Origin of the sequence: Actinomycetospora soli, from assembly GCF_021026295.1 — a bacterium.
Lineage (GTDB): Bacteria > Actinomycetota > Actinomycetes > Mycobacteriales > Pseudonocardiaceae > Actinomycetospora > Actinomycetospora soli.
The window spans coordinates 226,393-283,188 of the sequence record NZ_JAJNDA010000008.1 but is presented as its reverse complement, the minus strand read 5'-3'; the positions used below and the strand labels follow the sequence as shown (position 1 = coordinate 283,188).

Annotated in this window: 52 protein-coding genes, 1 tRNA gene and 2 pseudogenes (3 of these 55 running past the window's edge); 16 read left to right on the top strand and 39 right to left on the bottom strand. The window is 73.8% G+C overall.

Annotated features, from left to right (window positions below):
* Window positions 1–17, top strand: the 3' end of a protein-coding gene (locus tag LN037_RS15775) for a GNAT family N-acetyltransferase (protein ID WP_230754223.1). It extends 580 nt beyond the left edge of the window; 17 of the gene's 597 nt are visible here — the last part of the coding sequence; its start codon lies off the left edge, out of view; its stop codon occupies window positions 15–17.
* Here LN037_RS15775 and LN037_RS15770 read toward each other — a convergent pair.
* Window positions 1–1,396: the 5' portion of an FAD-dependent oxidoreductase gene (locus tag LN037_RS15770; protein ID WP_230754221.1), read on the bottom strand. Its footprint begins 20 nt before the window's first position; the window shows 1,396 of its 1,416 coding nt (coding positions 1–1,396); the start codon lies at window positions 1,394–1,396; its stop codon lies beyond the left edge, outside the window. The two genes, LN037_RS15775 and LN037_RS15770, sit on opposite strands and share 37 nt — an antisense overlap.
* A gap of 65 nt (window positions 1,397–1,461) precedes the next feature.
* Here LN037_RS15770 and LN037_RS15765 point away from each other — a divergent pair, with 65 nt between their 5' ends.
* Window positions 1,462–2,085 carry a TetR family transcriptional regulator gene (locus LN037_RS15765; protein ID WP_230754219.1) on the top strand — a complete coding sequence of 208 codons (624 nt, stop codon included), beginning with the start codon at window positions 1,462–1,464 and terminating at the stop codon, window positions 2,083–2,085.
* On the opposite strand, the gene LN037_RS15760 is transcribed toward LN037_RS15765, so the two are convergent.
* The 8 genes from LN037_RS15760 to LN037_RS15725 all read right to left on the bottom strand — a co-directional run bounded on the left by LN037_RS15760 (window position 2,048) and on the right by LN037_RS15725 (window position 11,646).
* On the bottom strand, window positions 2,048–2,368 hold the full coding sequence (locus LN037_RS15760; RefSeq protein ID WP_230754217.1) for a DUF5313 family protein: 321 nt from the start codon (window positions 2,366–2,368) through the stop codon (window positions 2,048–2,050). The genes LN037_RS15765 and LN037_RS15760 overlap by 38 nt on opposite strands.
* A complete protein-coding gene (locus LN037_RS15755; protein WP_230754215.1) occupies window positions 2,361–5,312 on the bottom strand; it encodes an FAD-binding and (Fe-S)-binding domain-containing protein in 2,952 nt (983 codons plus the stop codon). Before LN037_RS15755 ends, LN037_RS15760 begins: the two co-directional genes overlap by 8 nt.
* 20 nt (window positions 5,313–5,332) lie before the next feature.
* Window positions 5,333–6,562 carry an amidohydrolase family protein gene (locus tag LN037_RS15750; protein WP_230754213.1) on the bottom strand — a complete coding sequence of 410 codons (1,230 nt, stop codon included), beginning with the start codon at window positions 6,560–6,562 and terminating at the stop codon, window positions 5,333–5,335.
* Window positions 6,532–7,236 carry a dipeptidase PepE gene (pepE, locus tag LN037_RS15745; protein ID WP_230754211.1) on the bottom strand — a complete coding sequence of 235 codons (705 nt, stop codon included), beginning with the start codon at window positions 7,234–7,236 and terminating at the stop codon, window positions 6,532–6,534. The genes LN037_RS15750 and pepE overlap by 31 nt, the downstream gene beginning before the upstream one ends.
* Before the next feature lie 216 nt (window positions 7,237–7,452).
* Window positions 7,453–9,183, bottom strand: a complete 1,731-nt coding sequence (locus LN037_RS15740; protein ID WP_230754248.1) for a GMC oxidoreductase — start codon at window positions 9,181–9,183, stop codon at window positions 7,453–7,455.
* A 56-nt stretch (window positions 9,184–9,239) separates the two neighbouring features.
* Window positions 9,240–9,770, bottom strand: coding sequence for a hypothetical protein (locus LN037_RS15735; RefSeq protein ID WP_230754209.1), 531 nt, complete (start codon window positions 9,768–9,770; stop codon window positions 9,240–9,242).
* Window positions 9,771–9,817: 47 nt separating this feature from the next.
* Window positions 9,818–10,786: an NADPH:quinone reductase gene (locus LN037_RS15730; protein ID WP_230754207.1), complete on the bottom strand. Its 969-nt coding sequence runs from the start codon at window positions 10,784–10,786 to the stop codon at window positions 9,818–9,820.
* The gene (locus LN037_RS15725) at window positions 10,783–11,646 is read right to left on the bottom strand and encodes a YihY/virulence factor BrkB family protein (RefSeq protein ID WP_230754205.1); all 864 of its coding nucleotides are present in this window, start codon (window positions 11,644–11,646) and stop codon (window positions 10,783–10,785) included. Before LN037_RS15725 ends, LN037_RS15730 begins: the two co-directional genes overlap by 4 nt.
* A gap of 27 nt (window positions 11,647–11,673) precedes the next feature.
* Between LN037_RS15725 and LN037_RS33660 the strand changes: the two are divergent.
* Window positions 11,674–12,219, top strand: a pseudogene (locus tag LN037_RS33660) (CDP-alcohol phosphatidyltransferase family protein); the annotation flags it as partial.
* Here LN037_RS33660 and LN037_RS15715 read toward each other — a convergent pair.
* Together LN037_RS15715 and LN037_RS15710 are read right to left on the bottom strand one after the other, a co-directional pair.
* Window positions 12,203–13,894, bottom strand: coding sequence for a phytoene desaturase family protein (locus tag LN037_RS15715; protein ID WP_230754204.1), 1,692 nt, complete (start codon window positions 13,892–13,894; stop codon window positions 12,203–12,205). The pseudogene LN037_RS33660 and the gene LN037_RS15715 overlap by 17 nt on opposite strands.
* Window positions 13,891–15,012: a glycosyltransferase family 2 protein gene (locus tag LN037_RS15710; RefSeq protein ID WP_230754202.1), complete on the bottom strand. Its 1,122-nt coding sequence runs from the start codon at window positions 15,010–15,012 to the stop codon at window positions 13,891–13,893. The genes LN037_RS15715 and LN037_RS15710 overlap by 4 nt, the downstream gene beginning before the upstream one ends.
* Window positions 15,013–15,094: 82 nt before the next feature.
* Between LN037_RS15710 and LN037_RS15705 the strand changes: the two genes are divergently transcribed.
* On the top strand, window positions 15,095–15,898 hold the full coding sequence (locus tag LN037_RS15705; protein ID WP_230754199.1) for a carotenoid biosynthesis protein: 804 nt from the start codon (window positions 15,095–15,097) through the stop codon (window positions 15,896–15,898).
* Here the strand turns inward: LN037_RS15705 and LN037_RS15700 are convergent, their stop codons facing one another.
* The 6 genes from LN037_RS15700 to mug all read right to left on the bottom strand — a co-directional run bounded on the left by LN037_RS15700 (window position 15,899) and on the right by mug (window position 21,054).
* Window positions 15,899–16,756: an SCO6745 family protein gene (locus LN037_RS15700; protein WP_230754197.1), complete on the bottom strand. Its 858-nt coding sequence runs from the start codon at window positions 16,754–16,756 to the stop codon at window positions 15,899–15,901.
* Window positions 16,757–16,785: 29 nt separating this feature from the next.
* The gene (locus LN037_RS15695) at window positions 16,786–17,697 is read right to left on the bottom strand and encodes an SCO6745 family protein (RefSeq protein WP_230754195.1); all 912 of its coding nucleotides are present in this window, start codon (window positions 17,695–17,697) and stop codon (window positions 16,786–16,788) included.
* Window positions 17,698–17,739: 42 nt separating this feature from the next.
* A complete protein-coding gene (locus LN037_RS15690) occupies window positions 17,740–18,222 on the bottom strand; it encodes an FmdB family zinc ribbon protein (RefSeq protein ID WP_230754193.1) in 483 nt (160 codons plus the stop codon).
* Between the two features lie 66 nt (window positions 18,223–18,288).
* Entirely contained in the window at window positions 18,289–19,581 is a 1,293-nt protein-coding gene (locus LN037_RS15685) for a hydroxyacid-oxoacid transhydrogenase (RefSeq protein WP_230754191.1), read from the bottom strand.
* Window positions 19,578–20,396 (bottom strand): N-acyl homoserine lactonase family protein, encoded by an 819-nt coding sequence (locus tag LN037_RS15680; protein ID WP_230754190.1) that lies wholly within the window; start codon window positions 20,394–20,396, stop codon window positions 19,578–19,580. The genes LN037_RS15685 and LN037_RS15680 overlap by 4 nt, the downstream gene beginning before the upstream one ends.
* Before the next feature lie 73 nt (window positions 20,397–20,469).
* Window positions 20,470–21,054, bottom strand: coding sequence for a G/U mismatch-specific DNA glycosylase (gene mug, locus LN037_RS15675; RefSeq protein ID WP_230754188.1), 585 nt, complete (start codon window positions 21,052–21,054; stop codon window positions 20,470–20,472).
* Between the two features lie 182 nt (window positions 21,055–21,236).
* On the opposite strand from mug, the gene LN037_RS15670 reads away from it, so the two are divergent.
* Complete coding sequence (locus tag LN037_RS15670) at window positions 21,237–21,539, top strand: type VII secretion target (RefSeq protein WP_230754186.1); 303 nt, start codon at window positions 21,237–21,239, stop codon at window positions 21,537–21,539.
* Window positions 21,536–22,807 (top strand): alpha/beta hydrolase, encoded by a 1,272-nt coding sequence (locus LN037_RS33655; RefSeq protein WP_230754184.1) that lies wholly within the window; start codon window positions 21,536–21,538, stop codon window positions 22,805–22,807. Before LN037_RS15670 ends, LN037_RS33655 begins: the two co-directional genes overlap by 4 nt.
* Window positions 22,808–22,847: 40 nt before the next feature.
* On the opposite strand, the gene LN037_RS15660 is transcribed toward LN037_RS33655, so the two are convergent.
* On the bottom strand, window positions 22,848–23,684 hold the full coding sequence (locus tag LN037_RS15660) for a hypothetical protein (protein ID WP_230754181.1): 837 nt from the start codon (window positions 23,682–23,684) through the stop codon (window positions 22,848–22,850).
* A gap of 114 nt (window positions 23,685–23,798) precedes the next feature.
* Between LN037_RS15660 and LN037_RS15655 the strand changes: the two genes are divergently transcribed.
* A complete protein-coding gene (locus LN037_RS15655) occupies window positions 23,799–24,329 on the top strand; it encodes a peptidylprolyl isomerase (RefSeq protein WP_230754179.1) in 531 nt (176 codons plus the stop codon).
* Between the two features lie 35 nt (window positions 24,330–24,364).
* Window positions 24,365–25,240, top strand: coding sequence for a rhomboid family intramembrane serine protease (locus LN037_RS15650; protein ID WP_230754177.1), 876 nt, complete (start codon window positions 24,365–24,367; stop codon window positions 25,238–25,240).
* Window positions 25,241–25,279: 39 nt separating this feature from the next.
* On the opposite strand, the pseudogene LN037_RS32630 reads toward LN037_RS15650, so the two are convergent.
* Both LN037_RS32630 and crgA read right to left on the bottom strand, forming a co-directional pair.
* Window positions 25,280–25,531: pseudogene (locus LN037_RS32630) on the bottom strand (PH domain-containing protein); the annotation flags it as partial.
* Window positions 25,532–25,732: 201 nt separating this feature from the next.
* A complete protein-coding gene (gene crgA, locus LN037_RS15640) occupies window positions 25,733–25,990 on the bottom strand; it encodes a cell division protein CrgA (RefSeq protein ID WP_230754175.1) in 258 nt (85 codons plus the stop codon).
* 72 nt (window positions 25,991–26,062) lie between these two features.
* Between crgA and LN037_RS15635 the strand changes: the two genes are divergently transcribed.
* Complete coding sequence (locus tag LN037_RS15635) at window positions 26,063–26,719, top strand: aminodeoxychorismate/anthranilate synthase component II (protein WP_230754173.1); 657 nt, start codon at window positions 26,063–26,065, stop codon at window positions 26,717–26,719.
* A gap of 45 nt (window positions 26,720–26,764) precedes the next feature.
* Here LN037_RS15635 and pknB read toward each other — a convergent pair whose 3' ends face one another.
* The 7 genes from pknB to LN037_RS15600 all read right to left on the bottom strand — a co-directional run bounded on the left by pknB (window position 26,765) and on the right by LN037_RS15600 (window position 36,411).
* Complete coding sequence (gene pknB / locus LN037_RS15630) at window positions 26,765–28,729, bottom strand: Stk1 family PASTA domain-containing Ser/Thr kinase (RefSeq protein WP_230754171.1); 1,965 nt, start codon at window positions 28,727–28,729, stop codon at window positions 26,765–26,767.
* On the bottom strand, window positions 28,726–30,144 hold the full coding sequence (locus LN037_RS15625; RefSeq protein WP_230754169.1) for a protein kinase domain-containing protein: 1,419 nt from the start codon (window positions 30,142–30,144) through the stop codon (window positions 28,726–28,728). Before LN037_RS15625 ends, pknB begins: the two co-directional genes overlap by 4 nt.
* A gap of 4 nt (window positions 30,145–30,148) precedes the next feature.
* On the bottom strand, window positions 30,149–31,627 hold the full coding sequence (locus LN037_RS15620; protein ID WP_230754167.1) for a peptidoglycan D,D-transpeptidase FtsI family protein: 1,479 nt from the start codon (window positions 31,625–31,627) through the stop codon (window positions 30,149–30,151).
* Window positions 31,624–33,216: an FtsW/RodA/SpoVE family cell cycle protein gene (locus LN037_RS15615; protein ID WP_443611898.1), complete on the bottom strand. Its 1,593-nt coding sequence runs from the start codon at window positions 33,214–33,216 to the stop codon at window positions 31,624–31,626. Before LN037_RS15615 ends, LN037_RS15620 begins: the two co-directional genes overlap by 4 nt.
* Window positions 33,216–34,595 (bottom strand): PP2C family protein-serine/threonine phosphatase, encoded by a 1,380-nt coding sequence (locus tag LN037_RS15610; RefSeq protein WP_230754165.1) that lies wholly within the window; start codon window positions 34,593–34,595, stop codon window positions 33,216–33,218. The genes LN037_RS15615 and LN037_RS15610 overlap by 1 nt, the downstream gene beginning before the upstream one ends.
* Before the next feature lie 79 nt (window positions 34,596–34,674).
* Complete coding sequence (locus LN037_RS15605) at window positions 34,675–35,154, bottom strand: FHA domain-containing protein FhaB/FipA (protein WP_230754163.1); 480 nt, start codon at window positions 35,152–35,154, stop codon at window positions 34,675–34,677.
* Between the two features lie 9 nt (window positions 35,155–35,163).
* Complete coding sequence (locus tag LN037_RS15600; RefSeq protein WP_230754161.1) at window positions 35,164–36,411, bottom strand: FHA domain-containing protein; 1,248 nt, start codon at window positions 36,409–36,411, stop codon at window positions 35,164–35,166.
* Window positions 36,412–36,588: 177 nt separating this feature from the next.
* Between LN037_RS15600 and LN037_RS15595 the strand changes: the two genes are divergently transcribed.
* A tRNA-Leu gene (locus LN037_RS15595) sits at window positions 36,589–36,671 on the top strand.
* A gap of 65 nt (window positions 36,672–36,736) precedes the next feature.
* Window positions 36,737–37,774: a glycoside hydrolase family 183 protein gene (locus tag LN037_RS15590; protein ID WP_230754159.1), complete on the top strand. Its 1,038-nt coding sequence runs from the start codon at window positions 36,737–36,739 to the stop codon at window positions 37,772–37,774.
* A 24-nt stretch (window positions 37,775–37,798) separates the two neighbouring features.
* Here the strand turns inward: LN037_RS15590 and rfbB are convergent, their stop codons facing one another.
* Window positions 37,799–38,833, bottom strand: coding sequence for a dTDP-glucose 4,6-dehydratase (gene rfbB, locus LN037_RS15585; protein ID WP_230754158.1), 1,035 nt, complete (start codon window positions 38,831–38,833; stop codon window positions 37,799–37,801).
* Between the two features lie 122 nt (window positions 38,834–38,955).
* Between rfbB and serS the strand changes: the two genes are divergently transcribed.
* Complete coding sequence (serS, locus tag LN037_RS15580; protein WP_230754156.1) at window positions 38,956–40,257, top strand: serine--tRNA ligase; 1,302 nt, start codon at window positions 38,956–38,958, stop codon at window positions 40,255–40,257.
* A 7-nt stretch (window positions 40,258–40,264) separates the two neighbouring features.
* Here serS and LN037_RS15575 read toward each other — a convergent pair whose 3' ends face one another.
* On the bottom strand, window positions 40,265–41,095 hold the full coding sequence (locus LN037_RS15575; RefSeq protein WP_230754154.1) for a thioesterase family protein: 831 nt from the start codon (window positions 41,093–41,095) through the stop codon (window positions 40,265–40,267).
* The gene (locus LN037_RS15570) at window positions 41,095–41,601 is read right to left on the bottom strand and encodes an antitoxin (RefSeq protein WP_230754152.1); all 507 of its coding nucleotides are present in this window, start codon (window positions 41,599–41,601) and stop codon (window positions 41,095–41,097) included. Before LN037_RS15570 ends, LN037_RS15575 begins: the two co-directional genes overlap by 1 nt.
* Window positions 41,602–41,880: 279 nt before the next feature.
* Here LN037_RS15570 and LN037_RS15565 point away from each other — a divergent pair, with 279 nt between their 5' ends.
* Window positions 41,881–43,347 (top strand): serine/threonine-protein kinase, encoded by a 1,467-nt coding sequence (locus LN037_RS15565; RefSeq protein ID WP_230754150.1) that lies wholly within the window; start codon window positions 41,881–41,883, stop codon window positions 43,345–43,347.
* Window positions 43,348–43,648: 301 nt separating this feature from the next.
* On the opposite strand, the gene LN037_RS15560 is transcribed toward LN037_RS15565, so the two are convergent.
* Entirely contained in the window at window positions 43,649–46,051 is a 2,403-nt protein-coding gene (locus tag LN037_RS15560; RefSeq protein WP_230754148.1) for a glycoside hydrolase family 65 protein, read from the bottom strand.
* Window positions 46,052–46,113: 62 nt separating this feature from the next.
* Here LN037_RS15560 and LN037_RS15555 point away from each other — a divergent pair, with 62 nt between their 5' ends.
* Complete coding sequence (locus LN037_RS15555) at window positions 46,114–46,920, top strand: IclR family transcriptional regulator (protein ID WP_230754146.1); 807 nt, start codon at window positions 46,114–46,116, stop codon at window positions 46,918–46,920.
* 31 nt (window positions 46,921–46,951) lie between these two features.
* Window positions 46,952–48,079, top strand: a complete 1,128-nt coding sequence (locus LN037_RS15550; protein ID WP_230754145.1) for a 5-methyltetrahydropteroyltriglutamate--homocysteine S-methyltransferase — start codon at window positions 46,952–46,954, stop codon at window positions 48,077–48,079.
* 104 nt (window positions 48,080–48,183) lie between these two features.
* Here LN037_RS15550 and LN037_RS15545 read toward each other — a convergent pair whose 3' ends face one another.
* The 3 genes from LN037_RS15545 to LN037_RS15535 all read right to left on the bottom strand — a co-directional run bounded on the left by LN037_RS15545 (window position 48,184) and on the right by LN037_RS15535 (window position 51,081).
* Window positions 48,184–48,933 carry a metal-sulfur cluster assembly factor gene (locus LN037_RS15545; protein WP_230754143.1) on the bottom strand — a complete coding sequence of 250 codons (750 nt, stop codon included), beginning with the start codon at window positions 48,931–48,933 and terminating at the stop codon, window positions 48,184–48,186.
* Complete coding sequence (locus tag LN037_RS15540; protein WP_230754140.1) at window positions 48,930–49,988, bottom strand: amidohydrolase family protein; 1,059 nt, start codon at window positions 49,986–49,988, stop codon at window positions 48,930–48,932. The genes LN037_RS15545 and LN037_RS15540 overlap by 4 nt, the downstream gene beginning before the upstream one ends.
* Window positions 49,989–50,052: 64 nt before the next feature.
* Window positions 50,053–51,081, bottom strand: coding sequence for an NAD(P)-dependent alcohol dehydrogenase (locus tag LN037_RS15535; protein ID WP_230754138.1), 1,029 nt, complete (start codon window positions 51,079–51,081; stop codon window positions 50,053–50,055).
* Between the two features lie 205 nt (window positions 51,082–51,286).
* On the opposite strand from LN037_RS15535, the gene LN037_RS15530 reads away from it, so the two are divergent.
* The gene (locus LN037_RS15530) at window positions 51,287–51,979 is read left to right on the top strand and encodes an SDR family oxidoreductase (protein ID WP_230754136.1); all 693 of its coding nucleotides are present in this window, start codon (window positions 51,287–51,289) and stop codon (window positions 51,977–51,979) included.
* Here LN037_RS15530 and LN037_RS33650 read toward each other — a convergent pair.
* The 5 genes from LN037_RS33650 to LN037_RS15505 all read right to left on the bottom strand — a co-directional run.
* Complete coding sequence (locus LN037_RS33650) at window positions 51,976–52,902, bottom strand: glycine betaine ABC transporter substrate-binding protein (protein WP_230754135.1); 927 nt, start codon at window positions 52,900–52,902, stop codon at window positions 51,976–51,978. The genes LN037_RS15530 and LN037_RS33650 overlap by 4 nt on opposite strands.
* Before the next feature lie 27 nt (window positions 52,903–52,929).
* Window positions 52,930–53,886 carry a glycine betaine ABC transporter substrate-binding protein gene (locus tag LN037_RS15520; protein WP_230754133.1) on the bottom strand — a complete coding sequence of 319 codons (957 nt, stop codon included), beginning with the start codon at window positions 53,884–53,886 and terminating at the stop codon, window positions 52,930–52,932.
* A gap of 117 nt (window positions 53,887–54,003) precedes the next feature.
* On the bottom strand, window positions 54,004–55,023 hold the full coding sequence (locus tag LN037_RS15515) for a glycine betaine ABC transporter substrate-binding protein (RefSeq protein WP_230754131.1): 1,020 nt from the start codon (window positions 55,021–55,023) through the stop codon (window positions 54,004–54,006).
* Window positions 55,024–55,118: 95 nt separating this feature from the next.
* Window positions 55,119–55,925, bottom strand: coding sequence for an ABC transporter permease (locus LN037_RS15510; protein WP_230754129.1), 807 nt, complete (start codon window positions 55,923–55,925; stop codon window positions 55,119–55,121).
* Window positions 55,922–56,796, bottom strand: the 3' portion of a protein-coding gene (locus tag LN037_RS15505) for an ABC transporter ATP-binding protein (RefSeq protein ID WP_255694252.1). 190 nt of this gene lie beyond the right edge of the window; only the last 875 of its 1,065 coding nucleotides appear in the window; the start codon falls outside the window, past its right edge; it ends in the stop codon at window positions 55,922–55,924. Before LN037_RS15505 ends, LN037_RS15510 begins: the two co-directional genes overlap by 4 nt.

The window sequence follows — 56,796 nt, the reverse complement described above, 5'->3', positions numbered from 1 at the left end:
TGCGCGACCAGAGGTAGCCGTCGGGGCGGATGACCACCACCGTGCCGTCGACCGCCCCGTAGGCCTCGCGCAGCGTCCCGTCGGCCGCCAGCGCGTCGGCGTCGAGCACCTGCACCGTCCCGCCCGGCAGGTCGGCGGGACCCGCGACCGCTCCCCCGAACGCCAGCACCGTCCAGTCCGCGTCCCGGCGCCGCCGGAAGAGCGTCGACCCGTCCCGCAACGGCGCGTCCGGGGCGCGGTCGCCCGCCACGGGCTCGTTCCCGACGGCGGGTGTGGTCCGGTAGGTGGTCGCGAGGCCCCGGGTGTCGTGGACCTGTTCGTCGGTCCGCGACCAGAACTGCGATCCGAGCAGGTCGTTCGACAGTCCCAGGACGTGCGCGGCGACGGGGAGCCGCTCGGCGGTGTAGGTGTCGAGCAGCGCGGGGTCGGCCCCGTGCACCACGGCGGCGAGCTTCCAGCCCAGGTTCACCGCGTCCGCGATCCCGGTGTTCATCCCCATCCCGCCCGCCGGGGAGTGCACGTGGGCCGCGTCGCCGGCCAGGAGGACGCGGCCGACCCGGTAGTCGTCGACCATCCGGACGTTCAGCCGCCAGTCCGACGTGACGTCGACCCGACGGACGTGGATCCGCGGTCCCAGCCCCTCGATGATCTCCGTGAGCAGGGCGGGCGTGGCGTGCCGCGACGGGTCGGTGCTGCCGATCTGGACCTGCCACAGCGGGGTCGCGGGGAGCGGGCAGAGCGCCACCATCCGGGCGCCCGCGCCGACGAGGGGCCGGTCGGCGGCCCACATGTGCCAGTGGTCGCGGTCCAGCCCGTCGATCTCCGCGTCGCCGAGGAGCAGTCGGATCTCGTCGTCGGTCTCGCCGAGGAAGCCCACGCCGAGCTCGCGGCGCACCGTGCTCGACCCGCCGTCGGCGCCGATCAGCCACGCCGACCGCAGCCGGCGCCCGTCGTCGAGAACGACCTCGACCCCGCCGTCGTCCTGCCCGAGCGACGCGACCCGCGCCCCGTAGGAGACCTCGACGCCCTCCTCGGCCAGCCGCTCGCGCAGCACCTGCTCGGTGCGCCACTGCGGGACGATCAGCGACGTCCGCCACGGGGTGGTCGGGTCGTCGGGGGTCCCGACGAGGTCGGGCGAGCGGTCGACGTCCCGCGTGGTCCCGTCCGCCGCGTGCTGACGGAACGGCAGCCCGAAGCTGCCGAGCGAGACCAGTCGGTCGGTGACGCCGAGCTGGTCGAGCAGCTCGAGCGTGCGCGGCTGCATGCCCTTGCCCCGCGACCCGCGGTGCGGGCCGTCGAGTCCGTCGAGCACCCGGACCGCGACGCCCCGCCGCGCCAGCTCGATCGCCGCCGTCAGTCCGGTCGGCCCGGCTCCCACCACGATCACGTCGTCCATGGGCGTGACACTACGCCTCAACTGAGACTGAGTTTCAAAAGGTTTCTCGTGCCACAATCGGCGCCATGGGCCTGCGGGAGCGGAAGAAGGAGCGGACGCGCGCGGAGCTGCAGCGGCACGCGCTGCGCCTGTTCCGCGACCAGGGGTGGGCCGCCACCACGGTCGACGACATCGCCGCCGCGGCCGAGGTCAGCCGCAGCACGTTCTTCCGCTACTTCCCGACGAAGGAGGACGTCGTCCTGTTCGACGACGTCGACCCCGTCATGGAGCGGGTGGCGGCCGAGCTGCCCGCGGGCACGCCGCTGCTCGAGGCCGTCCGGCTCATCCTGCGGGACGCGTTCGCCTCGCTCGACGACGAGGCCCGCGCGCTGGAGGAGGTGCGCATGGAGCTCGCGCGCTCCGTGCCCGAGATCGCCGCGATCCTGCGCGAGCGGAACTCCTTCGGCGTCGAGCAGGTCGCCGGCATGGTGGCCCGGGGCGTCGGGCGCCGGGCCGACGACCCGGACGTCGTGCTGTTCGCGGGCGTGGTCTGCGGGGCCCGCCTCGCCGCCGTCGCCCGGGTGCACGCCGACGGCACGCGCACCTACGTCGAGGAGCTCGACGGGATGCTCGCGCGGCTCGCCGACGGCATCCCGCTGGCCGACGCGCCGATCACTCGTCCTGGCGCCCCAGCACGATCTCCGGCATGAACCCGTGCTGGTAGAGCCGCTTCTCGCGGATCAGCGGCGAGAAGATCGCGGCCATGAACATCGCCGAGAACCAGACGAAGCAGGGGAGCGCCACCCGGAGCCAGCCCGGCCCGGGCAGCAGGGCGAGCAGCGCCACCGGCACGCACTGCACCGTCGTCCGGAGCAGCTGACGCAGGAACCAGGTGCGCACCGTGAGGTCGTGCAGCACCCAGTCCCCGTACGCCACCGGCAGCCGGGCCCCGAACGCGTAGCCCAGCCACCGCAGGACCCCGGGTCTACGCACGCAGCCCCAGCGCGCGGGCGGCGAGCCGTGCGAGGTGGGTCGGCTCGTGGCCGGCGTTGTCCAGCTGGCGGATCTGCGTCCGGCACGAGTAGCCGTCGGCGAGCACGGTCGTCCCCGCGTCGGCGTCCCGGACCTTCGGCATGAGGCCGCGCTCCGCGCACGCCGTCGACACCTCGTAGTGCCCGTCCTCGAAGCCGAAGTTGCCCGCCAGGCCGCAGCAGCCCTCGTCGAGCACGTCGGCCTCGATCCCCAGCGCCCCCATGACGGCGCGGTCGGCGTCGGTGCCGAGCTCGGCGTACTGGTGGCAGTGGATCTGGACGAGGGCCTTGCGCGGGGCCTGGTCGGACAGCTCGGCCAGCTGCTCCGTGTGCTCCGCGAGCACCTCGGCGAACGTCCGGATCGACCGCGACGCCACCTGGCCCAGGTCGTGCTCCCGGCCCAGCACCTTGAGCGAGTCGCTGCGCAGCGCCGCGGTGCACGAAGGCTCCAGGCCCACGATCGGCACCCCGTCCTCGAGCCACGGGCGGATCCGCTCCAGCGACCGCTCGATGACCTTCCGCGCGACCGACACCTGACCCGTGGTCACCCAGGTCAGCCCGCAGCACACGGTCTTCTGCGGCAGCTCCACGCGGTACCCGAGCGCCTCCAGCACCCGGATCGCGTCGAGCGCGAGCTCCGGGTCGAAGGCGGGGGTGAAGGAGTCGGTCCACAGGAGGATGCGCTTCCCGGTGGCGTCCCAGTCGGGTCGGGCCGCGCGCTGCTTGACGTCGAGCAGCCGGCGGAGCGGCTTCGGCGCGAACGGCGGGATCGAGCGCTGCGGGGCGATACCCCCGGCCTTCTTGGCGAGGTTCGCCAGGGCCGGTCGCCTCGCCAGGGCGTTCGCCAGCCGCGGCGCGCCCGGGACCTTCGAGGTGATCGCGAGCCACGCGGGCAGCCAGCCCATCGACCAGTGCGACCGCGGCCGGTCCTTCGCGCGCCCCGCGTAGTGCTGGGCGAGGAACTCGGTCTTGTAGGTGGCCATGTCGACGCCCACGGGGCAGTCGCGCGAGCAGCCCTTGCAGCTCAGGCACAGGTCGAGGGCGTCCTCGACCTCCTGCGACTGCCACCCGTCGGGCACGGTCTGCCCCGACGCCATCTCGAAGAGCAGCCGCGCGCGACCACGGGTCGAGTGCTTCTCCTCGCCGGTGACCCGGTAGCTCGGGCACATCACGCCGCCGCTCGCGGTGATGCACTTCGCGACGCCGATGCAGCGCCGGGTGGCCGAGGCGAAGCCGGTCTCCGGGTCGCCGTCGTGGATGAAGTCGAGCTGCGTGCGGGTCGGGATCGTGGGCTGCCCGATGAAGACGCGGATGTCCTCGTCGATCTTCGGCGGGTCGACCACGCGGTGCGGGTTCATCCGCCCGTCCGGGTCCCAGGCCGCCTTGAAGTCGGAGAACGCCTCGATCATCTTCGGCGAGTACATCCGGGAGAGGAGCTCCGCGCGGGCCTGCCCGTCGCCGTGCTCGCCGGAGAGCGACCCGCCGTGCGCGACGGCGAGGTCCGCCGCGTCCTCGAGGAACGCGCGGAAGTTCTTCAGACCCGCCGTCGTGAGCAGCTGGAAGTCGATCCGGACGTGCACGCAGCCGTCGCCGAAGTGGCCGTAGTAGGCCCCGGTCCGGCCGTGCTTCGTCAGCAGGGCGTCGAACTCGCGCAGGTAGGAGCCGAACTTCGCCGGCTGGACCGCGGCGTCCTCCCAGCCCGGCCACGCCTCGACGCCGCCCGGGCCGCGGGTGACGATGCCCGACCCGTCCTCGCGGATCTTCCACAGCGCCCGCATGGCCTTCGGCTCGCTGACGACCTTCGAGTCGACCGTCGCCCAGGACATCTCCTTCGCGATGGCCTCGGCCTTCTCGTGCGCCTCGCTGCGGGTCTCGCCACCGGTCTCGACGTAGAGCCAGCCCTTGCCGCGCGGGAGCGCCTCGTGGGTGCGGTCGTCGGGGCGGGCGGCGCGCAGGGCGCCGATGACGCCGACGTCCATGCCCTCGATCGTCAGCGGGGCGTGGTCGCGGATCGGCACGACGTGGTCGGCCGCGGCGTACGCGTCCTCGAAGCCGAGCACGGCCAGGGCCCGCACGGGCGGCGACGCGACCATGTCGACGGTCGCCTCGAGGATCGTCACGCAGGTGCCCTCGGTGCCGACCAGCGCCTTCGCGAGGTCGAAGCCGTGCTCGGGCAGCAGCTGGTCGACGTTGTAGCCGCTCACCCGACGGGTCAGGTCGGGGGTGTCGGCGCGCACGAGGTCGGCCGTCCGGTCCCGGAGCGCCTTGAGGTCGCGGTAGACGCGGCCCTCGCTGCCCGGCCGGCGCGCGGCGGCGTCGATCGCGGCGTCGTCCATCGGGCCGCCGACGTGCATCCGCGTGCCGTCGGCGAGCAGGACGTCCAGCTCGCGGACGTTGTCGACGGTCTTGCCCCAGGCCACCGAGTGCGACCCGCACGCGTTGTTGCCGATCATCCCGCCGAGCGTGCAGCGGTTGTGGGTCGACGGGTCCGGGCCGAACGTCAGGCCGTGCGGGCGCCCGGCGTCGCGGAGGTCGTCGAGCACGGTGCCGGGCTGCACCCGGGCCGTTCCCGACGACGGGTCGATCTCCAGCACCCGGCGCATGTGCCGGGAGAAGTCGACGACGACCGCCTCGTTGACCGACTGCCCGCAGATGCTCGTGCGCGCCCCGAGCGGGAGCAGCGGCACGCCGTGGCGGCGGCTCACCTCGACCGCCCGCTCGACGTCGTCGCCGTCGACGGGCTGCACCACGCCGAGCGGGACGTGCCGGTAGTTCGAGGAGTCGGCCGACCACATCGCGCGCGTCGCGGTGTCGAAGCGGACCGATCCGCGGACGGCTCCGGCGAGCTCCTGGGCGAGCAGGGAGTGCTCCGCGTCTGCTCCCGGACGGATCGGTGCGGTGGTCATGGCTCCATCATCGGGGTCGGTCAGAACCCGTGCAGGGTCGCCGTCGTCACGGTCTCGGCGACGAGGCGCCCGCCGCTGATCACGAGGCGCCGGGGGACCCGGTCGAGGAGCGCGGTGTGGTGGTCGGCACCCGGGGCGTCGAGCACGACGAGGTCCGCGCGGCTCCCCGGGGCGAGGTCGTGGCCGCCGACACCGAGCATGGCGGCCGCCCCCGCCGTGACCCGGTCGAGCAGCCGGTCGAGGCCCTCCGCCGTGCCGAACGGCTGGGTGTGCGCGGCGAGGAGGGTCACGTCGAGCATGTCGGCGGTGCCGAACGGCGTGAACGCGTTGCGGATGTTGTTGCTCGACAGCGCGGTGGCCACCCCGGCGTCGAGCAGTTCGGCCACCGGCGCCGCCCGGCCCTGCAGGAAGAGGTCGGTCGGCGGCAGCACGACCAGCCCGACCCCGGCCTCCGCGAGCCGCTCCGTGATCCGGCGGCGGGTGTCGGCGGTGAGGCCGGCCATCGTCGTGACGTGCCCGAGCGTCGTCCGGCCGCCCCAGCCGCGCTCCGCGGTGACGTCGGCGACGAAGGTGGCCAGGGCGTGGCGCGGGTCGTCCGGGCCGGCCGCGAAGTCGGCGTGGACGTCCACGTCGACGTCGAAGCGCTCCGCGAGGTCGAACACCTGGCGCACGTGCTCGTGGCAGCTCTCGACGTCGTCCTCGGCGTAGCTGCACCCGCCGATCACGTCGGCGCCGCGCCGCAGGGCCTCGACCAGCAGCTCGTGGGTGCCGGGACGGGCCGCGATCCCCTCCTGCGGGAACGCCACGACCTGCAGCTCCACGACGCCGGCCCACCGTTGCCGGAGCTCGAGCAGGGCGTCGAGGCTCGTCAGGCCGACGGTGGGGTCGACGTCGACCGGGGTGCGGACCAGCGTCGTGCCGTGCCGGACCGCCCGGCGCAGGACGTCCTCGGCGCGCGCGACGACGTCGTCGTGGGTGAACTGCTCCTTCATCGCGGCCGTGGCACGCACCGCCCCCGGCAGCGTGCCGTCGCCCCCGCCGAGCATCGCCTTGTCCAGGTGCAGGTGCGGCTCGACGAGCCCGGGCAGGACGGGACGGCCCCCGCCGTCGATCGTCGTGGTGCCCCCGGGCGCGGTGAGACCGGGTCCGACCTCCGCGATCCGACCGGCCTCGACGCGGACGTCCACGGGGGTGTCGTGTCCGCGGGGGAGGACGTCCGTCAGGAGGAGGTCGTGGGAGCCAGCAGCCATGAGACGTCGGTACCCGGTGCGAGCTCGGTCGGCTCCTCGCCGCGGCGGAAGAGTCGCGCCGTGGTCCCGCCCAGGGTGAGCGTGGCGCCGGTGCGGTGCAGCCAGGCGCCCTCGCGGAGCCCGACGACCGGCACCGCGTTGAGCTCGTGGAACTCCCGGATCCGCTCCTCGCGGGTCTCGCCCTGGTGCGTGCTCGCGGGGTCCGGGTCGAGGTAGTGCGGGTTGACCTGGAACGGGACGCGGCCGAGGGCGTCGAGGCCGCCGGGGTCCACGATCGGCATGTCGTTCGTGGTCATGATCGTCGGCTGGGCGAGGTTGGTGCCGGCCGAGCTGCCGGTGTAGCGGCAGGCGTCGTTCCCCCGCAGGGCCGCCAGGATCCCGAGCCGGCGCACGTCGTGGAGCAGCCGGAACGTGTTGCCGCCGCCCACGAACACGGCGTCCGCGGCGGCCGCCGTCGCGGCGGGGTCGGGCTCGCGGTGCAGGGGGCGGACGTCCAGCGGCGCGAGGGCCTCCCGCACCCACGCGTGGTACGCGTCGTGGTCGGCCTGCGCGTAGGGCACGAACCACACCGTCCGGCCGCCGAGGTGCTCGGCCAGCACCGCGCGGGCGTGTGCGAACGGCTCCGCGCCGCCGGGCGGGCGGGAGTTGGACAGCAGCAGGACGTCGCCGGGCACCGCCCGACGCTACCCACGATCTCGTCCCGCGGAGCGAGGTGATCGCTCAGCGATCACATCGCTCCGCCCGATCGGATCTTGGTCGGTGGGTGCCGGTCACCCCGGGTCCACGACCTCGCTCCGCAGGACAGGACCGTGCCGTTCCGGACGGCGGGTGTGGCCGCCCGGCTCGTCGCGAGTGGCGCCGCCGCCCGCCCGAGCCGACCCGACCCGCCGTCAGGAACCCGCGACCGGCGTCCGCGGCGGCACCGGGGGCACGGGCAGCGTGACCGTCCGCAGCGCGCCCGGGGCGTCCGCGGGGACGACGGGGTGCCGCGGCGCGACCGGCGTGAGCCGCTCGTAGTCGGCGCCCAGCGGCGGGCGCGGGTCGGCCTCGCCCTTGTTCGGCCAGAACGCCATGGCGCGCTCGGCCTGGGCGGTGATCGTCAGGGAGGGGTTCACGCCGAGGTTGGCCGAGAGCGCCGACCCGTCCACCACGTGCAGCCCCTCGTAGCCGTAGAGCCGCTGGTAGGCGTCGATCACGCCCGACGCCGGCGACGACCCGATCGCGCAGCCGCCGATGAAGTGCGCGGTCATCGGCATGTTGACGGCCTCGCCCCAGGTCCCGCCCGGGTCGCCGTCGATGATCTCGGCCATCCGGCGGGTCGTCGCGTTCGCGGCCGGGATCCACGTGGGGTTCGGCGTGCCGTGGCCCTGCCGGGACACGAGGCGACCGAAGCGGCGCTGCACCGTGATCGAGTTGTCCAGCGACTGCATCACCAGCGCGATGACCGTGCGCTCCGACCAGCGGCGCTTGTCGAACGACCGCAGCAGCGTCCGCGGGTGCCGCACACCCTGGCCGAGCATCTTGACCAGGCGCGGGACCCGGCCGCCGCCATCGGTCATGAGCGTCGTGAGCAGGCCCATCGCGTTCGAGCCGTAGCCGTAGCGGCAGGGCTCGATGTGGGTGTCGGCGTCCGGGTGCCACGACGAGGTGATCGCGACGCCCTGCGTGAAGTCGCGCGGCCCGCCCCGCTGCGGCGCCCGCCGGGACATCGCCCCGACGAGGGCCTCGGAGTTGGTGCGCGTCAGGTGCCCGAGGCGGGCGGAGACGCTCGGCAGGACGCCGGTGTCGCGCAGGCGGTGCAGCAGCGACTGCGTGCCCCAGGTGCCGGCCGAGAGGATCACCTGGTCCGCCGTGTACACGGTGCGGCGGCGGCGCCCGCGGCGCGTCGGGCGGGTCACGACCTCCCAGCCGGAGGCGAGCGGACGCACCGAGAGCACCGTCGTCTCCGGGTACACGAGCGCCCCGGCCCGCTCGGCGAGGCCCAGGTAGTTCTGGTCCAGGGTGTTCTTCGCGCCGTGCCGGCAGCCGGTCATGCACTCGCCGCACTCGAGGCAGCCGGTGCGGTCGGGGCCCGCGCCGCCGAAGAACGGGTCGGGCACGGTGACGCCGGGTCCCTCGCCGAAGTACACGCCGACCTGCGTCGGGGTGACGGTGTCCTCGCGGCCCCACTCGCGCGCGACCTGCCGCATCACCTCGTCCGACGGGGTCACCGTGGGCTGCGTGACGACGCCCAGCATCCGGCGGGCCTGCTCGTAGAACGGGTCGAGCTCGTCGCGCCAGTCGGTGATCGCGGCCCACTGCGGGTCGCGGTAGAACGCCTCGGACGACGGCTGGTAGAGCGTGTTCGCGTAGTTCAGCGACCCGCCGCCGACCCCGGCGCCGGCCAGGACCACGACGTCGCGCAGGACGTGGATCCGCTGGATGCCGTAGCAGCCGAGCGCGGGCGCCCACAGGAAGTTGCGGACGTCCCAGGAGGTGGAGGGCAGCGTCTCCGGGCTGAAACGCCGTCCCGCCTCGAGCACCCCGACGCGGTAGCCCTTCTCGGTCAGGCGCAGCGCCGAGACGCTGCCGCCGAAGCCGGAGCCGATGACCAGGACGTCGTGGTGGTGGTCGCGCACCAGCGCACGTTAACCCGCCGGTAGCTGTGACGGAAGGTCACACGTACAGGGTGTCCGGTCTAGTGCGCCATGCTGCGGTCGAGCCCGAGCCAGCGCGCGGTCTCGTCGTCGACGAGCTCGCGCAGGATCACGGCGTTCCCGGGGACGACGGGCGCGCCGTCCTTGAACTGGCGGCCCTTCGCGCCCATGTACGGCGCGCTCGGCTTCCAGTCGGGGTGCGCCATGATCGTCTCGGCCGACACGCGGTGCTCCTCGGGGATGACGCCGAGGATGCCGTCGGCGTACCACTCGGCCTCGTTGTCGGCGCCGGTGCGCGAGTACGGGTTCGAGTCGAACACGACGACGGCCGCGACGCGCCCGCGCCCGACCCACTCGTGCACCCACCCGACGGTGCCCGGACCGACCCGCTTCTCGCGCGAGTGCGAGACGGCGAGCTTCCACGACGTGCGGCTGCCGGAGCGGTCACCGTCGATGTCGAAGCGGGCGGCGGGCGAGGCGATCCACGCGGCCTCGTCGTCGGGGTTCTCCGACGGCGTCCACGCGAGCATCACGTCGGGCAGCACCTCGAAGCGTGCGGAACGGCTGGCCACGGACGGCCTCCCGGGGGTCGACTCCCGGGGGGCGTCCGCCACCCGGGTCAGGGGACAAGCATGACCTTCCCGACCGCGCCGTTCTCCACCGCCTCCTGAGCTGCGACGACGTCGTCGAGGGAGTAGGTGGTCACCTCGAGCGGCGTGAGCGCTCCGGCCGCCACCGCACCGCGCACCCAGGCGACGTCGGCGGCGAGATCGGCCGCGGTGATGTTGTAGAGCAGCACGAACCTCACCGTCGTGTTCGTGACCATGAGACGCCGCACGGGGATCGTCGGGTCGTTCGGCTCGTTGGCGTACACCGCGATCGTGGTGTTGTCGCTGACGGCGAGGTCCAGGTCGAGGTTCGCGCCCAGCGCGACCTCGACGATCCGGTCGACGCGCTCGGCGAACGCCCGGATCTTGTCCGCGGCCCCGTCCTCCTTGTAGTTCACGACGAGGTCCGCCCCGGCCGCGCGGGCCCGCTCGCCCTTGGACTCGGAGCTCACGGTGCTCACCACGCGGGCGCCGGCGTGCTTGGCCAGGCCGATCGCGAAGTGCCCGACGGCGCCCGCACCTCCGGCGACGAGGACCGTCCTCCCCTCGAGCGCCGCGGGGTCACCGCCGAGGCACTGCGCCGCGGTGACGGCGGGGACGCCGAGACAGCCCGCGAGGTCGTCGGAGGCGTCGTCGGGCAGCGGGATCGCCCGGTCGGCCGGCAGCACGCTGTACTCGGCGGCCGTCCCGTACCGGTTCTTGAACGCCGACAGGTGGGTCCACACCCGCTGGCCGACCTCGCGGCCCTCGACGCCCTCGCCGACCGCGTCGATGACCCCCGCGCCGTCCTGGTGGGGCACCTGGAACTCGTCCGGGTCGCCGCCGGTCAGGCCCGCGCGGGTCTTCCAGTCGGTGGGGTTGATCGCGGAGCGCGTGATCCGGACCCGGACCTGGCCGGGTCCCGGCTCGGGGGTGTCGAGGTCCTCGACGTGCAGGACGTCGGCGGCGGACCCGGTCTTGCGGTAGACGGCTGCCTTCATGACTGCTGTAGTTCCCCGCCCCGGCGCCCGTCAGACCCGCCGCGGCGGCCCTGCAGCACCTGGTCGAGCACGACCGTCGCCCGGAAGCCGCAGAGCACGAGGATGTGCAGCAGGAACAGCCACAGCGCGAGGGCGGAGACGGCCCCGACGATCGGCAGACCGCCGAAGGGTGCCGACCACTCGATCGGGATCGCGAGGAACACCACGAACCCCTGCAGGAAGCCGGCGAGCACCGATCCCGTCGCGAACGCTCCGACGAACAGGGCCTTCGGCCCGAGGCGGCCGGGGGCGACGAAGCGGAAGAGGGCGACGAGGGCGAGCGAGACGGTCACGAACACCACGTGGAACGCGATGACCACGCCCCGGACGAGCGACCAGCCGCCCGCGGCGTACATCGGTCCGACGACGGGTGCGGCGGCCAGCACGACGACCACCAGGAACGGGGCCACGGCCGCCACGCCGAGCAGCCCGGCCCGGCCCCGCCAGCCGGTCAGCCGGTCGGGGACGTCGGAGAACTGCCGGAAGGCCCGCCGCAGCCCCTCGCCGTAGAGGCTGGCCGGGAACAGCACGACGAGCGTCTTCCACCAGGGCATGGCGAGCGCGGTCGCGGTGAGGGTGCGCAGCGCCTCCGGGGTCCCGTGGCCCGGCGGCAGGCCGACGATCGCCGCCTCCATGGCCTCGGTGAGCACGTCTCCGCCGACCAGTCGGCCGACCGCCCACAGCGACGCCAGGGCCAGTGGGACCAGCCCGATCACGCCGAAGTAGGTGGCGCCGGCCGCCCACAGGGCGACGTCGCTCACCGGGAACGTCCGGCCGACCTCCCGCGCGAGACCCGTGGCGCGCTGCCGTCGGGTGGTCACCGCCACCTCCGGTGGCAGGCTGGCCGGATGGGGGAGACCGAGCGCAGCGGAGCTCGACCGGGTCCACGGGAGCTGCGCCCGGAGGACGCCGGCTGGTCGGCGCGCCACGGCGGCCTGGAGCCGTCGACGGTGGTGCGCGGCTGGTTGTGGCTGGTCCGGGCGTGCGTGCGCCCGGTCCGACGGGTGCCGCCGGACGTCCTCTCGGTCGCCGGGGTCGCGGTGCTCGCCGGGGCCCTTGCCGTCACGACGGCGGGTGCGCCGTGGGTCGCGCTGGCCGCGGTGCTGGTGGTGCTGGGCGGGGTGCTCGACGGGCTCGACGGCGCGGTGGCGCTCGCGACCGGCCGGGCCCGCCCGCTGGGGGCGGTGGTCGACGCGGTGTGCGACCGGCTGGGTGACCTGCTGCTGGTCGCGGTGCTCGTCGTGCTGGGCGCGCCGGTCGCGCTCGCGGCGGCGGTCGCGGCGGTGACGCTGCTGCACGAGTACGCGCGGGCCCGGGCGCAGGCCGTGGGCATGCCCGGCGCGGGCGCGGTGACGGTGGCCGAGCGGCCGACGCGGATCATCGTCGTGGCCCTCCCGACGCTGGGGGCCGCGCTCGTCCAGACGGTGCCGGGTCCGGGCTGGAGCTGGGGGACGACGTTCCTGACGACGTGGGCCGCGCTGGCGCTGGTGGGTCTGGTGCAGCTCGCCGTCGGGACGTGGCGCTCGATTCCGGCGGAGTTCCCGCCGGACCCGCCGTCGGACCCGCCGTCGGACTCGCCGCCGGAGCCGCCGCCGGACCTCCCGCCGGGCCGATGAGCCCCGCGACGATCTCGGCCGACATGAGCACCAGCGGGATGCCGCCCCCCGGGTGGGCGGAGCCGCCGACCAGGTAGAGGCCGGGCAGCGGTCCGGCGTTGGCGGGCCGGCGCAGCGCCGCACGCGGACCGTGCGACGCCGTGCCGTAGATCGCCCCGCCGGGCGAGCCGGTGCGGCGCTCCAGGTCGGCGGGCGTCAGCACCTCGACGAACCGCAGCCGCGGCCGGACGTCGACGCCCCGGGTGGCGAGCACGTCGAGCACCCGCTCCGCATAGGCCTCGCGCAGGCCGGGGGCGTCCCAGTCCAGGCCCCGCGCGGGTTCGTGCACCGGCGCGTTGACCAGCACGAACCAGCCCTCGGCGTCGTCGTCGGGGCGCAGCGCCGGGTCGTCGGGGGCGTGCACGTAGACGGTGGGGTCGTCGACGGGCCGGGGTCGGCGGCCGAAGACCGCGTCGAACTCCGCGTCGTAGTCGGCCGGGAAGAACACGCGGTGCGCGGGCGCCCCGGACCGCCCGGAGAGCCCGAGCAGCAGCACGAACCCCGCGCTCGACGGCGCGGTACGCCGCAGCCGCCGCCGGGCCCGGGCCGCCGTGCCGCGGGGCAGCAGCCGCTCGTGGAGCACCGCCGCGTCGGCGTTGCAGACGACCGCGTCGGCGCGGTGCTCCCGGCCGGCCACCCGGACGCCCACGGCGCGGCCGTCCTCGACGAGCACCTCGTCCACCGGCGACGACAGGTGCACCGCGACGCCCAGCGCCCGGCACCGGTCGTGGACGGTCTCGACGATGCGCCGCAGCCCGCCGGGCACGTACCAGGCGCCGAACTCCTGCTCGACGAACGACGTCACCGACAGGACGGCCGGGGTGCGTCGCGGGTCGGAGCCCGAGTAGGTCGCGTAGCGCTCGAGCCAGGTGCGCATCCGCGGGTCGGGCAGGGCCCGGCGGGCGAGACCGCGGACGGTCCGCCACGGCGCCACCGCCCGGAGTCCGCCCGGTCGCGCGCTCATCCGCAGCAGCGCGGACAGCGTCAGCGGTCGGCGGAGCACGTCCTCGCCGACGAGCTCCCACAGGTGCCGTGAGCGGGCGTGCAGCGTGGACCAGGCCGCTCCGGCGCCCGGGCCCAGCGCGGCGTCGAAGGCCGCCGGGACGTCGGCCGGGTCGTGCGGGAGCGTGAGACGCGTGCCGTCGGCGAAGGTGTAGTCGCACGCCGGGTCGACCCGCTCGACGTCGAGCCCGGCCGGACCACCCGTCGTCGCGAAGAGGTCGTCGAGCAGGCCCGGCAGCGTCAGCAGGGACGGGCCGGTGTCGAAGGCGAAGCCGTCCCGTTCGACGAGGCCGAGCTTGCCGCCGACCACGTCGGAGCGCTCGTGGACCTCGACCTCGTGGCCCGCCGCGGCGAGTCGGGCCGCGGTCGCGAGCCCGCCGAGCCCGGCCCCGACGACGATCACCCGACTCACAGCGGCCGTCCCTTCCACGTGAGCGTGCCCCGCACCCGGCCCACCCAGGACGACACCAGCAGCCCCAGTGTGGTCACCACCGAGACGGGGTGCGCGACCGCGTCCCACCGCGTCGTCGCGGTGAACCGGGCGGCGAGCACCCGCCCGGCCACACCGGCGGCGTACCCGGCGGCGCCGATCCGGGATCCGCGCAGCGCGGCGGCGGGCGGCAGCACGTAGACCAGGAGCAACGCGGCCGCGACCCCCACGGCGCCGACGGGGGAGCCGAACGCCGCCCACAGCGACTTGCGGTAGCCGGCGTGCAGGTCGCGGCCCGTGTCGTACATCCGGCAGGTCGCGAGGGTGGAACCGTCGCCGACCCCGGTCCGGCCGCCGGCGCGGCGGACCGCCCGGGCGAGGGCGATGTCGTCGAGCACTGCGCCCCCGACCGCCGCCCAGCCGCCGGCCCGCGCCAGGGCCGCCGCCTCCACGACGAGGAACTGCCCGTTCGCGACCGCCATCGACGGCCGTGCGCTCCGTTCTGCGGCCCGCAGCGGGAGCGTGGTGAGCCAGGACCAGGCCAGCAGCGGCTGCACCAGCCGCGCGAGCGGGCCGGACACCGCCTGGCGCGGCCACGGGGAGAGCAGTGCGAGCGGCTCCCCGGCGCGCAGCATCGCGACGGCCGCGGCCACCGCGTGCGGGGCGAGCACCACGTCCGCGTCGACGAAGACGAGCACCTCGCCGCGGGCCGCGGCGGCCAGCTGGGCGCAGGCGTGCGGCTTGCCGAGCCGCCCGGCCGGGGGCGGTCGTCCGGGGAGGACCCGCAGCCGGGGGTCGCCGTCCGCCGTCGCGGCGACGACGTCCGCGGTGCCGTCGGTGGACCCGTCGTCGAGCACGAGGATCTCGAGGTCGGTGACCCCGCGCTGGCCGAGCAGCGAGGTGATCGTCGCCGCGATCCGCGGCGCCTCGTCGCGGGCGGGCACGAGGACCGACACCGGGGTCGGCACCGGCGGGGGTGCGGCCGGCGGGCGCCGGAGCCGGCGGTGGTTGACCAGCTGGTGCAGGGTGCCGGCGGCGGCGAGCAGGGAGCCGGAGGTCACGAGCAGGCGCACGGGTGAGAAGGGACCTGCGGCGGGCACCCCGGCACCGTAGGCACGCCCGATCGACGCCGCAGAGCGGTCCCGCGATCCGACGTGGATCGCGATGCGGGAGGCTCGGGACATGGTGACGACGGCTCGCCCGGCGGCGACGGCGAGCACGGCGCTGCCGGCGTGGGTGCTGGTGGGCGTCGCCGTGCTGGTCCAGATCGTGTACCCGCTGGTGCCGTCGGCGTGGCTCACGGGCGTCACGGTCACGAGCGTCGTCGTGTTCTTCCTCGCCTCGCTGGCGGACGTGGTGCGCGTGCACGGGGTGCGCGGGGGTCTGCTCCTCGTGGGGATCGCCGGCGGCGGCGGTCTGGTGGCCGAGGCCGTCGGGCTGGCCACCGGCTTCCCGTTCGGGTCCTACGCCTACACCGGCACGCTCGGCCCGGAGCTGCTCGGCGTCCCCGTCGTCGTGCCGCTCGCCTGGGCGATGATGGCGTGGCCCGCGCTGGTCGTCGGGCGCACCCTCGCCGGTCGGGGTCCGGGCGTGGTCGCGGTCGGGGCGTTCGCCCTCGCGGCGTGGGACCTGTTCCTCGACCCGCAGATGGTGTCCGCCGGCCACTGGACCTGGTTCGCGCCCGACCCCGCGCTGCCCCTCGTCCCCGGCATCCCGCTCACGAACTACGCGGGCTGGCTGCTCGTGTCCGTGCTGGTGGTCGGCGGGCTGCACCGGGCGCTGGGCCCCGGCCGCGGATCGGGTCCGGCCACCGCGCTCTACCTGTGGGTGTACGCGTCGTCGGTGCTGGCGCACCTGGCGTTCTTCGGGCTGCCCGGGTCGGCCGTGGTGGGCGGGATCGGGATGGGCGTCGTCGCCGTCCCGTTCGCCGTGGCGACGTGGCGCCGCCTCCGCGGCTCCCTTCACGGCACCCTCCGCGGCACCTGATCAGCCCGCCAGCAGCTTCTCGTCGTCGTCGGGGAACGCGCCGGCGTCCCGCAGCTCCCGCGACCAGCGCAGGCACCGCTCCACGGCGAGGTCGAGCCCGTGCTCCATGCCCTCGACGACGGGGTCGAGCGCGGCCTCGGTGGCGTCCTCGACGTCGTCGCGCAGGGCCGCCCCGCGCTCGGTGAGCCGGATCCGGTCGCCGTCGCGGGTGATCAGCAGCCGGTCGAGGAGGTCGGCGGTGGCCGCCTCGATGTCCTCCTCCGTCCACGACCGCGTGCGCGTGTAGTCCCGGCCCGCCATGCCGATGCGCGCCTCGGTGAGCAGGTTCGACTCGAGCATGCCGATGCCGTGGGACACGAGCGCCGCGAGGTGCGCGTCGCCGCGGTACTCCCGCAGCAGGTTCGTCGCGTGCCAGAGCCGGGCCCAGGCGTCGCCCGGCCACTCCAGCGCCGCGTGGCCCGCGAACAGCGGCTTGCCGAGAACCGGCGCCCGGTCCAGGCCGCCGCGCAGCACCGTGACGACCTCCTCGACGTCGCGGGCCGGCTCCCCGAACACGCGGTGCAGGCACCGGGTGGCGCCGGCCAGCTTCGCCGCGAGCGCGTCCGGCACGCTCGCCGTCGCCAGGGCGGCCTCGTAGGTCCCGGTGAGCATCTCCGGTTCGAAGGCGCCGAAGGTCGCGACGACGAGGTTCGCCGGCGGCAGTCCCAGCGCCCCGGCGCGGCCGAGCACGTAGCCCTGCCACCGCTGCAGCCCGATCGCCTCGTACTGCTCCCGGGCTTCCGGGGAGTGGACGTACACCATCGCGATCGGCTCGATCGCGTCCCGGAGGCGGCGGGCGGGGGAGGTCGGCGAAGGCATGGGGGCCACCTACCCGGCCCGCCCGGGTCTCACCCCGCGGCGCGCTTGTACGGGTCCGGCGGGAACCAGCCCGCGGCGACGACCCGGTCGGCCCAGCCGCCGAGCGTGGCGACGAGGTCGTCGAAGCCGTCGGACAGGGCCTCGACGACCCGGTGCTGCGCCAGGTCGGTCGCGGCCTCGATCTGCTGGCGGGTGTCGCGGCCCGCAGCGGTCAGCGCGCCGTCGGCGAGCAGGCCGCGGGCGGTGAGGCGGGCGGACGCCGCGTCCATCGCCTCGGGCGACCAGCCGCGGGTGCCGGTGTACTCGTAGAGGTCGAAGCCGGCCCGCAGCTCGGTGAGGATGTTCGCCTCGAGGCCGTCGATCCCCGCGGCCACGCAGGCGCCGAGGTGGGCGTCGCCGCGGTGCTCGCGGTAGAGCGACGCGACGTGGAACAGGGCGGTGTGGGCGTCGGTCGGCCAGGGCTGGTCGCGCAGGCTCGCGTAGAGCGGCCGCCCCGCGAGCTCGCCGGGTCCGCCCGCGTCCAGGGCCGCGCGCAGCGTGCGGGTCACGCGGCCGATCCCGGCCTCGTCGACCCCCTCCAGCGCGGCGCGCAGGCCCTCCCCGCCGCCGCCGTTCCGGACGGCGAGCAGCTCCTCGACCGAGCACGTGGCCCGAGCCTGGCGCCACAGGTCGGCCGCGAGCCCCGGCTCGAACACGGCGAAGGTCGAGGCGACGACGCCGGGCGTCACGTCGCCCAGGGTGCAGCCACGCCCGCCGACGTAGCCGGTGAGGAAGTTCAGTCCCGCCTTCGCCATGTGCGCCTGGGCCGGCGTGCTCCAGATGTGGACCATCGCGAGCGGCTCGAGTACGTGGCGCAACGCGAGGGCGGGGGTGTCGGCGGCGGGAGCGGTCGCACCCTCCCGGGGCTGGAGGAAGACGTCACGGGCCTGGTCGAAGTCCACGCGGGGAGTGTGTCCCAGGCCACGTGCGTCGTCGACCGTCGCCTATCCGGACGGCGGGGTCGGCTTGGGCGTGCTCGGCTTGGGCGTGCTCGGCGTCGAGTGGCCGTGGCCGTGGCCGTGTCCGTGTCCGTGGCCGTGGCCGTGTCCGGACGAGCCGGGGTCCGCGGCCGGCTTGAGGATCGGCTCGCCCGCGCGCAGGGGGACCTGCTCGTAGCGGCCCTCGTGCGCGATGACGGGCCGGGTGTCGCCGGCGATCTCGGGATACTTCTCCTCGAGCTGCTGGCGGCGCTCCCACTGCTTGCGCATGGAGGCGATGTACTCGCGGTTGCCGTTGTAGACCCCGCGCCAGGTCTGCGGCATCTGCTCGCGGGACAGACCGGGGTCGGCCTTCCCGTGCAGCGCCGGGCGCGACGGGACCTTGCGGGACTCGCCGCCGCACTCCGGGCAGGCCGGCGCGGGGGCGTCGCGGCCCATCAGCCGCTCGAAGCGCAGCCCGCAGTCACAGCGGTAGTCGTAGATCGGCATGACGCCCTTCCCGTTCGCGCACGGAGGGCCCCGCCGTCGACGACGACGGGGCCCGGCCGCGTGCGGCTACCAGTTGGAGATGGACTTGGCGAAGATGTCGGCGATGTCGTCCTCGGTCGGCGTCCGCGGGCACGTCGCGAGCAGGCGCTGCTGCTTCATCGTGCCCTCGACGAGATCGGGGATGTCCGACTCGCCGAACCCGACCTCGCCGATCCCGTTCGGGATGCCGATGTCACGCATCAGCTCGGTGACGACGTGCGGGAGCTGCTCGGACGCGTCGTTCTGCGTCTCCGCGTTCGGCCCGAGCATCCGCGCCGCGGCCATGTGCCGGTCGGGGGCGGAGTCGAACGAGAAGCGGAACGCCTCCGGCGCCGTGAGCGACACCGACATGCCGTGCGGCACCATCGCCTCGTCCGACGGGTAGCCGGCCGGGTGGAAGTCCCGGACCTGGCCGGCGATCGGGTAGGCGTTGGCGTGCGGGATGTGGACGCCGGAGTTGCCGAAGCCCATGCCCGCGAAGGTCGCCGCCATCATCATGTCCATGCGGGCCTCGACGTCGTCGGTGCCCCGGTGGACGGCGGTGCGGAACGACTTCGCCAGCAGGCTCATCGACTTCTCGCACCACAGGTCGGAGACCGGGTTCGAGCCGCAGTAGGTCACCCGCTGCTCGGGGGACTTGCGGTCGAACGTGGTGTACCAGCGCGCGGTGTAGCTCTCCAGCGCGTGGCACACGATGTCCATGCCCGACGCCGCGGTGACCTCCGGCGGGAGGGTCATCGTCAGCAGCGGGTCGACCACGGCGAGGGTCGGGCGCAGCCGCCAGTGGCTGATGCCCGTCTTGACCCGCAGCGACAGGATGTCGAGCACGCACATGGCGGTGGACTCGGAACCCGTGCCGGCCGTCGTCGGGACCGCGATGAGCGGCTTGAGCGCCCCCGGCGGCACCTGCGCGTTGCCGACCGGCTTGTTGACGTAGTCCATCAGCTCACCGGGGAAGGTGGTGAGCAGGTTGACGGCCTTCGCCGTGTCGATGGCCGAACCGCCGCCGACCGCGACGAACCCGTCCCACGGGCCCTGCTCGGTGGCGTAGCCGATCGCCTTGTTCATCGAGTCGTCGGTCGGCTCCACGTGCACGCCGTCGAAGATCTCGACGGTCATGTCGTAGCGCCGGATCTGGTCGGCGATCCGGTCGGGCAGGCCGGTCTGCTGCATCCCGGGATCGGTGATCAGCAGGATGCGCTTCGCGCCGTACTGGGAGAGGTCGAACCCGATCTCGTCACAGGCCCCGGCGCCGAACTTCAGCGGAGGAGCGCCCCAGGTGAAGACGGACTCCTCGGTGGGGACGGGCGGGACGGTCACGTGTAGTGGCCCCCGTTCGAGACGGTCTTGAGCTCGTGGATCTGGTCGGCGTCGTGCCCGAAGACGACGGTCGCGTTCTTCTTCTCCGCGACGTCGCGGATCTTCTCCACCGAGGAGAACCAGGACTCGAGGTTGTTGACGATGGCCGCGGGGACCGGCGGGGGCCCGTAGCTCGCGCCCATGTAGACCGCGTCCGAGGTGAAGATCATCGTCCCGCTGTCGGGCAGGTCGACCTGCATCGACATCGTGCCCGGGGTGTGCCCGGGGGTCTGCAGGAGCGTGACGCCGGGGAGGAACTCGGTGTCGCCCGAGACCGTCTCCCAGTTCAGGTTCTCGTAGTCGCTCTTGAGGTGCGCGCCCGTGAACGGCCCGTCGAAGCCGAACGCGAACTCCTTCTCCTTGTCCGAGCACACGAGCTTCGCCGGGGAGTCCTTGAACAGGTTGGCGTTGCCGCAGTGGTCGAAGTGCAGGTGGGAGAGGACGACGTAGTCGATCTGGTTGGTGCCGATGCCGAGCTGCTCGAGGCGCTTGTCGAGGTACTCGTCGTCGGACACGCGGTCGTAGGGGAAGAAGTCGTTGAGCCCCGTCGGGCCCCAGCGCTCCTCCCAGTCGCTGGGACAGCTGGTGTCCCACAGGAGCGTGCCGTCGGGCGTCTCGACGAGCACGCAGTGCGTGGGGACGTCGACCCACTCGGCGGGGGCGTCCTTCTGCTGCCGGGGCTTGATCGACCGCCCCGGCTGCAGGAGCAACCACGTCAGGTCGGCGCTCATCGCGCCGCAGTCGAGGACACTGACCTTGATGTCACCGCTGGCCACTGCAGACCTCCGCTTCTCCAGAACGGGACCGACCCCCCGCGGGTGATCACCCTGCCTGTGACCGGTGCCACCGTCAATCGCAGTGATCGCCGGGTGCGCATGCGTGCAGCTCGGCGAACGCGGCGGCGATCGTGGTGGGTGTGTAGTGCGCGTTCAGCCCGCTCGGGTTCGGCAGCACCCACACCCGGGTCGCCCCGATCGTCCGGTCCTGCCGCCCGACGACGGCCCTCGGCTCGGCGAAGGCGGTCCGGTACGCGACCACCCCGACGACGGCGAGCCACGCCGGCCCGAGCTCCGTGGCCAGGGCGCGCAGCCGCTCGCCGCCGGCGCGCAGCTCGTCGTCGGAGAGCTCGTCGGCGCGGGCCGTCGCCCGGGGCGCCACGTTCGTGATCCCGAGGCCCAGGGCGGGGAGCAACACCTGCTCGGCGGGCGCGAACACGCGCGGGGTGAAGCCCGACGCGTGCAGCGCGGGCCAGAAGCGGTTGCCGGGCCGCGCGAAGTGGTGGCCGGTGTACGCGGAGACCAGACCCGGGTTGATCCCGGAGAAGAGCACCCGCAGCGGCGGGTCGTCCGGCCCGGGCAGCACGTCGGGCAGCAGCCGGTCCCGTGCCGCCTCGAGCTCGGCCCGGGTCGGTCCCCGTCGTCGTGCGGTCGCCACGGCGACTCCTTTCCCACGAGCGGGTCGTTCGTCACGCCCTTCGGGACGATCGGCCCGCTCGTCCGGAACGGGGTGCCGCCGAACGGCCCAACGACGTGTCCCCACCGGCACGGCGGGGCCGGGTCCTCCCCAGCCTGGAGCCCCGCCGGGAGCCGACCCGCCGTCGGGGACGTCCCCCGGGCATGAGCGATGGATTCACCGTGGACCCGGACGCCCTGCGCGACGCCGTCGAGGAGATCGGGTGGGCCGTGGACGCCGCCGCGGCGGCGGCGGAGGCGATGAGCGCGGCGGTCCGCGACCTGGCCCGCCTCGTGCCCGGCACCAGGACCGCCGACCAGGCCCTCGCGCTGGCCCGGGAGTGGACGGCCGACGCGGCCACGTGGAACGCCGCCGCCCGGGTGCTGGAGGACCTGGTCGAGGACACCGCGACGGACGTCGGGCTGGCCGACGGGGAGCTGGCGCGCCTGTTCGACGGGACGTGGTGACCCCGCTCGGGGCGGTCGCGGTCGAGCTGTCCGCGGCCGCCGACGACTGGGAGCGGGCCGTGTTCGCCGTTCGGCTGCCCGAGGCGTGGCGCGGTGCCTCCGCCGACGCGGCCCGGGCGCAGCACGCGCGTCTGGTCGACGTGGGCGGCGGGCTGCTCGACCGGGCCCGCCGACTGGCCGCGGTGCTCGCCGACGTGGCGGCCCGGGAACCGTTCGACGACGCCCGGCTCGCCGACGCCCTCGCCCGGGCCGCTCGCAGCGAGCCCGCGGCGGTGGGCCCGGCCGCCGACGGGCCGGCGCCGGCGTCCGTCGCGCACTGGTGGGCCGGTCTGCCGGCCCGGGAGCGGCTGGTCCTCGAGCGCCCGGAGCTGGTCGGCGCGCTCGACGGGCTCCCCGCGAGCGCCCGGGACCGGGCCAACCGCGCGCGCCTCGCCGCGACCCGGGACGCCACCGAGACGGAGCTGGCCGAGCTCACCCGCGCCCGGGACGCGGTGCGCGGGCCCGGGGAGCTGCAGGACGTGGAGGTCCGGCTGGCGGCCGTCACGGCCCGGCTCGGGCGGATCCTGGCGATCGACACGGCCGCGGCCGGCCGGATGTTGCTCGCCCTGGACCCGGCGTCGGGCCGGGCGGCGATCGGGATCGGCGACGTCGACATGGCGCGCCACGTGGGCGTGTTCGTGCCCGGGTTCACCGCGCGGGCGGAGGACCTCCCCGCGCGGACGGCGGAGCTCGCGGCCCTGACGGGACCGGGGGTCGCCGCCGTCGCCTGGTACGACTACGCCGCGCCGCAGTGGCCGGAGGTGCTCGACCCGGCGCGCTCGGTGCTCGGCACCCGGGCCGCCACGGTCGCGTCCACCCGGCTCGCGTCGTTCCTCGACGGGGTGGCGCCCGGCGCGCACGTGACCGCCGTGGGCCACTCGTACGGCTCGCTCGTCGTCGCGCAGGCGGCCGCGACGTCGCACGCGGTGGACGACGTCGTGCTGCTCGGCTCTCCGGGGGTGACCCCGCTGCCGCGGCAGCCGACGTGGGTCGCCGAGGCCCGCCTCGACCCGGTGGCCGACGCGGGGTGGTTCGGTCCGGACCCGAACGGGTTGCCCGACGCCCGTCCGCTGGCGACGACGGGTGCGACCGGGCACGACGAGTACCTGCGTCCCGGCGGGACGAGCGCGGCCAACGTCGCGGCGGTGGTCAGCGGACGGCCCGGGGACGTGTCGGCGGACCGGACGGTCGGCGTGGGCGACCGTCTGCGGGACCTGCTGCCCGGGTGAGCCCGGCCGGTGTCCGGCCGGGCCCACCCGGGCGGGCGGGTCAGCTGCCGGCGGGCTTGGTGCTGCCGGCCGAGCCGTTGGTGCTGGGCGAGACCGCGGCGCCGGGACCCTTCGGCGGGACGGAGCCCGCGCCCTCCGCGGGCGGGGGCGTCGCGCCGGCCGCCGCGGCCGGGGACCCGGTCGTCGACGTCGACGCGGCCGGGCTCGGCGCCGGCTTCGGCCGGGGCGCGGGCGGCGGCGGGGGCGGGAGCTCCGGCGCCTTGCGGGTCGCGACGATCGCGATGCCGGCCCCGAGCACGCCGAGCACGATCCAGAGGCCCCAGCGACGGCGCTTCTTGTCCTGCTCCGGCTCGAGCCGCTGCGACAGGTCGCGGCGCGCCGTGGTCAGCCCGTCCTCGAGCTGGCCGCGCACCGTGTCACCGAGGTCGCGCAGCTCGCCGACCGAGGTCGGCACCGGCGAGGCCTCGAGGGCCTTGCGGGCGTCCTCGGCGTAGCTCTTCGCCTGCTTGCGCGCGTCCTTGGCGTACGAGCGGGCCTGCTTGCGGGCGTCCTTGGCGGCCTTGTTGGCGCGCTTGCGCGTCTCGGCGCGCGCCTCCTGGGCCCGCTTGCGGGCCTCGGCCTGGGCCTCCTCGGCGCGCGAGCGGGCCTCGGCGCGGGCGTCGAGCACCCGCTGGCGGGCCTGGTCGGCGGCGGCGCGGACGTCGCGGCGGACCTCGGCACGCTTCTTCGCGCCCTGCTTACGCGCCTTCTCGCGCTCCTTGCGGGCCTGCGCTGCGGCCTTCTCGGCGTGCTTGGCCGCCTTCTTGCGGGCGCGACGTCCTTCCTTGCGCAGATCGTCCAGGTCCTCCCTGGCTCCGATCACGGTCTTGCTGCTCAACGGCGACACCTCACTGTTCGTGGGCGGCTGATCCTGCCGCCCTTCCCCTGTCTGCAAGTGCCCGACCCGCCGGTGCGTCACACCCGCTGCTCCTTCGGTGGCACGATGACGTCCGTGACGAATGCCGAGAACGGGCCGACCGCGACGCTGCACACCTCGAACGGCGACATCACCGTCAACCTCTTCCCCGACAAGGCACCGAAGACGGTGTCCAACTTCGTGGGACTCGCGACCGGTGAGGGTCAGTACAGCGAGCCGAACGCGAAGGGCTCGTCCAGCGGGCCGTTCTACGACGGCACGATCTTCCACCGGGTCATCGCCGGATTCATGCTGCAGACCGGGGATCCCACCGGAACGGGTCGTGGCGGCCCCGGCTACAAGTTCGCCGACGAGTTCCACCCCGACCTGCGCTTCGACCGTCCGTACCTGCTCGCGATGGCGAACGCGGGGCCCGGCACCAACGGCTCGCAGTTCTTCATCACCGTGGCGCCGACGACGTGGCTGAACCGCAAGCACACGATCTTCGGCGAGGTGGCCGACCAGTCCAGCCGCGACGTCGTCGACTCGATCGCCGCCGCCCCCACCGGCCCGGGTGACCGGCCGACCTCGGACATCGTGATCGAGAGCATCGAGGTCGCGAAGTAACCGGACATCCACCTCCCGACGGGGACACTGGGGGCATGACCACGCCCTCGGACGCGGACACCCAGGTGTGCGTCCGCCACCCCGACCGCCCGACCGGGCTGCGCTGCACGCGCTGCGACCGACCGGCGTGTCCGCAGTGCCTCCAGGAGGCCTCGGTCGGGATGCAGTGCGTCGACTGCGTCACCGAGGGCGCCCGCACGCAGCGGCGGGGCCGGGACCTGCGGCGGCCGACGGCCGTCGTCGTCCCGGCCCTCATCGCCCTCAACGTCGCCGTCTTCGCCTGGACCGTCGCCGACGCCGGCAGCGTGCAGGACAACACGGCGGGCGCCGTCTTCTCCGGCGGCGCGCTCGTCCCGCTGCAGGTCGCGTCCGGCGACTGGTGGCGGCTGGTGACGTCGGGCTTCCTGCACATCGGCCCGATCCACCTGCTGTTCAACATGGTCGCCCTGTGGTTCCTCGGGCGCGACATCGAGCTGGCGCTCGGCCGGCTGCGCTTCGGCGTGCTCTACGGGGCGTCCCTGCTCGGGGGCTCGGCCGCGGTGATGGTGTTCGGCTCGCCGCTGAGCGCCACCGCCGGGGCGTCCGGTGCCGTCTTCGGCCTGATGGGCGCCCTCGTGGTGCTGCTACGCCGCATGCGGCTGCCGGCGACGTCGGCCATGGTGATCATCGGCATCAACGTCGTGTTCTCGCTGACGTTCCCCGGCATCTCGCTGCTCGGGCACCTCGGCGGGCTCGTCGTCGGCACCGGGGTGGCGCTGGGCATGGCCTACGGGCCCGCCCGGTCACGCCCGGTCGTCGGGCTGTGGATCGCCGCCGGGATCGTCGTCGCCCTGGTCCTCGCGATCGCGCTGCGCGACCTCTCGTTCGGCTCCGTCGTCTGCGGCGCCACCACCTGCCGCATCGGCGGCTGAGCCACCGGGACCACCGCGCCCCGCCCGGGCGCGGTGGGCCTGCAGGGCGGCCGCGACGTCCACCGGGTCCGCCCCGAGCTCGAGGCGCCCGAGCACCAGCAGCCGTTCCGCGCCGTCGTCGTCCCGCGCGTCGATCTCGAGGTAGGCGGCCGGCATCCCCAGCCGGCGCATCCGCACGACGCGCACGGCGTCCACCCGCGGCCACGGCCACACGCGGGCCCCGAGCAGGCCGCGGAGCGCGAGCGCGTCGTCGGTGACCGCCAGCCGCGGCCGGGCGCGCAGGCCGAACACGGCCGCCGCCCCGACCGCCGCCCCGGCGACGCCGAGCAGCAGCCGCCCCGGCCCGTCGAGCCCGGCGAGGAAGACGGCGGCGATCAGCCCGACCGCGCCCACGAGCCCGAGCACCACCGCGCCCCGCGGCGCGGCCCATGTCGTCTCAGGGTTGTCCACAGGCTCCGTCCACAGTGGGGACGAATGACATCGGTGTAGTTCTCAGCGCCACTTCATCGTCATGAGCAGCGACACCACGACGAGCCCGAACCCGATGAGGAAGTTGTAGCCGCCGAGCTCGGCCATGAACCGGATGTCCTCGCCCGCGAGGTAGTTCACGACGAGCCACGCCAGGCCGATGATGCCGATCGCCAGCATGATGACGACGTACGCGGGGTGCGACGGGCCGGCGGCCTTCGCGGCGGACGCCTGCGGCGGCGGGGTGTAGGTCGGCTTCTTGCGGACCTTGGACTTGGGCACGGGACGCTCCTGGGGACGAGTGTGGACTCCACGGTAGCGAAGCCCCGCGGATCCCCGCGTAGGGTCGCGCCCGTGCGGGTCCTCGTCGTCGACAACTACGACAGCTTCGTCTACAACCTGGTGCAGTACCTCGCCCAGCTCGGTGCGGACCCGGTGGTGCGCCGCAACGACGCCCCGGACGTGCTGGAGCTCGCCGCCGACGTGGACGGCGTGCTCGTGAGCCCCGGCCCTGGCACGCCCGACGACGCCGGGCAGAGCCTCGAGGTCATCGCCCGCTGCGCCGCCGACCGGACGCCGCTGCTCGGGGTCTGCCTCGGTCACCAGGCGCTCGGGCAGGCGTTCGGCGGGATCGTCGAGCGCGCCCCGGAGCTGCGCCACGGCAAGACCTCGGCGGTCCACCACGGCGGGACCGGCGTGCTCGCCGGGCTGCCCGACCCGTTCACGGCCACCCGCTACCACTCGCTCACCGTGCGGCCGGACTCGTTGCCCGACGAGCTCGAGGCCACCGGCTGGACCGCCGACGGCGTGCTCATGGCGATGCGCCACCGCGAGCTCCCGCTCGAGGGCGTGCAGTTCCACCCGGAGTCGGTGCTCACCGAGGACGGTCACCGCATGCTGGCCACCTGGATGGCGGGCTGCGGGCACCCGGTGGCCACCGGGCTGGTCGACGAGCTCGTCCGGGACGTCCGGGCGCTCGCCCTGGCCGCCGCCCCGCCCGCGCGGACCTGAGCCACCCGCCGTCGGGAAGGGCCTTCCCGACGGCGGGTGGCGGCGTCAGTTCCCGCCGGGGAAGAGGCCGTTCCCGCCGAAGACGCCGCCGCTCCCGCCACCGCCGCCGCCGTTGTAGCGGCCGACGGTGACCTGGATGGTGTCGCCCTTCCCGGCCTGGCTGCCCGCGGACGGGCTCTGGCTGAGCACCTTGCCGTCCTGGCTCGGGTCGTCGACGTCCTGCGACGTGGCCTGGAGGTTGCCGCTGAAGCCGGCCGCGGCGAGCGTGGAGATCGCATCGGCGCGGGACTTCCCGACGATGTCGGGCACCGAGACCCGGTCCCCGCCGGTCACCGTGAGGGTGACCGTCGAGCCGACCGCCACCGTGCTGCCCGCCGACGGGCTCGTGGAGGCGACCGTCGCCGATCCCGAGGCGTCGCCGGAGACGGTGACCTCGAGGCCGACCCCCTCGAGCGTGGTGCGCGCGGTGCTCACCGGCTGGCCCGTGACGTCCGGGACCTTGATCGTCTGGCGCTGCTGGCCGACGGTCAGCTGGATCGCGGTGCCCGGGGCGAGCAGGGTGCCCGACGCCGGGTCCTGCGAGAGGACCTTGCCGACCTGCGAGGGGTCGTCCACCGGCCGCTGCTGCGGCACCGGCGTCAGCGTCAGCCCGGCCGCCTGCACGATCTGCTGGGCCTGGTCGGCCGTCCGGCCGGTGAGGTCCGGCGCCTGCACCCGGTCCGGCCCGCGGCCGACGCGCATGGCGATGACGGACTGCGGCTCGACCTCGGTCCCGGCCACCGGGTCGGTGCCGAGCACCTTGCCGACCTGGGTGGCGTCGGAGGCCACCGGCACGAGGTTGGGCTTGAGCCCGGCACCGGTCAGGGTGCGCAGGGCGACGTCCTGCGGCTGGTTCGTGACGTCGGGGACCGGGAGCTGGTTGTTGCCCGGCGAGAAGAGGAAGAACAGCCCGGCGAGCACGGCGGCCACCGCCACGATCCCGCCGATCACGCCGAGCCGCCGGCGGCCGCGCCGGCGACGCTCCTCCTCCTGCTCGGCCTGCCAGGCGGCGAAGTCGCCGGCCTCGGTGGCTGGACCGGTCGCGTACGCGGCGGACCCGACGGTGCGGGTGGGGCCGGTCATGAGCGTGTTGCGCTCGTCCGCCGTCATCACCAGCGGGGCCTCGACCTGCTCGCCCTGCAGCACCCGCACCAGGTCGTCGCGCATCTCGCCGGCGGTCTGGTAGCGGTTGAACGGGTTCTTGGCCAGCGCCTTCAGCGTGATGGCATCGAGGGCCGGCGGCACCGCCGGGTTCAGCTCGGACGGGGCCTTCGGGTCCTCCCGCACGTGCTGGTAGGCGACGGCGACCGGGGAGTCGCCGGTGAACGGCGGCTGCCCCGTCAGCAGCTCGAAGAGCACGCAGCCGGTCGAGTAGACGTCCGAGCGGGCGTCGACCGCCTCGCCCCGCGCCTGCTCCGGCGAGAGGTACTGCGCCGTGCCGATCACGGCCGCCGTCTGCGTCAGCCCCTGCTGGGCGTCGGAGAGCGCCCGCGCAATGCCGAAGTCCATCACCTTGACCGCCCCGGACGGGGTGATCATGACGTTGGCCGGCTTCACGTCGCGGTGGATGATGCCGTGGCGGTGGGAGAAGTCGAGCGCCGAACAGACGTCGGCGGTGACCTCGCAGACCCGGTACGGGTCCATCGGCCCGCCGGTCTTGACGATGTCGCGCAGCGTCCGCCCCGGCACGTACTCCATGACGATGTAGGGCAGCGGGACGTCGTCGGCCCAGGTCTCGCCGGTGTCGTAGACGGCCACGATGGCCGGGTGGTTCAGCGCGGCGGCGTTCTGGCCCTCGCGCTGGAAGCGGATCTGGAACTGCGGGTCCCGGGCGAGGTCGGCGCGGAGGACCTTGATCGCCACGTCGCGGCCCAGGCGGACGTCCCGGCCGCCGTGGACCTCGGACATGCCGCCGTAGCCGAGCGCGGGTCCGAGCTCGTAGCGGTCGGACAGGAGGCGGGGGGTGGTCATCCGAACTCCTGACAGGTGACCGTGACGGTGTCACCACGACGGACTGCGCCGGACGGAGAGAGGTAGAGCACGCGGCAGTTGGCCGGGTCGTCGACGGCCTGGCCGAGCACGGAGCGCACGTCCGCCTCGAGCCCCTGGCCGCGCAGCCCGGTGACCGCGACGGCGCCGGTCTGCCCGGCGTAGTCGAAGCGACCGACCTCGACGGTGTTGCCCGCCGCGGTGGTGGTGGTCGTGGTGCGGCTGCGCGTCGTCGTGGTGGTGGTCGGCGCGGCCGTGGTGGTCGTCGTGGTGGTCGGCGCGGGCGCGGCGGGTGCGCTCGTCTCGGTGTTCGACACCAGCACGTAGGCGAGGATGCCGAGCACGGCGAGGACCGCGACGACGGCGGCGATCGTCCCCCAGGGACCCCGGCGGGCCGGTTCGGGGCGGCGGCCGTCGTCCCAGCGGTCGCGCCGCGGCGGCGGGGGCTGCTGGGGCCCGTCGTAGGTGGAGGCCGGGGCCACGCGGGTGGCCGGGTTGACCGCCTCGGTGGCCGCGGTCGCGGCGCCCGGACGGGGCACCGGCTCGCCGCGGCGCACGGCGGCGACGGCGCGGGCGAACTCCCCGCCGTTGGCGTAGCGCCCGCGCGGGTCCTTCGTGAGGGTCAGCTCGATGAGCTGGCGCACCACCGGCGGCACGTCCGGCGGCAGCGGCGGCAGCGGGTCGCGGATGTGCATCATCGCGACCGTCACCGCGTTCTCGGACAGGTACGGCCGGCGCCCCGCGAGGCACTCGTAGCCGACGACGCCGAGCGAGTACACGTCCGAGGCGGGGCCGGCGTCGCCGCCGCCCGCCTGCTCGGGGGCGATGTAGTGGGCGGTGCCCATGACCATGCCCGAGCGGGTCACCGGCGCGGCGTCGATGGCCTTCGCGATGCCGAAGTCGGTGATCTTCACCTGGTTCGTCGGCGTCACGAGGATGTTGCCGGGCTTGACGTCGCGGTGGACCAGGCCGCGCTCGTGCGCGGCGTCGAGGGCGTACCCGGACTGCTCGAGGATGTCGAGCGTGTAGTCCACGCCGAGGCGCCCGTGCACCGAGAGGATCTGGGCCAGCGGCTCGCCCCGGACGAGTTCCATGACCAGGTAGGCCACGGGCACCTGGATGGTGCCGCTGGCCGTCGTCCAGTCGGTGGTGGTCTCGCCGTAGTCGTGGACCGCGGTGACCCCGGGGTTGTTCAGCGACGCGGCCGTGCGCGCCTCGGTGCGGAAGCGGTGCAGGAACTCGGGGTCCCCGGAGAGCTCGGCCTTGAGGATCTTCACGGCGACGGTGCGGTCGAGGCGCGTGTCCTGGGCCTCCCAGACCTCGCCCATCCCGCCGATCGCGATGCGGCGGCCGATCCGGTAGCGGTCGGCGAGCAGGGTTCCCGTGGTCGGAGCCATGGTGCTACCTCCCTCCCTGCTGCAGGGCGGCCGCGACGACCGCGCGGCCGATCGGGCCGGCCACCGAGGAACCGGTGGCGTCGTCGCCGCGGTTGCCGCCCTTCTCGACGATCACCGAGACCGCCACCTGGGGGTCGGGCACCGGGCCGAACACGTCGTACCAGGTGTGCGGCGGGTTGGTCTTGGGGGCCGAGCCCCACTCCGCGGTCCCGGTCTTCGAGGCGAGCTGGATGCCGGGGATCTTGCCGCCGCTGGTCCCGCCGTTCTCCGAGCCGATCATCAGCTGCGTGAGCGTGGAGGCGGTCCCGCCGGAGACGGCCCGGGACAGCCGGTCGGGCTCGGTGGTGTCGACGACCGAGAGGTCCTGGCCCTGGATCTGGCTGACCAGGTGCGGCTGCATCGGGATGCCGCCGTTCGCGATGGTCGCGGTGATCATCGCGTTCTGCAGCGGGGTGAGCCGCACGTCGCGCTGTCCGATGCCCGACTGCGCGAGCGAGGCGCCGTCCGCGAGGTCGCCGACCGAGGACTCGGCGACCGGCATCGGGATCGTCAGGTTCGGGTTCTCCATGCCGAACGCCGTGGCCTGCGCCCGCAGCCGGTCGGCGCCGACCTGGTCGGCGAGCTGGGCGAACGGGCCGTTGCAGGACTTCGTGAACGCGGTGGAGAACGGCACCGTCGGCCCCGGGCCGCAGCGCTCGCCGTCGTAGTTCTCCAGCGTCGTGACGCTGTCCGGCAGCGTGATCCGCGGCTCCGCCGTGACCGGCGTCTGCGGCGTGATCATGTTGGCCTCGAGCGCCGTCGCGGTGGTGACCAGCTTGAACGTCGAGCCGGGGGGATAGGTCTCCGAGATCGCCCGGTTGACCAGCGGCGAGTCCCCGCTGGTCGGGTTCAGCGCCTGCCACGCGTCCCGCTGGGTCTGCCCGTCGTGGCTCGCGAGCGGGTTCGGGTCGTAGGAGGGCGTGGAGACCAGCGCGAGGATCTCGCCGGTCTGCGGCCGGATGGCGACCACCGAGCCCTCGTAGCCCCGCGACACCATCGCCTGGTACGCGGCCCGCTGGACCTTCGGGTCGATCGTCAGCGCGACGTTGCCGCCGGCCGGCGCGCGCCCGGTCACGACGTCGGAGATGCGGCGGACGAACAGGCGGTCGTCCGAGCCGTTGAGCACCGAGTCCATCGAGCGCTCGATGCCGGTCGTGCCGTAGATCTGCGAGTAGTAGCCGGTGACGGGCGAGTACATCGGCCCGTTGGAGTACTGCCGCAGGTACTTGAACCGGTCGTCGGTCGCGACGCTCGAGGCGAGCACCTCGCCGCCCGCGGAGATCTGGCCCCGCTGCCGGTTGTACTCGTCGAGCAGGACGCGTTGGTTGTACGGGTTCGCCTTGTACTCGTCGGCCTTGACCACCTGGACCCACGTGGCCTGACCGAGCAGCAGCACGATCAGGCCCATGACCACGAGGGAGACCCGACGCAGCGGGGTGTTCACTCGCGGGCCCTCCCTCTCGGTGGCGTCGCCGGGGCGACGGGGTTGCCGTGCGGCGGCGTCGCCGCCTCACTGCGGGACACCATCTCGGTGTGAGCCTCCGCGAGCGGGGTCCGGGGTGGGGTGGGTGCGGCGCCCGGCTCGGACCGCCCCTTCTCGGCGGCCGGCCGGCGGGCGGCGTCGGAGACGCGCAGCACCAGGGCCACGAGCACGTAGTTCGCCACCAGTGACGAGCCGCCGTAGGACATGAACGGCGCGGCCTGACCCGTGTTGGGGATCAGCCCGATCACCCCGCCCGCGACGACGAACACCTGGATCGCGACGGTGAAGCCGAGGCCGGCGGCGAGGAGCTTGCCGAACGTGTCCCGGACGGCGAGCGCGGTGCGCAGCGCCCGGGTGGCGATGAGGCAGTAGAGCAGCAGCAGGGCCATCAGCCCGATGAGGCCGATCTCCTCGCCCATCGAGGTGAAGATGAAGTCGGTGCTCGAGAGCGGCACGAGCTCGGGGCGTCCCGCGCCGAGGCCCGTCCCGAGCATGCCGCCGGTCGCCATGCCGAACAGGCCCTGGCTGACCTGGTAGGTGGCGCCCGTGGGGTCGGAGAGCGGGTCGAGCCAGGCCGCGACGCGGGTCTGCACGCGGTCGACGAAGGTCCACGCCGCGAAGGCGCCCGCGCCGAAGATGACGAGGCCGATGACGACCCACGACGACCGCTCGGTGGCCACGTAGATCATCGCGAGGACGATCCCGAAGAACATCAGCGAGGTACCGAGGTCGGACTCGAAGACGAGCACGCCCATGGCGACGACCCAGGCGATGAGCAGCGGGGCGAGGTCCCGCGGCCGCGGGAAGGTCATGCCCAGGACGTGCTTGCCCGCCGTCGTGAACAGGTCCCGCTTCGCGACCAGGAAGGACGCGAAGAAGACCGTCAGGAGGATCTTGGCGAACTCGCCCGGCTGGATGCCGACGCCGCCGACGCGAATCCAGATCTTCGCGCCGTTGACCTCGGAGAGCGCCGAGGGCAGCACGGCGGGCAGGGCGAGGAGCACGAGCCCGATGAAGCCCGCCGTGTAGCCGTAGCGGGCCAGGGTGCGGTGGTCGCGGACCCGCCAGAGCACGATCACGAACAGGGTGAGGCCCAGCGCCACCCAGGCGATCTGCCGGAGCGCGTTGGCGTCCGGGGCCGGGTTGCCCTGCAGCGACGCCCGCAGCGCCAGGGCCAGGTCGATCCGGTGGATCATCACCAGGCCGAGCCCGTTGAGCAGGGCCGCGCAGGGCAGGATCACCGGGTCCGCGTAGGGCGCGAACCGGCGGACGGCCACGTGCGCGGCCGAGAACAGCGCGAGGTAGGCCAGCCCCAGGTAGAGCAGCTGCAGCGTCAGCTGCTGGTTCTGGTTGGCCTCGACGAGCACCAGCGCACCGGTGGTGAGGACGGCCGCGAACGCGAGCAGCAGCAGCTCGATCCCGCGGCGGGTGGAGACGGCGGCGGCGACGGCCGGTCGGAGCGCGGTGCGGTCCGCGGGCATCTCGGCGGGAGCGACGCCGGGCCCGCCGGTCCGACCGGCTCGGGACGCGGCCTGGGCGGGGCGCGCCATTACTGCACCGCGCGGCAGTCGCGTCCCGGGACCTGCGGGGACTGGGTCGGAGCGGCCGCGGTGACCGGGGCACCGGGCGCCGCCGTCTGACCGGGCTGGGTCGGTGCGGCGGGCTGGCCGGGCTGGCCCGGCTGCGTCGGCACGATCGGCGCCGGCGGCTGGCACTCGGGCAGGAGCTCGTCGGTGCGCAGCCGCTCCACCGTCCGGTGGGCGGCGTCGAGGTCGGAGGTGGGCAGCGAGTCGCCCTGCACCGAGGTCCGGCCGACCTGGGTCAGGTCGGAGACCCTGATGCCGGTCTGCTCGGCGACGTCCTGCAGGCGCACGCCGAGGGCGTCACCGCGGACGCCCTGGTAGATCACGACCTGGTCGCCGGACACGCCGACGTAGTACTGCTGGGCGATCCAGAGGCGGGTGACGAGTAGCCCCAGCCCGGCGAGCACGAGCACGCCGACCACGGCGAGCACCACGGCGAGGCGACCGCGCCGGGGACGGGCGTGGGCGCGGGCGGACTCGGCGCGCGAGGCGAGCGGGTCCGGTCGCGACGACGGCTCGGCGCGGGTCAGCGTCGCGGCCGAGGCCCGCGCGGCGGCGGAGTCGGCCGGCGGCGGGTCGGCGCGGCCGTCGCCGGCGGCGCCCCCGTAGATCGGCTCGTGCTCGCCGTAGTCGACGTCGACGACGTCCGCGACGATGCACGTGACGTTGTCCGGCCCGCCGCCCTTGAGGGCGAGCTCGATCAGCCGATCGGCACAGCTCTGGGGGTCGGCGATCGTCAGCGCGTCCGCGATGGTCTCGGCGCTGACGACGCCGGAGAGGCCGTCGGAGCAGAGCAGGTAGCGGTCGCCCGCGCGCGCCTCGCGCACCGTCAGCGACGGCTCGACGTCGTGCCCGGTGAGGGCGCGCAGCAGCAGCGAGCGCTGCGGATGGCTCGCGGCCTCGTCCTCGGTGATCCGGCCCTCGTCGATCAGGGACTGCACGAAGGTGTCGTCCCGCGTGATCTGCGTGAGGACGCCGTCGCGGAACAGGTACGCGCGGGAGTCGCCGACGTGGACCATCCCGAGGCGGCTGCCGGCGAACAGGACGGCGGTGAGCGTGGTGCCCATGCCGTCGAGGTCGGGCTCCTCGTTCACGAGCTCCGTGATCGCGTCGTTGCCCTGGGCGGTCGCCTCGGCGAGCTCACCGAGCAGGTCGTCGCCCGGCTCGTCGTCGTCGAGCGGCACGAGGGCGGCGATGACCAGCTTCGAGGCCACCTCGCCGGCGGCGTGGCCGCCCATGCCGTCCGCGAGAGCGAGCAGGCGCGGGCCCGCGTAGACCGAGTCCTGGTTGTTCTGGCGGACCAGGCCCCGGTCGCTGCGGGCGGAGTAGCGCAGCACCAGGGTCACGGGACGATCCTGCACTCAGGGGCACGGAGCGCCCGCACCCGGGTGGGGGGCGCGGCGGGGACGGCGGCGTCGGTGGAGGTCATGTGCGGAGCTCGATCACGGTCTTGCCGATGCGGATCGGCGTGCCCGGGGGCACCTTGGTCGGTCCGGAGACCTTGTTGCGGTCGAGGTAGGTCCCGTTGGTGGACCCGAGGTCCTCGACGTACCAGTCGTCCCCGGACTGCGAGATGCGGGCGTGACGGGTCGACGCGTAGTCGTCGTCGAGCACGAGGGTCGAGTCGTCGGCGCGGCCGAGCATGATCGGCCGGCCGTCGAGCGCGATCCGCGTGCCGGCGAGCGCACCCGCCGTCACGATGAGCGCCTTCGGACCCGAGGAACGGCCCCCACCACGGCCCGGTTTCGTCGCCCCTCCCTTGGAGGGGCGTCGACCTGGCACCGCGGCCCGTAGCCCCGACGCGGCGTACAGGTCCGAACGCACGACCCGTAGCGCGGCGAAGACGAACAGCCAGAGCAGCGCGAGGAACGCCGCCCGGGTGAGCTGGAGGACGAGTTCGGGCACGAGGCGCGATCAGCCCTGCGCGCGGAACAGCAGCGCCGAGTGGCCGACCCGGATGGTGTCGCCGTCGGCGAGCTGCCAGGTCTGCACCGGGGTGCCGTTCACCGTGGTCCCGTTGGTGGACCCGAGGTCGGACAGGGTGGCCTGCTGGCCGTCCCAGCTGATCTCGAGGTGGCGGCGGGAGACGCCGGTGTCGGCGAGCCGGAACTGCGCGTCCTGGCCGCGGCCGATGACGTTCGCGCCCTGCACGAGCTGGTAGCTGCGGTTCGAGCCGTCGTCCAGCGTCAGCGTCGCGGTCATCTGGCGGGTCTGGACGCCGCCGTAGCCCTGCTGGCCGTACTGGTCGTAGCCGCCCTGCTGCTGGCCGTAGGGGTCGTAGCCCTGCTGGCCGTACTGGCCGCCGTACTGGTCGTAGCCCGGCTGGCCGGCGTAGCCCTGGGGCTGGCCGTAGCCCTGCTGCTGGCCGTAGGGGTCGTACCCCTGCTGCTGGCCGTAGCCCTGCTGCTGCCCGTAGGGGTCGTAGCCCTGGGGCTGGCCGTAGCCCTGCTGCTGGCCGTACGGGTCGTACCCCTGCTGCTGGCCGTACTGGTCGTAGCCCTGCTGCGGGTAGCCCTGCTGCTGCTGGCCGTACGGGTCCTGCCCGTAGCCCTGCTGCGGGTAGCCCTGCTGCGGGTAGCCCTGCTGCTGGCCGTACGGGTCCTGCCCGTAGCCCTGCTGCGGGTAGCCCTGCTGCTGGCCGTACGGGTCCTGCCCGTAGCCCTGCTGCTGCTGCGGGTGACCCTGCTGGCCGTAGCCGCGCTGGTCCTGCTCCTCCGGGTACCGACCGGGTGCCTGGCTCATGGGGTGCTCTCCTGCGGATCGGGGGCTCGCGGTCCGCTGCCGCGACGCGTCGGGGTCAACGGACGACTTGGTGCGGAACTGTCCCGTGTGCAGCGCGTCGGAACGCTCCAGAGAGACTACGACCTCACCGTATGTCTCCCACCCGCCCTCTGTGAGGTGCTCTTCCACGCAGTCGATCAGCGAGTGGGTGATGGTCTCTTCGTCCCCGGCCAACCGGTCGTGGTCGGCCGGGCTGAGCGCCACCGTGTAGTGATTGGGCGCCAGTTGGCGCCCACCGGCCAAGACTCGCACGTTGTCCTCCGCCTCCCGGCGGAGGGCCTGTGCGATCTCCTGGGGAACGACCTTGCCGCCGAAGACCCGCGCGAAGGTGTCACCCACCAGACCCTCGAGCTTGCGCTCGAAGCGCTGTGCGCGCCCCACCCGCGATCCCTCCTCCGGCTCGCTCGTCCGACCTCGTCGCCCCGCCGGAGTGTCGCCACACCGCGCGGGGCACCTCGATGGTATCGGTCGGGCAACGGCCTCCGTTGACCTCCTTCGGGGTGGGGTTCGGCGGGGGTGCTAGGGTTCCCCACGTCGATCACCGATCGGCACCACTCCGGGCGAGTGGCGGAATGGCAGACGCGCACGGTTCAGGTCCGTGTATCCGGAAGGATGTGGGGGTTCAACTCCCCCCTCGCCCACACACTCTCTCTCCCGACCGCTCTCCGGTCGTTGCGTGATCACCGCGCCTGGCAGGGTTGGACCCATGCCGCTCGCGCACAAGATCTGCGATCTCACCGGTCCCGGCATCACCGACCGCTTCGGCGTCGGCGGGACCGACCTCGGAGCCACGGTCCGCGCGCCGGACGGTCGTCTCGTCTCGGTGTTCGGCGACACGTTCGAGATCGCCGGCGTCGGCGGCCCGGGCTGGCGGTCCCCGGTGGTGCTCTTCGCCGACCCGGCGTCGGTGGACACGGGCCTGGCCTGGACCGGCTGCGCCGGGGAGGACGGGTACGCCCGGCAGGTCGTCGGCTACCGGCACAAGGGCCTGCGGCGGATGGGGACCTCGATGCTGTCGCTGCGCCGGATCTCCACCGTGCTGCCGACGGACATGATCACGCTCGGGGACGACGTCTGGCTGCACGTGATGGCCTGCCGCGAACTCGGGCACCCGCGGGCCACCGAGCTGCACCGCTCCCGTGACTCCGGCGTCACCTGGGAGCCCGCCGACGTCCGCTGGCCGGGCGACCACCAGGGCGGCCTGTTCCAGATGCTCACCTGGGAGACCGACGGCACCTGGGTCTACGCCTTCACGACGAGCTTCCAGCGGGCGCACGGGCTGCTCCTGCACCGCGTCCCCGTCGACCGCGTGGACGACCCCGCGGCCTGGGAGGGCTGGGGCTTCGACGGCACCGGCTGGGACTGGGGGCGCCCGCCGACCGAGGTGCTGCCCGGCGCGTTCGGCGAGATGTCCCTGCGCCGCGTCCCCGACGCGTCCGGGCGCGAGTGGTGGCTGCTCGTCGTCTTCGACGCCGGGAACTACCGGATCGACGCGCTGCTGCTCGACCACCCGACCGCGAACCTGCACACCGCCCCGCGCGCCACGGTCGTCGCCGGCGCCGGGTGGGGCGACGAGGACCACGCGGGCGGCCGCGTCGCGCAGCTCTACGGCGGCTACACGGTGCCGGGGTCGACGCTGGAGAACCTGCACCTCGTCGTCAGCCAGTGGAAGACCGACACCAACTGGCCGTACAAGGCGATGCAGTTCCGCACGGACCTGTCGGAGCTCGTGCCGCGCTCCTAGTGGTGCTCCCGACCGTGGGCCGAGCTAGCGACCGGTGCCGCTCCAGTCGGCGCCGGCGCCCTCGATGACGGGGGAGCGGCCGAGCAGGGGCCGCCACCAGGCCTCGTTGGCGCGGTACCAGGCGACGGTGTCGGCGATCCCGTCGGTCCACTCCACGGCCGGGGCCCAGCCGAGCTCGGTGCGCAGCTTGGTGGAGTCGAGCAGGTAGCGCCGGTCGTGGCTGGGCCGGTCCGGGACGATCGTCTTGAGTTCCGGGCCGAGGCCGAGGGCGCCGAGCACGGTGTCGGCGATGCCCTCGATGTCGACCTCGGTGCCGGAGCCGACGTTGTAGGTCTCCCCGACGCGGCCGTGGTGGATGACGCGGTCGATGGCGGTGGCGTGGTCGGAGACGTGCAGCCACTCGCGACGGTTCTTCGTGCTCGCGTAGAGCGGCAGCGGCTCGCCGGCCAGGGCCCGCGTCGTGAACAGCGGGATGACCTTCTCGGGGAACTGGAAGGGCCCGTAGTTGTTCGAGCAGTTGGTGATGGTGACCGGGACGTCGTAGGTCAGCCCGTAGGAGCGGACCACGTGGTCGCCGCCGGCCTTGGCGGCGTTGTACGGGGTGCGGGGCAGGTAGGGCGAGTCCTCGGTGAAGGCCTCGTCGGCGTCGAGGGAGAGGTCGCCGTAGACCTCGCAGGTCGAGATGTGGTGGAACCGGGACACCCCGACCCGGCGGACGGCCTCGAGCAGGCCCTGGGTGCCGGTGACGTTGGTGGCGAAGAAGTCGCCGGGGCGCAGGATCGCCAGCGAGTTGTGCGACTCGGCGGCGAAGTTCACGACCACGTCCACGGAGTGGGCGCGCAGCAGGTGCGCGACCAGGTCGGTGTTGCCGATCGAGCCGTGGACGAACTCCACGCCGTCGAGCAGCTCGCCGTCCGGGCCGTTCAGCGACTCCCGCACCCCGGCGTAGGTCAGGGCGTCGAGGGCGACGATCCGGTCGCCGGGGTGCACGGCGCGCCAGTAGCGGACGAAGTTCGACCCGATGAAACCGGCTGCACCGGTGACGAGGACGGTGGACACTCGGAACTCCTGCGGTCGGCACTTCGGGCGCCCCGAACCTAACGGACCGCGCCGCACGCCCGGTCGGGCCGGTGCGGCACCCTGGACTCCCACGACCACTGCGGACGACCCCCGAGGACGGCATGCACGACGCACGGACGTTGATCGAGCTCGGCGACGAGGCGGTCCGCCGCCTCGCGCGGCGCGGGTACACGCTGGACCTCGCGGGCCTCGAGGCGATGTCCGCACGCCGCAACTCCTCGATCTCGCGCGCCGACGACCTCCGCGCCGAGTCCAAGCGCGTCGCCGCCGAGGTCGGCCGCGTGGCCCGCGAGACGAAGGGCCAGGGCGAGGAGGTCGAGAAGCTCAAGACCCGCGCCCGGGAGATCAAGGAGGAGATCCGGGCCGCCGAGGTGGAGACCGAGGCGGCCGAGGAGGCGCTGCGCGAGGTCCTGCTCGCGATCCCGAACCTCCCCGACGACGAGACGCCGGACGGCGACTCGGACGCCGACGCCGTCGAGGTGCGCCGCTGGGGCACCCCGCCGGAGTTCGGGTTCGAGGTGCGCGACCACGTCGACCTCGGCGAGGCGATGGGCATCCTCGACTTCGGTCGTGCCGCCAAGCTCGCCGGCGCGCGGTTCAGCGTCGCCCGCGGGCCGGGGGCGGTCCTCGAGCGCGCGCTCGCCACTTTCTTCCTGACGATGCACACGGCGCGCCACGGCTACACCGAGTTCTCGGTGCCCTACCTCGTCACGCGCGAGACGATGACCGGCACGGGCCAGCTCCCCAAGTTCGAGGAGGACCTCTTCCGGACGGGGACCACGGACCGGAGCCTCTACCTCATCCCGACGGCGGAGGTCTCGCTCACCAACCTCCACGCCGACGAGATGCTCGACGCGGACGCGCTGCCGCTGGCCTACACCGCGCACACCCCGTGCTTCCGGTCGGAGGCGGGCAGCTACGGCCGGGACACCCGCGGGCTGCTGCGGCTGCACCAGTTCTCCAAGGTCGAGATGGTGCGCTTCTGCCGCGAGGAGGAGTCGGGCACCGAGCTCGAGCTGATGGTCTCGCACGCCGAGAACTGCCTGCAGGCGCTCGGGCTGGCCTACCGCGTGGTGCGCCTCGCGGCGGGCGACATGGGCTTCGCCGCCCGCACGACCTACGACCTCGAGGTCTGGCTGCCGAGCCAGGGGACCTTCCGCGAGATCTCGTCCTGCTCGGACTGCGGCACGTTCCAGTCGCGGCGGGCCGCGATCCGGGCGAAGGACGCGCAGGGCGGCCGCGCCCAGGTCGCGACCCTCAACGGGTCGGGGCTGCCGATCGGCCGGGCGCTCGCCGCCGTGCTCGAGCAGTTCCAGGCCGAGGACGGGTCGGTGACGATCCCCGAGGTCCTGCACCCCTACACCGGGTTCCGCCGGATCCTCGCCGACGGCACCACGGAGTAGGGCGGACTCAGCGGCGGACCGCCGCGAGCTGGGACGCCTGCCCGACCAGCCGGTCGGTGGTGTCCCAGACCTCGCACCGCTCGTGCATCCGGTCGCCCGCGAGGTGGTCGAGCCACTGCGTGACCCGCAGCGGGCCGGGCGCCGGCACGGCGTGCACGTGCGCGGTGAGCGACATCGTCGGCGACCAGCCGTAGAGGCCGAGGTCGAAGCAGGCCGGCGGCAGGATGTCCAGCGCCACGAGCAGGCCGACCGGGGACCAGGGCTCGCGGGTGTCGAGCTCGGCCCACCCGGTGAGTCGGCCCTCGCCCGTCGGACGTCCCTCGAGGAAGCCCGTGCACGCGGGGTCGAGGCGGGTGTCGACCACGCGCATGATCGGGAGCCCGCCGCGGCCGTCCTCGGTGGTCTCGGGGCGGCGCTCGCACGCGTCGAACGGCGTGACGGCGATCGGCGCGGGGGAGACGTCGCCCTCGCGCCCCGCGGGGTCGGGGGTGACGCCGAGCACCATGGCCGCCTCGACGCAGGGCCGGTCGTCCTGTCGCAGGAGCACCCGCACCTGGGTCGCGCCGCGACCGCGCCGGAGCACGGTGACCTCGACGTCGGCCGGACCGGGGTCCGGCGCGCGCAGGAAGGTGCCGGTGACGGCCTGCGGGAAGGCGTGCCGGTCGGTCGGCCCCGCGCTCTCGGGGGACAGCTCGTCGACCGCGGCCTGGGCGAGCACGGCCAGCAGGTAGCCGCCGTGCAGCTTGGGGCCGATGCCCCACTGCTCGTCGAGGACGAGCGTGCGGCGGCCCGCCTCCCCGGTCGGCGAGGAGGCGACCGCCTTCGCGAGGTCGAGCATCAGACCTGCGGGGGACGCGGGGCGTCGGGGTCGGGAGCCGTGTGGGTCGGCCGCGTGCCGTGCGGCGGCGTGGCGGTCCCGAGGTCCTGCGTCGGGGCGTCGCCCGGACGGGGGGCCTGCGGCGCGGTCGGGTCCTGCGGGGCGCCCGGCGCGGCGAAGCCGTCGGGCCCGGCCGGCGGTGCGGAGGCGGGCGGGGGCGGCGTGGGCGCGCCGCCGGGCGCCGGGTCGCCCGCGGCGGCGCCGGGTGCGGTCGGCTGCCCGGTGGCGGCGGGGCTGCCGGGGGTCGACCCCTGGTTCGCGACCCAGCCGACGCCCTCGTCGACCTTCGCCTGGGCCTTCCCGATCTGGTCGGTGTACTTGCCGCCGGTCTTCTCGTCGACCCAGCGGGCGGCCTTGCCCAGCACGCCCGTGATCGTGTCCTGGTTCTCGGACACCTTGGCGCTCACGGTGTCGCGCAGGTCGGACGCCATCTGCTTGCCCTGGCGGGCCAGCTCGTCGCGGTCCATGGGGATCCCCATCCGTTCGGGCGGTCACCGGCTCCGGACGTGCCGGCGACCCGGGCGTCGAGTCTAGCGAGGAGGACCGACGGGAACGTTCGGTCACGATCCGGTCACGCGCTGGTCATCACCGGGTCGCGAGGGGCCCGAGTGACGGGGTGCCGACACCGCCCGTGGACGGACACGGCACCATGGGACCCCGGGCGTCCGGCACACCCTCGTGCCCGGACGCGCTCGGAGCCGGGCCCACGACCCGGTCGGCGGTGACGACGAGGAGGCACGCGGGCGGTGAGTTCGACGGAGGCGGGACCCCCGTCCACCGTGGGTGCGGGCCGGTACACCCTCGGCGACCTCATCGGTCGCGGCGGTGCTGCGGAGGTCTACCGCGCCCGCGACGAGCTGCTCGGCCGCGACGTCGCCGTGAAGCTGTTCCCGGCCGGCGTCGGGGAGGCCGACGAGTCCCGCCGGCAGCGCGAGGTCCAGACGCTCGCCGGGATGAACCACCCCGGCCTCGTGACGATCTACGACGTCGGCGCCGAGGGCAGCCGCGCGTACTTCGTCATGCAGCTCATCGAGGGCGAGTCGCTCGCCGACCGGATCCGCACCGGTCCGCTGCGTCCCGGCGACGTCGTCGCGCTGGGGGCCGCGCTCGGCGACGCGCTCACCTACGTGCACCGCCACGGCGTCGTGCACCGGGACATCAAGCCCGGCAACGTGCTGCTCGACACCGAGGGTCGGCCGCACCTGTCGGACTTCGGCATCGCCGTCCTCGCGGACGCCACCAACATCACCGCCACCGGCATGGTGATCGGCACCGCGTCGTACCTCTCGCCCGAGCAGGTCCGCGGCCAGCCGGTCGGGCCGGCCTCCGACGTCTACGCGCTCGGCCTGGTGCTGCTCGAGTGCATCACGGCGCGCCGCGAGTACCCCGGCAACGCACTCGAGGCGGCCGTGGCCCGGCTGCACCGCCCGCCGGACGTGCCCACCGACCTGCCGCCCGCCCTGTACGGCCTGCTGGTGGCGATGACGCGGGACGAGCCCGCCGAGCGGCCCACCACGGAGCAGGTGGTCGGCGAGCTGCGCACGATCTCCCGCGAGGTCGGCATGGACGCGGAGACGGTGCTCGCGCCGTCCCCGACGACCGGCGCCACCTACGCGATGGGCCCGCCCATGGCCCCGCCCGGGACCGGCGCCACGTACGCCATGAACCAGGGCGCGCCCCCCGGGTACGACCCGTACGGCGCCACCCAGCGCGTCGGCACCCCGCCCGGCGGCTACCCGCCCTACGGCTACCCCGGCGCGGACGGCCGCACCGCCGTCGTCGGCCCGGGCACCATGACCGGCGGCCCCTACGCGCCCGAGGAGCAGCGGCGCGGTGGGAAGGCTCCGCTGATCGCGGCGATCGTCGCGGTGCTGCTCGTCGCGGCGGGCGTGGGCACGTACCTGCTGGTCAACAGCGGCTCCACCGAGGTACCCGCCCCGGCCCCGACGTCGATCCCGGCGCCGGTGGAGACCACCACGACGACCACCACGCAGGAGGAGACGACCACCCGTCGCCGCACCACCACGACGGTGCCGCCGACGACCACGGTCGCTCCCCCGCCGGTGACGACGACCGTCGTCCCGCCGCCGGTGACGACGACCGAGGCGCCGTCGACCGTCGCGCCCTCGAGCTCCGTCGACCCGAACGGTCCGGCCGGTCTCCTCCAGAGGCAGAGCGGCGCCGAACGCGGTCAGGACGCGACCGGCGGCTGATCCGCCTTAACCCCAAGATCTGGACGAGCGGAGCGATGTGATCGCTCAGCGACCACATCGCGCGGCTCGATGAGATCTTGGGCGGGTGACTGGCCGCTCCGCCCCGGCCCGCCGCCGGGACGGGGCGCCTGGTGCCTGCGCCAGACGCGAAGGGCTGCGTTCGCGGTCGGCAGCTGGTCCGGCCAGCCCCAAGATCTGGACGAGCGGAGCGATGTGATCGCTCAGCGACCACATCGCGCGGCTCGACGAGATCTTGGGCGGGTGACTGGCCGCCCCGCCCCGGCCCGCCGTCGGGCCGGGCCTACTGGTGCATCCGCCGGAAGAGCGGCGCACGCCCGGCCGGCTGCTCGACGAGACCGGTCTGCGGGACCGGCGGGACGTCGAGGGTGACGGGCTCGTCGACGGCGAGGGTGAAGTCCTCGTCGTGGTGGCGGAGGTCGACGGGCTCGGAGGAGGTCGCCGACATCCCGGCGGGCGCGTGACCGTTCGCGGGCGCCTCGAGGGTGTACGTCGCCTGCCCGTGGCCGATCTCGACGTGCAGCGAGCGGCCCCGCCAGAGCACCCGGAAGCGCAGCCCGGACACCGCGGAGGGCAGACGCGGGGCGAAGGTCAGCGTCCCGTTGTGCGAGCGCATGCCGCCGAGGCCCTGGATGATCGCGGTCCAGGAGCTGGCGGTGGCCGCGAGGTGGATGCCGTCGCGGACGTTGTTCTCCAGGTCGGCGAGGTCCATCTGGACCGACTCGCACAGGTAGTCGTAGGCCAGGTCGAGGTGACCGGTCTCGGCGGCCATCACCGCGAGCGTGCCCGGCGAGAGCGACGAGTCGCGGACGGTGATGCGCTCGTAGTAGGCGAAGTTGGCGACCTTCTGCTCCGGCGTGAAGGCGTCGGGGCACTGGACCATGGCGAGCACGAGGTCGGGCTGCTTGACGACCTGCTTGCGGTACAGGTCGAAGTACGGGTAGTTCAGCAGCAGCGGGTAGTTCTCCTCGGGCGTGTTCTCGAAGTTCCAGAACGCGTGCGAGGTGAAGCCCTCGGCCTGCTGGTGCACGCCGAGCTTCTCGTCGAACGGGATGACCATGGCGGACGCGGCGGACCGCCAGCTCGCGATCTCCTCGCTGTGCACGCCGAGCCGCTCGGCCTCGCGGGGGTGGCGGACGCACACGTCGGCGGCGCCGCGCAGGTTCCGCTGCGCCATGAGGTTCGTGTAGACGTTGTTGTCCGCGATCGAGGAGTACTCGTCGGGCCCGGTGACGCCGTCGATCCGGAAGTTCGACGCCGAGTCGTGGTGGCCGAGCGAGCGCCAGAGCCGGGCGGTGGCGACGAGCAGGTCGACGCCGATCTCCCGCTCGAAGTCGGTGTCGGCGGTCGCCGAGACGTAGCGCAGCACGGCGTCGGCGATGTCCGCGTTCACGTGGAACGCGGCGGTGCCGGCGGGCCAGTAGCCCGAGCACTCCTCGCCCCGGATCGTGCGCCAGGCGAACGCGGCGCCCTCGAGCCCGAGGGTGGCGGCGTGGGCGGTCGCGATGTCGAGGGTGGAGTGCCGCCAGCGCAGCGCGTCCGCCGCGACCCGCGGGTTGGTGTGCATGAAGACCGGGAGCACGAAGGTCTCGCAGTCCCAGAAGCTGTGGCCGTCGTAGCCCTGGCCGGTGAGGCCCTTGGCGCCGATCGCCCGCTTCTCCGCGCGGGCCCCGGCCTGCAGCACGTGGAAGAGCGAGAAGCGGATGGCCTGCTGGAGGCGGGGGTCGCCGTCGATCTCGATGTCGGCGCGCGCCCAGAACGCGTCCAGGTACTCCCGCTGCGCGCTGACCAGGCCGTCCCAGCCGGTGTAGAGCGACGCGTCGAGCGCGGCCTCGACCTGGTCGACGATCGCGGGCTGGGAGCGGGTGCTCGACCAGCCGTAGGCCAGGTACTTGACGATGCGCAGCGACTGCCCGGGCTTGAGGCGGCAGATCACGGTGGTGCGCCCGACGTTCTTCGAGCAGGAGCTCTCCACCTGCACGTCGTCGGGCCCGAAGACCTGGTGCTCCATCGCGGCGCCGACGCGCAGCTCCGAGCGCTTGGTCTGGTGGGTCATCCGCGCGCCGTAGGTGGAGTGCGAGTTGTGCTCCGGCGCGAGCGGCTTGGTCAGCGCGGCGGCGACGCGGGGGTCGCCGGTGATCTCGGGCATCTGCTCGTTGGCGAACAGCTCGGACTGGACGACCAGCAGGGCGTCGCTGCCGGAGTCCTCCGGGATGGAGACCTCGTAGGAGATCGCCGCGACCGCCCGCTGCGAGAAGCTGACCAGCCGCTGCGAGGTGACGTCGACGCGCTGCCCGTTCGGCGAGGTCCACTCGACGTGCCGGGTGAGGATGCCGCTGCGCATGTCGAGCGTGCGCTGGTGGTCGTGGACCTGCCCGTAGCGGACGTCGAGCGGCTCGTCGTCGACCAGCAGCCGGATCAGCTTGCCGTTCGGCACGTTGACCAGCGTCTGGTTCTCCTCCGGGAACCCGAACCCGCCCTCGGCGTGCGGCATCGGCCGCGACTCGAAGAAGGAGTTGAGGTACGTCCCGGGCATCCGGTGCGGCTCGCCCTCGTCGAGGTTCCCGCGCATCCCGACGTGGCCGTTGGCCAGCGCGAACAGCGACTCCGTCTGGCCGAGGAGGTCGACGTCGAGCTCGGGCTCGTGCACGCACCAGGGGTCGACCGTGAACACGTTCGAGATCACCCCGGGACTGTAACCATTCCGAAGAGGCCGCGGCCCGGTGCCTTTCCGCGATGATGAGCACCATGGCGGCTCTCGGCTCCGTGCACCGCGCCCTGCGCGTGCTCGAGGTCGTGGCCGACGCCGGCGACGGGATCACCGCCAAGGCGGTCGCCCGGCGTCTGGAGTACAACCTCTCGACCACCTACCACCTGCTCACGAGCCTGGTGGAGGACGGCTACCTGGTCCGGCTGGAGCCCGCGCGCGGGTTCGGGCTCGGCCCCAAGCTGCCCGCGCTGCACGACCGGCTGCGCTCCCAGCTCCCGATCCCGCCCGGTCTCGGCGCGACGCTGCGCGAGGCGCACGCCCGAGCGGGCGCGGCGGTGCTCTACGCGGCCTACCGCGACGCCGACGTGGTCGTGGTCGACGTCGACGACTGCCCCGCCCACCCCGTTCCCACGATCTCGACGTGGCGCGGCGCGCTGCACGCGACCGCCGTCGGCAAGCTGCTGCTCGCGGACCTCTCGCCCCCGCGGCTCACCGAGGTCCTCGCCCGCGACGGCCAGCGCCGCCACGCACACCGGACGATCCTCGACGTCGACGAGCTCGACTGGGAACTCGACCAGGTCCGTCGTCGGGATCTCGCGCTCGACCGCAGCGAGTTCCAGGAACGGCTGGCGTGCATGGCGGCGCCGGTCCGCCGTCCCCGTCCCGACGGCGGGCGGGGCGAGCTGGTCGGGGCGGTCTCGGTCGCGGTCCCGGTGGTCCCCGCCGGTGGCCCGGGCAGCATCTTCGACCGGCGGGCCCGGATGGAGGACGCGGTGCGCGGCGCGGCGGCGCGGGCCGCGTCGGCGTTCGAGGACGACATTTCCGTCAGGTGGGACCGGGGCTGATCACACCGCGCGGATGCGGTGAGGTGTTCGCATGTCCGCACGTGACCTCGCTCCGTTCCGCGCCGACCACGTCGGCAGCCTCCTGCGACCCCCGGCCCTGCTCGAGGCCCGCGGCGCGCACGCCGAGGGGCGGCTCGACGACGCCGGGCTGCGCGCCGCCGAGGACGAGGCGATCCGCGACGTCGTCGCGATGCAGGAGTCGGTCGGCCTCCGGGCGGCCACCGACGGCGAGTTCCGCCGCTCCTCCTGGCACATGGACTTCCTCTACCAGCTCGACGGGGTGTCCTCGTCGAAGGACTCGTCGGTGGAGGTGGCCTTCCGCAACGCGTCCGGGGACCTGACGTTCGCGGCGATGTCGCTGGTGATCGACCAGCGGATCGGGCTGTCGACGACGATCTTCGGCGACGCGTTCTCGATGCTGGCCTCGGCGGTGACCACCGCCGTGCCGAAGCTGACGATCCCCTCGCCGTCGATGCTGCACTACCGCCTCGGCGGCGCCCCGGTGCACGAGGGATCGCCCTACTCCGAGCCGGACGAGTTCTGGGCCGACCTCGCGGCCGCGTACGCCGCCGAGGTGGCGCGGCTCTACGAGGCCGGCGTGCGCTACCTGCAGCTCGACGACACCTCGCTCGCGTACCTGAACGACCCGGCCCAGCGCGAGTCGATGGCGGCCCGCGGCGAGGACGCCGACCACATGCACGAGCGCTACGTCGACACGATCAACCTCGCGCTGCGCGACCGGCCGTCGGACCTGCGCGTGACGACCCACATGTGCCGCGGCAACTACCGCTCCTCCTGGGCGGCCGAGGGCGGGTACGACCACGTCGCCGAGAAGGTCTTCGGCGGCCTCGAGATCGACGGCTTCTTCTGCGAGTATGACGACGCCCGCTCCGGCGACTTCTCGCCGCTGCGCTACCTGCCGCGCGGCGACCAGCAGATCGTCCTGGGGCTCGTGACGACGAAGACGGGCGAGCTGGAGTCGGCCGACGAGCTCAAGCGCCGCATCGAGGAGGCGACCAAGTACGTGCCGCTCGAGCAGCTCTGCCTCTCCCCGCAGTGCGGCTTCTCCTCGACCGTGGAGGGCAACGCGCTCTCCTACGACCAGGAGGTCGCGAAGCTGGAGCTGGTCGTCTCGGTGGCGCAGGACGTGTGGGGCTGAGCCTCGGCTCCTCCTGCGCGCCCACCCCTGCCGCGACGGACGAACGGGCCGTCCATCACGCACGATCGTGATGGACGGCCCGTTCGTCGTGGACGTGCGGTCGGTCAGACCCCGTAGCGCGCCGCGAGCTGGCCGCGGCAGATGCTGGTGTTCGCGTCCACGCCGACCTGATAGCTGCGTGCCTTGCGCAGGTGCAGCGGCAGGGCGTCCACCCCGACGGTGCGGCCGGTCGGGTCGACCACCAGCGGGTCGGTGTCCTCGGACGGGATCCCCAGTTCGCGACGACGGGCGCGCAGCCGGCGCAGGTCGTCCGAGGCCGGGGCCTCGCCGAGGGTCATCGCGGCGACCTGCTCCGGGGTCACGCCCTCCCGCATCAGCGGGCGGACGACGAGGTCGGTGCCGGCCATGAGGGCCCGCTCGGTGAAGGTCCGGCGCAGCTCGTCGAGCTCCGCCACCGCCTCACCGACCTCGGTGCCGGCCATGGAGGACACGAAGCCCGCCCGGGCGGCCACGCCGGCGTTGATCGCGTCGGAGGCGAAGTGGTCGATGAGGACCACGTCGGCCCGCGAGACCCCGTCGGCGGCCGAGACCACGTCGTGGGCGTCGGCGACCATGAGGAACGCGAAGTTCGGGGCACAGAAGTAGGTGGGCAGGCGCAGCGAGACGTGCGCGACACCGTGCTCCGAGACCTCGACGGAGGCGACGAAGTCCAACGAGACCACGTCGGTGTCGAGCTCGGGGTCGCGCACCGCACGCAGCGCCTCCCACACCCGGGCCGTCGTCCCCAGCGAGGACGCAGCCGCGGCGTCGTTGCTGTTGGAGCCGAGGACCCGGGTGTCGGAGAGCACCGTCATGCCTGGGCCACCTCCCGGTTGACCAGCTCCGCGTCGTCCTGCGCGGCCGGGGTGTCGGCGGAGAGCTGCAGCTCGGCCGGGACCGGGATGTCGTAGAGCTTGGCGGCGTTGAGGCCGAGGATCTTCTTCTTGCCGTCGACGCCCAGGCGCGGGTAGTCGTCGTAGTCGTGGCCCTCGGGGTAGTCCCAGTCCACGAGGCCCTCGACCTGCCAGCGGGGCTCCCAGATGGCGTAGTCGGAGCCGAAGGTCATCTTGTCCTCGCCGACCCAGAACAGCAGCTCGCCCATGACCTTGGCGAAGAAGCGCGGGCGGGCGTGCATGAGGCCGCCGAGCACGACCGAGAGGCCGGCGTAGACGTTGGGCTCCTGCGTCGCCATGAAGCAGAAGTCCTCGATGCGCGGCAGGCCCACGTGCTCGACGATGAAGTTCAGGCCCTGGAACGTGGTGGCGGCCTTGTCGACGTCCGAGACGTCGAAGGCGTCCTTGTCCAGCGGCCAGATCGTCGGGCCCTTGTGGATGTGGATGTTGCGGATGCCGAGCTCCTGCGCGCGCTCCAGGAACTTGTAGCACTCCGGGTCGGAGAGCTTGAAGCCGCGCGAGTCGCCGTTCCACTCCGCGGTGTAGAGCTTCGCGCCGAGCGGCTTCCACTCCTCGACGTTGCGCTCGAACTCGCGCATGCCGGCCTCGCCGTCACGCGGGTCGAAGCGCGTGTTGAGGCGGAACTTGTCGGGGTGGTTGCGCAGCAGCTGGCCGTTGCGCTCGGTGGTGTTGAAGCCCTCCGTGTACCACTCCTTGAGGTACGTCGGCTGCGCGATGGCGACGTCGACGTGGCCGTCCTCGAAGAGGTCCTTCATGAGGTCGGCCTCGGAGTACTTCTGGAAGTGCTCGATCGACCAGTGGGTCTCGGCCGGGCCGAGCGACTGGTAGGCGTGGAAGCACTCGATCCAGCCCTTGGCGTACTGCTCGGCGCCCGGCACCCAGTTCTCGGGCGAGGCGTCCCAGTAGTGCATGTGGGAGTCGACGACGAAGTACTTCTCGCCATTCTTCTCGTACACGGAGTTCCTCCTTCGGGCATGGCGGTGCCACGCCGTGTGTGGTGGTGGAGAGAGAGCCGGAGAATCAGGGGACGAGGATCGCCCGGCCGCGGACCTTGCCCGCGTCGAGGTCGTGCAGGGCGTCCAACGCCTGGTCGAGGCGGTACTGGACGGTGTGGAGGGTGACCTTCCCGGCCTGCGCGAGGACCATCAGTTCCGCGAGGTCGTTGTAGGTCCCGACGATGTTGCCGATGACGTTCTTCTCGCCGGCGACGAAATCGAGGGTGGGGGCGGTGAACTGGCCGCCGTAGCCCAGGACGAAGCAGTAGCCGGCCGGCCCGGTCATGGCCCAGGCGTCGATCTCGGCGCCCTGCTCGGCGACGAAGTCGAAGACCACGGTCGCGCCGCCACCGGTCAGGTCCTGCACGGCCTGGACGTGGTCTCCGTCGGCCAGGACCGTCTCGTCGGCTCCGATGGTCTTCGCGAGCTCGAGCGCCGCGGGGTTCTTGTCGACGACGATGATCTTCGTGGCGGTGAGCGCCGCGAGCGACTGGATGCCGATGTGGCCCAGCCCGCCCGCACCCTGCACGACGGCGGTGGTGCCGGGGTAGAGGTACGGCACGGCCTTGCGCACGGCGTGGTAGGCGGTGATGCCGGCGTCGGCGAGGGCCGCGACGTCCGCGGGGTTGGTCGAGGGGTCGAGCTTGACGCAGGCCCGCGCGGTGGTGCGCAGGTACTCGGCCATCCCGCCGTCGTTGTTCGACAGGCCCGGGAAGAAGGCGTCCCCGGTGCACTGCATGTCCCGGCCGGCCCGGCACGCCAGGCAGAGCCCGCACGAGGGCTGCGGGTGCAGGATGACGGTGTCGCCGACCTTGACGTTGGTGACCGCGTCCCCGATCTCGTGCACCCACCCGGCGTTCTCGTGGCCGATCACGTACGGGAGCGCCGGGTCCTGGATGTCCTTCCAGTCCCCGTTGACGATGTGCAGGTCGGTACGGCAGACCCCGGCACCGCCGATCTTGACGATGACGTCGAGCGGGCCCTGGAGCTTCGGCTCGGCGATGTCGTCGATCGACGGGTCCTGCTGGTACTGGTGCACCCGCACGGCCTTCACGGCAGAGTCCTCCAAGCGACGGTGGTGGGAGGCGCGTCGGAGAACCGAAACCCGTCCGCGATGTGGGCCTCGTCGCTCCTCGCGCAGCGGTGTCCATCACACGAAAGAACTCGATTGCGCGCAAGAGCCGGGATTCCACGGAGAGCCGAAACGGACAAAACGGGCGGGCCGCGTGATGCGTGGGCCGTCCGGGTAGGCCGTTGACATGCGCGTCGTGATCGCCGGAGGCCACGGGAAGATCGCCCTGCTGCTCGCCGAGCAGCTCACCGAGCGGGGTGACAGCCCGGTCGCGTTGATCCGCAACCCGGACCACGCCGACGAGGTCCGGGCCGCCGGGGCGGAGCCGGTGCAGGTCGACCTCGAGGCCGTCACGGCGGACGAGCTCGCGACGGATCTCGCCGGCGCGGACGCGGTCGTCTTCGCCGCCGGGGCGGGGCCGAACAGCGGTGCCGAGCGCAAGCGGACGGTGGACCGCGACGCCGCCCTCCTGCTCGCCGACGCCGCGGCGCGCGCCGGGGTGCGGCGCTACCTGCAGGTGTCGTCGATGGGTGCCGCGACCCCGCCGTCGGAGGCCGAGGACGACTCCGTGTGGGGCGCCTACCTGCGCGCGAAGTCCGAGGCGGAGCAGGGCGTCCGCGACCGGGACGACCTCGACGTCACGATCCTGCGGCCGGGCATCCTCACCGACGAGCCCGCGACCGGACGGGTCCGGCTGTCCGAGGACCAGGTCGGGCACGAGGAGGTCACGCGGGCGGACGTCGCCGCCACGCTCATCGCGCTGCTGGAGGCACCCGCGACGATCGGACGGACCCTCGAGCTGATCAACGGCACCGAGCCGCTCGGCAGCGCGGTCGACGACCTCGGCGGACGCACCGGACCGTCGGTCCACGGCGGCTAGCCCGACGCGATCAGTCCCCGCCCGATCAGCCAGCGCCGCGCCACGTCGCGCGGGTCGCGACCGTCGACCTCGACCTCCCGGACCATCCCGCGCATCGCCGGCCCGTCCAGCCGGGTCGTGATCTCGCGCAGCACGTCGGCGAGGGCGGGGTGGCCGGCGAGGACCCCGGCGCGCAGCATCGGCGCGTACCCGCGCGAGCCGGGCGGCCCGTCGTCGAGGACCCGCCGGTCGTCGTCGCGGACGACGAGCCCGAGCGCCGGGACGCGGCCCGAGGAGCCGGGGACGAGCCCGGCCGGGCAGCGGCCGGTCGCCACCCCGGCGAGCACCGCGTTCACGTCCGGCACGACGACGGGTGGCGCGAGGCCGTAGGCGGCGCCCAACGCGGCCGTGCCGGGCGCCGTCGCGCTGCCCGGGTCCGATTCCGGCGCGGCGCAGGGCGCGGTCCCGGCGAGCGCGCCGATCGGGCCGGGCCCGCGGGCCACGACGACGTCGGTGTCGGTGAACGCGGTCGGCGGCAGCCAGACGATGCCGCGGGCGGCGTCCGCGGCGCGCACCGCGGCGAGGTCGGGGGCGGGCACGGCCGGGGTGCCCGCCGGGTCGGGCACGCCGTCGGGGCCGAGGGTGCGCAGCGAGGCCCACCCGGTGTCGACGTCGGTCAGCTCGGCCGGGGCGTGCACGTCGACCCCGCCGTCCTTGCCGCACTCGTCGGTGGCCTCGCCCGAGGCGGCCTGGACCGCGGCGATCGTGAGCTGGCACAGCAGGCGCAGCTCGGTGGTGGGCCCGCCGCCGACCACGTAGCTGCCGCCCCGCAGGTCCTGGCGGGCGAGGAGCCCGCCGTCCGCGTCGGCGGAGCGCAGCGGGGTGTTGCCGCAACCCGCCGTCAGGAACGCGACCAGGAGGGCGAGGACGACGAGGGCTCGCACCCGCGCATCATCGCAACCGCCTCCGGCTCAGCCGATGAGCCCCTGCTCGCGCAGGAACGTGCGCGCGACGTCGTCGGGGGAGCGGCGGCCGACCGAGATGCGCGCGTTGAGCTCCCGCATCACCTGGTCGGTCAGCATCGGCGCGAGCCGCTCCCCGAGCAGGGCGAGGCGCGGGGCGCGGGTGAGGACGTCGGTCCGCACGGTGAGTGCGGCCTGGTAGGGCAGGAAGTAGCCGAGGTCGTCGTTCAGGGTGTTGATCCGCAGCGTGTTGAGGCGGCCGTCGGTGGCGAAGACCTCGCCGAACACGCACGGGCTCCCCGCGGCGACCGCCGGGTAGATGCCGTTGATCTCGAGGGTGTTCAGCCCGCCGTCGGGGAACTGGAAGTCGTAGGCGCGCAGCAGCCCGACGAGACCGTCCTCGCGGCCGGTGAACTCCTGGTCGATGCACAGGGAGGCGTCGGGCGAGCCCGAGCGGGCGAGCCGCGCGAGGTCGGAGATGGACCGCGTGCCGAGGCGCTGGGCGTTCGCCGACGTCACACCGATCGCGTAGGTGTTGTCGAACGGCGCCTGGCGCAGCCAGCTCACGCCGTTGGCGGCGTCGGCGACCTGGACGGCCTCGTAGAGGTCGCGCGGGTCGGTGAGCTGGGCCTCCTGGCGCAGGTAGGTCCGCCAGGCGGTGCCGGTGTACTCCCAGTACATGTCGATCGCGCCGCTGGTGAGTGCCGAGCGGACGTTCTCCGAGCCCTTGGTGTCGCAGCGCTGGACGACGGTGGCGCCCGCGGACTGCAGCAGGGCGATGGTCATGCGGCACAGCAGGAGCTGCTCGTCGAACTCCTTGGAGCCGACGACGTAGGTCTGGCCGGTCAGGTCGACGTCGCGGGCGAAGCTGCCCGGCGGCGTCGCCCGGCCCGTCTCGGTGGTGCACCCGGCGAGCAGCGCGGAGGTGAGCAGCGTGACCAGCACGGCCACCACGCCTCGGTGCATCGGCTCGCCCCCCGGGCTCTCTCGACGACGGGTCCCGACGGCGGATCCGGCGGGTGTGCAGCGACGACGGCGGGGAGGCCCGGCGAACCGGACCTCCCCGCCGTCGTTCCCGGCGACCTACGACTGGCCGATGAGGCCCTGCTGCTGGAGCCAGGTCCGGGCCACCTGCGTGGGGTCCTGCCCCTGCGAGGAGATCTGGCCGTTGAGGCCCAGCATGGTGTTGTAGTCGAGGCGCTTGGCGATCTCGTTCGAGACCTGCACGACCCCCGGCGCCCGCGCCACCACGTCACCGCGGATGGTGTTGGACGCGTTGTAGATCGGGAAGAAGTTCTTGTCGTCGGGCAGCGCGACCAGGTTCAGACCTGGGATGCGGCCGTCGGTGGTGAACACCTCGCCGAACTTGCAGGGGTTGCCGTTGGCGGTCGCCTGGTAGACGACGCCGGTGTCGAGCGTGGTGACGGCCGGCGGCGCGTTGTACGGGCGGTTCACGCCGTAGGTGCGCAGCAGGTTCGGGAGGCCGTCGTCACGGCCGGCGAACTCGGGCTCCACGCAGAGCGTGGCGTTCGGGTTCCCGGAGTTGATGAAGTTGGCCCAGTCCGTCGTCGTGCGGATGTTGTTCTGGTCCGCGAACGCCTTCGTGGTGGCGATGGCGTACGTGTTGTTGAACGGGGTCGGCTCGGTCCAGACGATGTTGTTCTGCTGCTTGTCGAGGTTGGCCGTCGCCTCGTACTGCTGACGCGGGTCCTTGATGACCTGCGACTGCTTGAGGTCGGTGATCCAGCCCGTACCGGTGTAGGACCAGTACATGTCGATCTGACCGCTGGTCAGCGCGGCGCGCGTCGCGGCCGACCCCTGGATGCCGCAGCGGTTGTTGACCGTGGCACCGACCGACTGCAGCGCGAGGACCTGCGCCTGGCACAGGAAGAGCTGCTCGTCGAAGTCCTTGCCGCCGACCGTGATGGTCTGGCCCTGCAGGTTGATGCCGCTGGCCGAGAGGCTGCCCCCGGTCGCGGCCGGCTGGCCGCTCCCGGACAGACCGCCGCAGCCCGCGGCGAGGAGGGCGGTGGCGGCCAGCGTCACCGCGCCGGCCCGCCATCCGCGCAGGCGGCCCGTGCCGCCCCGAAGCTTCCACTGCACTGGACGTGTCTCCTTCACTCGATGACTGATCGATGACTGCGACGGACGTCCCGGACGGCTCCCTCGGGAGCGTCCGGGACCGTGCTGTCCGGTCGTTAACCCGACCGGGCGACGATGGCTCGCTCGGCGACGCCGGCCAGCCAGTCGACGAGGAGAGCGACCGCGGCGATGATCGCGCCGCTGACGAACAGCAGGTTGATGCGGTTGAGCCGCAGCGCCTGCTGCACGAGCTCGCCCAGACCGCCGGCGCCGATGTAGGTGGCCAGGGTGGCCGTGCCAACGTTGAGGACGAGCGCCACCCGCAGACCGGCCACGATGACCGGCACGGCGAGGGGGATCTCGACGCTGAAGAGGGTCTGGCGCGCGGACATCCCCATGCCGCGGGCCGCCTCGATCAGCGACTGGTCGACCTGCTGGAGGCCGACCACGGTGTTGCGCAGCACCGGGAGCAGTGCCGCGAGGGTGAGGCCGATGACCGCGCTGCGGACGCCGAACTCCCAGAACCCGAGCAGCAGCAGCACGCCGAACGGCGGCAGCGCCTGGGCGAAGCCGCCCAGCGCGAGCACCGCGCCCTGGATGCGCCGCGCGCCCGGCCGACTCAGCACGATGCCGAGCGGCACCGCGATGACGAGCACGAGCACCGTCGAGTAGACGGTCAGCAGCAGGTGCTGACCGAGCTGGCCGAACACGTTGGCCGGCTCGAGCGCCCGCTCCTCGATGGTGTCGAGGGTCTGGCTGCCGACGTAGGCCACCATGACGATGAGGCCGATGACGACGATGATCGGCGCGACCAGGAGGTCGTAGTTCGCCTTGATCGTCCCGAGGAAGCCGCGCGACTCCCCGCCGCCGGTGTGCTGCTGGGCCGGGGTGGGGACGCCCGGCTGCAGGTCGACCGCCGTCACGCGCCACGCTCCCGCGTCTTGAGGCCCGCCACGAGGTCGTTCCAGTGCAGGACGCCCTGGGGCAGCCCCTCCTCGTCCACGACCGCGACCAGCGAGGCCGAGCCGTCGAGCATGACGTCGACCGCGTCGTACACCGTTCCCGAGAGCGGGACGGTCACGAGCGTGGTGCCGGCGGCGTCGCGGTCGGGCAGGTGGCGCCAGGCCACCGGGCGGCCGGAGCCGTCGACCTCGGCGACCGGGGTGCCGTTGCGGTTGCCGACCGCCTTCTCCTCGGTCTCGATCGGGTGCAGCTCGAGGCGGGAGAGCTCGAGCAGCGACAGGCGCCGCACGGCCGCGCCGCCGCCGACGAAGTCGGACACGAAGTCGTCGGCCGGGCTGGTGAGCACGGTGTCGGGGCTGTCGTACTGCGCGAGGCGGCCACCGGTGCCGAACACGGCGATCCGGTCGCCGAGCTTCACGGCCTCCTGCAGGTCGTGCGTGACGAAGCAGATCGTCTTGCCGACCGTGCGCTGGATCTCCAGGAACTCGTCCTGGAGGCGGTCGCGGGTGATCGGGTCGATGGCGCCGAAGGGCTCGTCCATGAGCATCACGGGCGGGTCGGCGGCGAGCGCACGGGCGACGCCGACGCGCTGCTGCTGACCACCGGAGAGCTGCCGCGGGTAGCGGTCGCGGTAGGTCGACGGCTCGAGGCCCACGAGGTGGAGCAGCTCGTCCGCGCGCTCCTTGATCCGGTTCTTGTCCCAGCCGAGCATCTTCGGGACGACGCCGATGTTGTCGGCGATCGAGTAGTGCGGGAAGAGCCCGCCCTGCTGGATGACGTAGCCGATCTTGCGGCGCAGCTGGTCACCGTTGACGTCGGTGACGTCGTCGC

Coding starts and splice junctions, on each gene's coding strand:
- LN037_RS15765 (WP_230754219.1), top strand. CDS start 1,462: ATGGGCCTGCGGGAGCGGAAGAAGGAGCGGACGCGCGCGGAGCTGCAG.
- LN037_RS15755 (WP_230754215.1), bottom strand. CDS start 5,312: ATGACCACCGCACCGATCCGTCCGGGAGCAGACGCGGAGCACTCCCTG.
- LN037_RS15750 (WP_230754213.1), bottom strand. CDS start 6,562: ATGGCTGCTGGCTCCCACGACCTCCTCCTGACGGACGTCCTCCCCCGC.
- LN037_RS15730 (WP_230754207.1), bottom strand. CDS start 10,786: ATGAAGGCAGCCGTCTACCGCAAGACCGGGTCCGCCGCCGACGTCCTG.
- LN037_RS15705 (WP_230754199.1), top strand. CDS start 15,095: ATGGTGACGACGGCTCGCCCGGCGGCGACGGCGAGCACGGCGCTGCCG.
- LN037_RS15700 (WP_230754197.1), bottom strand. CDS start 16,756: ATGCCTTCGCCGACCTCCCCCGCCCGCCGCCTCCGGGACGCGATCGAG.
- LN037_RS15690 (WP_230754193.1), bottom strand. CDS start 18,222: ATGCCGATCTACGACTACCGCTGTGACTGCGGGCTGCGCTTCGAGCGG.
- LN037_RS15670 (WP_230754186.1), top strand. CDS start 21,237: ATGAGCGATGGATTCACCGTGGACCCGGACGCCCTGCGCGACGCCGTC.
- LN037_RS15650 (WP_230754177.1), top strand. CDS start 24,365: ATGACCACGCCCTCGGACGCGGACACCCAGGTGTGCGTCCGCCACCCC.
- pknB (WP_230754171.1), bottom strand. CDS start 28,729: ATGACCACCCCCCGCCTCCTGTCCGACCGCTACGAGCTCGGACCCGCG.
- LN037_RS15625 (WP_230754169.1), bottom strand. CDS start 30,144: ATGGCTCCGACCACGGGAACCCTGCTCGCCGACCGCTACCGGATCGGC.
- LN037_RS15615 (WP_443611898.1), bottom strand. CDS start 33,216: ATGGCGCGCCCCGCCCAGGCCGCGTCCCGAGCCGGTCGGACCGGCGGG.
- LN037_RS15590 (WP_230754159.1), top strand. CDS start 36,737: ATGCCGCTCGCGCACAAGATCTGCGATCTCACCGGTCCCGGCATCACC.
- serS (WP_230754156.1), top strand. CDS start 38,956: ATGCACGACGCACGGACGTTGATCGAGCTCGGCGACGAGGCGGTCCGC.
- LN037_RS15575 (WP_230754154.1), bottom strand. CDS start 41,095: ATGCTCGACCTCGCGAAGGCGGTCGCCTCCTCGCCGACCGGGGAGGCG.
- LN037_RS15570 (WP_230754152.1), bottom strand. CDS start 41,601: ATGGACCGCGACGAGCTGGCCCGCCAGGGCAAGCAGATGGCGTCCGAC.
- LN037_RS15555 (WP_230754146.1), top strand. CDS start 46,114: ATGGCGGCTCTCGGCTCCGTGCACCGCGCCCTGCGCGTGCTCGAGGTC.
- LN037_RS15550 (WP_230754145.1), top strand. CDS start 46,952: ATGTCCGCACGTGACCTCGCTCCGTTCCGCGCCGACCACGTCGGCAGC.
- LN037_RS15545 (WP_230754143.1), bottom strand. CDS start 48,933: ATGACGGTGCTCTCCGACACCCGGGTCCTCGGCTCCAACAGCAACGAC.
- LN037_RS15530 (WP_230754136.1), top strand. CDS start 51,287: ATGCGCGTCGTGATCGCCGGAGGCCACGGGAAGATCGCCCTGCTGCTC.
- LN037_RS15520 (WP_230754133.1), bottom strand. CDS start 53,886: ATGCACCGAGGCGTGGTGGCCGTGCTGGTCACGCTGCTCACCTCCGCG.